53 protein-coding genes (1 of these 53 cut by a window edge) are annotated in these 56,137 nt (G+C 71.7%); 21 read left to right on the top strand and 32 right to left on the bottom strand.

Going from position 1 to position 56,137, the window contains the following annotated elements; all coding sequences use genetic code 11:
* The 3 genes from ACWC91_RS00835 to ACWC91_RS00825 all read right to left on the bottom strand — a co-directional run.
* A protein-coding gene (locus tag ACWC91_RS00835) for a hypothetical protein (protein ID WP_450640545.1) crosses the window boundary here: on the bottom strand, positions 1-365 show its 5' portion. Its footprint begins 211 nt before the window's first position; 365 of the gene's 576 nt are visible here — the first part of the coding sequence; it begins with the start codon at positions 363-365; its stop codon lies beyond the left edge, outside the window.
* A gap of 315 nt (positions 366-680) precedes the next feature.
* Positions 681-1,934 carry a DUF3631 domain-containing protein gene (locus tag ACWC91_RS00830; RefSeq protein ID WP_450640547.1) on the bottom strand — a complete coding sequence of 418 codons (1,254 nt, stop codon included), beginning with the start codon at positions 1,932-1,934 and terminating at the stop codon, positions 681-683.
* A 504-nt stretch (positions 1,935-2,438) separates the two neighbouring features.
* A complete protein-coding gene (locus ACWC91_RS00825; protein ID WP_450640536.1) occupies positions 2,439-2,633 on the bottom strand; it encodes a helix-turn-helix transcriptional regulator in 195 nt (64 codons plus the stop codon).
* A gap of 121 nt (positions 2,634-2,754) precedes the next feature.
* On the opposite strand from ACWC91_RS00825, the gene ACWC91_RS00820 reads away from it, so the two are divergent.
* Both ACWC91_RS00820 and ACWC91_RS00815 read left to right on the top strand, forming a co-directional pair.
* Entirely contained in the window at positions 2,755-3,255 is a 501-nt protein-coding gene (locus ACWC91_RS00820; RefSeq protein WP_450640537.1) for a helix-turn-helix transcriptional regulator, read from the top strand.
* Between the two features lie 24 nt (positions 3,256-3,279).
* The gene (locus ACWC91_RS00815) at positions 3,280-4,434 is read left to right on the top strand and encodes a tyrosine-type recombinase/integrase (protein WP_450640538.1); all 1,155 of its coding nucleotides are present in this window, start codon (positions 3,280-3,282) and stop codon (positions 4,432-4,434) included.
* A gap of 7 nt (positions 4,435-4,441) precedes the next feature.
* Here ACWC91_RS00815 and sodN read toward each other — a convergent pair whose 3' ends face one another.
* A complete protein-coding gene (gene sodN, locus ACWC91_RS00810; protein WP_020136639.1) occupies positions 4,442-4,837 on the bottom strand; it encodes a superoxide dismutase, Ni in 396 nt (131 codons plus the stop codon).
* A gap of 146 nt (positions 4,838-4,983) precedes the next feature.
* On the opposite strand from sodN, the gene sodX reads away from it, so the two are divergent.
* Positions 4,984-5,418, top strand: coding sequence for a nickel-type superoxide dismutase maturation protease (sodX, locus tag ACWC91_RS00805; protein ID WP_225075524.1), 435 nt, complete (start codon positions 4,984-4,986; stop codon positions 5,416-5,418).
* On the opposite strand, the gene ACWC91_RS00800 is transcribed toward sodX, so the two are convergent.
* A complete protein-coding gene (locus ACWC91_RS00800; RefSeq protein ID WP_225075525.1) occupies positions 5,322-5,951 on the bottom strand; it encodes a CGNR zinc finger domain-containing protein in 630 nt (209 codons plus the stop codon). The genes sodX and ACWC91_RS00800 overlap by 97 nt on opposite strands.
* Before the next feature lie 98 nt (positions 5,952-6,049).
* On the opposite strand from ACWC91_RS00800, the gene ACWC91_RS00795 reads away from it, so the two are divergent.
* Complete coding sequence (locus tag ACWC91_RS00795) at positions 6,050-6,826, top strand: class I SAM-dependent methyltransferase (protein WP_281157026.1); 777 nt, start codon at positions 6,050-6,052, stop codon at positions 6,824-6,826.
* Between the two features lie 89 nt (positions 6,827-6,915).
* On the opposite strand, the gene ACWC91_RS00790 is transcribed toward ACWC91_RS00795, so the two are convergent.
* The 3 genes from ACWC91_RS00790 to ACWC91_RS00780 are packed head-to-tail and all read right to left on the bottom strand — an operon-like array spanning position 6,916 to position 9,647.
* The gene (locus ACWC91_RS00790) at positions 6,916-7,668 is read right to left on the bottom strand and encodes an amino acid ABC transporter ATP-binding protein (RefSeq protein ID WP_225075652.1); all 753 of its coding nucleotides are present in this window, start codon (positions 7,666-7,668) and stop codon (positions 6,916-6,918) included.
* 50 nt (positions 7,669-7,718) lie between these two features.
* Complete coding sequence (locus ACWC91_RS00785; protein ID WP_141358474.1) at positions 7,719-8,654, bottom strand: amino acid ABC transporter permease; 936 nt, start codon at positions 8,652-8,654, stop codon at positions 7,719-7,721.
* Positions 8,655-8,687: 33 nt separating this feature from the next.
* On the bottom strand, positions 8,688-9,647 hold the full coding sequence (locus ACWC91_RS00780; protein WP_225075527.1) for an ABC transporter substrate-binding protein: 960 nt from the start codon (positions 9,645-9,647) through the stop codon (positions 8,688-8,690).
* 548 nt (positions 9,648-10,195) lie between these two features.
* On the opposite strand from ACWC91_RS00780, the gene ACWC91_RS00775 reads away from it, so the two are divergent.
* From ACWC91_RS00775 to ACWC91_RS00760, 4 genes are all read left to right on the top strand, one after another.
* Entirely contained in the window at positions 10,196-11,419 is a 1,224-nt protein-coding gene (locus ACWC91_RS00775; RefSeq protein ID WP_225075528.1) for an NAD(P)-dependent malic enzyme, read from the top strand.
* Positions 11,420-11,560: 141 nt separating this feature from the next.
* On the top strand, positions 11,561-12,526 hold the full coding sequence (locus ACWC91_RS00770; RefSeq protein ID WP_450640540.1) for a zinc-binding dehydrogenase: 966 nt from the start codon (positions 11,561-11,563) through the stop codon (positions 12,524-12,526).
* Between the two features lie 158 nt (positions 12,527-12,684).
* Positions 12,685-12,894 (top strand): helix-turn-helix domain-containing protein, encoded by a 210-nt coding sequence (locus ACWC91_RS00765; RefSeq protein WP_018571396.1) that lies wholly within the window; start codon positions 12,685-12,687, stop codon positions 12,892-12,894.
* Complete coding sequence (locus tag ACWC91_RS00760) at positions 12,894-13,460, top strand: Clp protease N-terminal domain-containing protein (protein WP_281157025.1); 567 nt, start codon at positions 12,894-12,896, stop codon at positions 13,458-13,460. Before ACWC91_RS00765 ends, ACWC91_RS00760 begins: the two co-directional genes overlap by 1 nt.
* 38 nt (positions 13,461-13,498) lie before the next feature.
* On the opposite strand, the gene ACWC91_RS00755 is transcribed toward ACWC91_RS00760, so the two are convergent.
* The 7 genes from ACWC91_RS00755 to ACWC91_RS00725 all read right to left on the bottom strand — a co-directional run bounded on the left by ACWC91_RS00755 (position 13,499) and on the right by ACWC91_RS00725 (position 22,614).
* Positions 13,499-14,497, bottom strand: a complete 999-nt coding sequence (locus ACWC91_RS00755; protein WP_225075531.1) for a PadR family transcriptional regulator — start codon at positions 14,495-14,497, stop codon at positions 13,499-13,501.
* A gap of 1 nt (position 14,498) precedes the next feature.
* A complete protein-coding gene (locus ACWC91_RS00750) occupies positions 14,499-15,425 on the bottom strand; it encodes a DUF4097 family beta strand repeat-containing protein (RefSeq protein ID WP_225075532.1) in 927 nt (308 codons plus the stop codon).
* A gap of 172 nt (positions 15,426-15,597) precedes the next feature.
* The gene (locus ACWC91_RS00745) at positions 15,598-15,777 is read right to left on the bottom strand and encodes a DUF6104 family protein (RefSeq protein WP_003992906.1); all 180 of its coding nucleotides are present in this window, start codon (positions 15,775-15,777) and stop codon (positions 15,598-15,600) included.
* An 86-nt stretch (positions 15,778-15,863) separates the two neighbouring features.
* Positions 15,864-19,691, bottom strand: a complete 3,828-nt coding sequence (locus ACWC91_RS00740; protein WP_450640542.1) for a multifunctional oxoglutarate decarboxylase/oxoglutarate dehydrogenase thiamine pyrophosphate-binding subunit/dihydrolipoyllysine-residue succinyltransferase subunit — start codon at positions 19,689-19,691, stop codon at positions 15,864-15,866.
* A gap of 282 nt (positions 19,692-19,973) precedes the next feature.
* On the bottom strand, positions 19,974-21,080 hold the full coding sequence (locus ACWC91_RS00735) for a HAMP domain-containing sensor histidine kinase (protein ID WP_141358458.1): 1,107 nt from the start codon (positions 21,078-21,080) through the stop codon (positions 19,974-19,976).
* A complete protein-coding gene (locus tag ACWC91_RS00730; protein WP_225075534.1) occupies positions 21,077-21,814 on the bottom strand; it encodes a response regulator transcription factor in 738 nt (245 codons plus the stop codon). The genes ACWC91_RS00735 and ACWC91_RS00730 overlap by 4 nt, the downstream gene beginning before the upstream one ends.
* 122 nt (positions 21,815-21,936) lie before the next feature.
* The gene (locus ACWC91_RS00725) at positions 21,937-22,614 is read right to left on the bottom strand and encodes a spermine/spermidine synthase domain-containing protein (RefSeq protein WP_225075535.1); all 678 of its coding nucleotides are present in this window, start codon (positions 22,612-22,614) and stop codon (positions 21,937-21,939) included.
* Between the two features lie 257 nt (positions 22,615-22,871).
* Between ACWC91_RS00725 and ACWC91_RS00720 the strand changes: the two genes are divergently transcribed.
* Together ACWC91_RS00720 and lon are read left to right on the top strand one after the other, a co-directional pair.
* Complete coding sequence (locus ACWC91_RS00720) at positions 22,872-23,768, top strand: rhomboid-like protein (RefSeq protein WP_376505532.1); 897 nt, start codon at positions 22,872-22,874, stop codon at positions 23,766-23,768.
* Between the two features lie 207 nt (positions 23,769-23,975).
* A complete protein-coding gene (gene lon, locus ACWC91_RS00715) occupies positions 23,976-26,408 on the top strand; it encodes an endopeptidase La (protein WP_281156886.1) in 2,433 nt (810 codons plus the stop codon).
* 421 nt (positions 26,409-26,829) lie between these two features.
* Here the strand turns inward: lon and ACWC91_RS00710 are convergent, their stop codons facing one another.
* Positions 26,830-27,648 carry a lysozyme gene (locus ACWC91_RS00710; protein ID WP_225075538.1) on the bottom strand — a complete coding sequence of 273 codons (819 nt, stop codon included), beginning with the start codon at positions 27,646-27,648 and terminating at the stop codon, positions 26,830-26,832.
* 297 nt (positions 27,649-27,945) lie between these two features.
* Here ACWC91_RS00710 and ACWC91_RS00705 point away from each other — a divergent pair, with 297 nt between their 5' ends.
* Entirely contained in the window at positions 27,946-28,434 is a 489-nt protein-coding gene (locus ACWC91_RS00705) for a MarR family winged helix-turn-helix transcriptional regulator (protein WP_450640809.1), read from the top strand.
* Positions 28,435-28,454: 20 nt separating this feature from the next.
* On the opposite strand, the gene ACWC91_RS00700 is transcribed toward ACWC91_RS00705, so the two are convergent.
* Positions 28,455-29,243: a protein phosphatase 2C domain-containing protein gene (locus ACWC91_RS00700; protein ID WP_225075540.1), complete on the bottom strand. Its 789-nt coding sequence runs from the start codon at positions 29,241-29,243 to the stop codon at positions 28,455-28,457.
* 459 nt (positions 29,244-29,702) lie between these two features.
* On the opposite strand from ACWC91_RS00700, the gene ACWC91_RS00695 reads away from it, so the two are divergent.
* The 5 genes from ACWC91_RS00695 to ACWC91_RS00675 are packed head-to-tail and all read left to right on the top strand — an operon-like array spanning position 29,703 to position 35,372.
* The gene (locus ACWC91_RS00695) at positions 29,703-32,519 is read left to right on the top strand and encodes a sensor histidine kinase (RefSeq protein WP_376505529.1); all 2,817 of its coding nucleotides are present in this window, start codon (positions 29,703-29,705) and stop codon (positions 32,517-32,519) included.
* A complete protein-coding gene (locus ACWC91_RS00690; protein ID WP_225075542.1) occupies positions 32,516-33,022 on the top strand; it encodes a roadblock/LC7 domain-containing protein in 507 nt (168 codons plus the stop codon). Before ACWC91_RS00695 ends, ACWC91_RS00690 begins: the two co-directional genes overlap by 4 nt.
* A complete protein-coding gene (locus ACWC91_RS00685) occupies positions 33,019-33,432 on the top strand; it encodes a DUF742 domain-containing protein (protein ID WP_225075543.1) in 414 nt (137 codons plus the stop codon). Before ACWC91_RS00690 ends, ACWC91_RS00685 begins: the two co-directional genes overlap by 4 nt.
* Positions 33,413-34,051 carry a GTP-binding protein gene (locus ACWC91_RS00680; RefSeq protein ID WP_225075544.1) on the top strand — a complete coding sequence of 213 codons (639 nt, stop codon included), beginning with the start codon at positions 33,413-33,415 and terminating at the stop codon, positions 34,049-34,051. Before ACWC91_RS00685 ends, ACWC91_RS00680 begins: the two co-directional genes overlap by 20 nt.
* A 58-nt stretch (positions 34,052-34,109) precedes the next feature.
* Positions 34,110-35,372, top strand: coding sequence for a styrene monooxygenase/indole monooxygenase family protein (locus tag ACWC91_RS00675; RefSeq protein ID WP_225075545.1), 1,263 nt, complete (start codon positions 34,110-34,112; stop codon positions 35,370-35,372).
* A 193-nt stretch (positions 35,373-35,565) separates the two neighbouring features.
* Here the strand turns inward: ACWC91_RS00675 and ACWC91_RS00670 are convergent, their stop codons facing one another.
* From ACWC91_RS00670 to ACWC91_RS00655, 4 genes are all read right to left on the bottom strand, one after another.
* The gene (locus ACWC91_RS00670) at positions 35,566-36,684 is read right to left on the bottom strand and encodes a C40 family peptidase (protein ID WP_225075546.1); all 1,119 of its coding nucleotides are present in this window, start codon (positions 36,682-36,684) and stop codon (positions 35,566-35,568) included.
* A 103-nt stretch (positions 36,685-36,787) separates the two neighbouring features.
* Positions 36,788-37,108: a hypothetical protein gene (locus tag ACWC91_RS00665; RefSeq protein WP_450640806.1), complete on the bottom strand. Its 321-nt coding sequence runs from the start codon at positions 37,106-37,108 to the stop codon at positions 36,788-36,790.
* Positions 37,101-37,760: a TetR/AcrR family transcriptional regulator gene (locus ACWC91_RS00660; protein ID WP_225075548.1), complete on the bottom strand. Its 660-nt coding sequence runs from the start codon at positions 37,758-37,760 to the stop codon at positions 37,101-37,103. Before ACWC91_RS00660 ends, ACWC91_RS00665 begins: the two co-directional genes overlap by 8 nt.
* Positions 37,761-38,512: 752 nt before the next feature.
* On the bottom strand, positions 38,513-39,451 hold the full coding sequence (locus ACWC91_RS00655; protein ID WP_225075549.1) for an AurF N-oxygenase family protein: 939 nt from the start codon (positions 39,449-39,451) through the stop codon (positions 38,513-38,515).
* A gap of 152 nt (positions 39,452-39,603) precedes the next feature.
* On the opposite strand from ACWC91_RS00655, the gene ACWC91_RS00650 reads away from it, so the two are divergent.
* Positions 39,604-40,716 carry a ferritin-like domain-containing protein gene (locus ACWC91_RS00650; RefSeq protein WP_450640816.1) on the top strand — a complete coding sequence of 371 codons (1,113 nt, stop codon included), beginning with the start codon at positions 39,604-39,606 and terminating at the stop codon, positions 40,714-40,716.
* Here the strand turns inward: ACWC91_RS00650 and ACWC91_RS00645 are convergent.
* From ACWC91_RS00645 to ACWC91_RS00615, 7 genes are all read right to left on the bottom strand, one after another.
* A complete protein-coding gene (locus tag ACWC91_RS00645) occupies positions 40,698-41,216 on the bottom strand; it encodes a DUF3291 domain-containing protein (RefSeq protein ID WP_376505520.1) in 519 nt (172 codons plus the stop codon). The genes ACWC91_RS00650 and ACWC91_RS00645 overlap by 19 nt on opposite strands.
* A gap of 44 nt (positions 41,217-41,260) precedes the next feature.
* Complete coding sequence (locus ACWC91_RS00640) at positions 41,261-42,730, bottom strand: penicillin-binding transpeptidase domain-containing protein (RefSeq protein WP_450640803.1); 1,470 nt, start codon at positions 42,728-42,730, stop codon at positions 41,261-41,263.
* Between the two features lie 19 nt (positions 42,731-42,749).
* Positions 42,750-44,111, bottom strand: coding sequence for an FtsW/RodA/SpoVE family cell cycle protein (locus ACWC91_RS00635; protein WP_225075552.1), 1,362 nt, complete (start codon positions 44,109-44,111; stop codon positions 42,750-42,752).
* 43 nt (positions 44,112-44,154) lie between these two features.
* Positions 44,155-44,589, bottom strand: coding sequence for an SH3 domain-containing protein (locus ACWC91_RS00630; protein ID WP_450640801.1), 435 nt, complete (start codon positions 44,587-44,589; stop codon positions 44,155-44,157).
* 166 nt (positions 44,590-44,755) lie between these two features.
* Positions 44,756-46,096, bottom strand: a complete 1,341-nt coding sequence (locus ACWC91_RS00625; protein ID WP_225075554.1) for a sensor histidine kinase — start codon at positions 46,094-46,096, stop codon at positions 44,756-44,758.
* Positions 46,093-46,899 carry a hypothetical protein gene (locus ACWC91_RS00620; protein ID WP_225075555.1) on the bottom strand — a complete coding sequence of 269 codons (807 nt, stop codon included), beginning with the start codon at positions 46,897-46,899 and terminating at the stop codon, positions 46,093-46,095. Before ACWC91_RS00620 ends, ACWC91_RS00625 begins: the two co-directional genes overlap by 4 nt.
* A gap of 162 nt (positions 46,900-47,061) precedes the next feature.
* On the bottom strand, positions 47,062-47,568 hold the full coding sequence (locus ACWC91_RS00615) for a protein-tyrosine phosphatase family protein (RefSeq protein WP_225075556.1): 507 nt from the start codon (positions 47,566-47,568) through the stop codon (positions 47,062-47,064).
* Positions 47,569-47,725: 157 nt separating this feature from the next.
* On the opposite strand from ACWC91_RS00615, the gene ACWC91_RS00610 reads away from it, so the two are divergent.
* Positions 47,726-48,538 (top strand): nuclease-related domain-containing protein, encoded by an 813-nt coding sequence (locus ACWC91_RS00610; RefSeq protein ID WP_450640798.1) that lies wholly within the window; start codon positions 47,726-47,728, stop codon positions 48,536-48,538.
* Between the two features lie 108 nt (positions 48,539-48,646).
* On the opposite strand, the gene ligD is transcribed toward ACWC91_RS00610, so the two are convergent.
* Positions 48,647-49,528, bottom strand: a complete 882-nt coding sequence (ligD, locus tag ACWC91_RS00605) for a non-homologous end-joining DNA ligase (RefSeq protein WP_450640796.1) — start codon at positions 49,526-49,528, stop codon at positions 48,647-48,649.
* 111 nt (positions 49,529-49,639) lie between these two features.
* On the opposite strand from ligD, the gene ku reads away from it, so the two are divergent.
* Positions 49,640-50,710: a non-homologous end joining protein Ku gene (gene ku, locus ACWC91_RS00600; RefSeq protein ID WP_450640795.1), complete on the top strand. Its 1,071-nt coding sequence runs from the start codon at positions 49,640-49,642 to the stop codon at positions 50,708-50,710.
* A gap of 114 nt (positions 50,711-50,824) precedes the next feature.
* Here the strand turns inward: ku and ACWC91_RS00595 are convergent, their stop codons facing one another.
* Positions 50,825-51,406, bottom strand: a complete 582-nt coding sequence (locus tag ACWC91_RS00595) for a hypothetical protein (protein WP_450640793.1) — start codon at positions 51,404-51,406, stop codon at positions 50,825-50,827.
* 99 nt (positions 51,407-51,505) lie between these two features.
* Here ACWC91_RS00595 and ACWC91_RS00590 point away from each other — a divergent pair, with 99 nt between their 5' ends.
* A complete protein-coding gene (locus tag ACWC91_RS00590; RefSeq protein ID WP_225075654.1) occupies positions 51,506-51,802 on the top strand; it encodes a hypothetical protein in 297 nt (98 codons plus the stop codon).
* A gap of 21 nt (positions 51,803-51,823) precedes the next feature.
* Here ACWC91_RS00590 and ACWC91_RS00585 read toward each other — a convergent pair whose 3' ends face one another.
* The gene (locus ACWC91_RS00585; RefSeq protein ID WP_225075561.1) at positions 51,824-52,693 is read right to left on the bottom strand and encodes a class II glutamine amidotransferase; all 870 of its coding nucleotides are present in this window, start codon (positions 52,691-52,693) and stop codon (positions 51,824-51,826) included.
* Positions 52,694-52,893: 200 nt separating this feature from the next.
* Positions 52,894-54,558 (bottom strand): helix-turn-helix domain-containing protein, encoded by a 1,665-nt coding sequence (locus tag ACWC91_RS00580; protein ID WP_225075562.1) that lies wholly within the window; start codon positions 54,556-54,558, stop codon positions 52,894-52,896.
* A 195-nt stretch (positions 54,559-54,753) separates the two neighbouring features.
* On the opposite strand from ACWC91_RS00580, the gene ACWC91_RS00575 reads away from it, so the two are divergent.
* A complete protein-coding gene (locus tag ACWC91_RS00575; protein WP_281155227.1) occupies positions 54,754-56,022 on the top strand; it encodes an NAD(P)/FAD-dependent oxidoreductase in 1,269 nt (422 codons plus the stop codon).
* The last annotated feature ends 115 nt before the right edge of the window (positions 56,023-56,137 follow it).

Here is a 56,137-nt window from a genome sequence, read left to right as displayed (position 1 = left end):
TCGTCCTCCGGGCTGCCGACCAGCCCTGCCTTGCCGAGGGCGACGGCGAGGGCGGCGTCCCCGACGAATCCGGCGAACTTCTGACCGCGCTGGTGAGCGGCGGCGCTGATCACGCTCACAGCGGTCCGCGTGAAGCGGATGGTCTTCTCCTGGTCGCGCTTCTCCACCGTCCGCTTGCGGTTCATCAGTGCGGGCAGGACGGGGGCATCGAGGTCCCGCCAGGAGAGCTGCTCGACGGGCGGCTGGACATCGGCCGGCGGCTGAGTGCGAGGGGCGACGGAGTCGGCTGCGGGCGGGCAGCTGGTCTCGGCTACACCCTCCTCCGGCTCGGGCGCCCCCTGGCGCTCGGCCTTCTCCTCCGCCACCCCTGGGGCGGGGGCAAGCGCGGACGAAGCCTCGTTAGAGGCTCGTTCGCTCCAGCTTGCTGCTGATCGGCGGGTCAAGCCGAAGAATCCCTTGAGGCGGTGGGTGGGGGCGTTGTCGGTGCTCGTTTCGGGCATGGTGGTGCTCCGGTGGTCGTGTGGGGTGGGGCTTCGTCACGTCCGTTGCATCCGTCCCGTAGCTGGTCAGGACAGGTACGGAGACGGTCGCAGGTACGGAGTGATCCGTATCGGCAAGGAACTCCGTCCCCGCGCTGACCTGCGCGGGGACGGATGCGACGGATTGATACGGAGCTGGTGTCAGCGCGTGGGCTTGGGGCCGGCAGGCCCGCCAGGCGGACCGACAGGCAGCGTCCCCGTCGGAGGGGGCGGTGGCTTGCCCGGGACTCGACGTGCGACCACGGTCTCCTCTGCTGCGGGTGCCGGTTGGGCAGGGTCGGGGCAGTAGCGCGCCCAGGCGTCGAGGAACTGGTTACGGGCGTACGACTTGGCCTGCCTGCCGTTCTCGAAGCGGTGGTTGGCCGGGCTGATGCCGAAGTCGCGCAGCAGGTTGGCCAGGTGGTAGGCGTTCAGGCCCTTCGTCCCGTACTCGGCCCACGGTGCCTCGGCGTCCTGGACGAGGGCGGCGAGCAGGTCGTGGCTGCGCAGTGCTTCCTGGTCGCCCTGTTGCTCGAAGACTCGTCGGATGTCCCGGAGCAACCGGGTCTTCAGCGTCGTCTGCTCGTCCTGGACCACCTCGTTGCGCGTCATCGCCAGGCAGGCCGCACGGGCCTGGGCGGGCCAGTGCCCGCCGGCCAGGTCGGCGACGATCACCAGCGGCTCCCACGTGTCGGCGGCGCGGTCCTCGACCGGCATCTGCCGAACCAAGCCCTCTGCGGTGCTCCGCAGCGGTGCCAGCCAGGCGGTCAGCCGGTCGCGCAGCGCGTTCAGTTCCGGAACGGAGTACCGCGAGCGGAACGGGGCGATGCGCTCGCCCGGCTTGCGCTTCTGCATGCGGAGCACGACCGCCCGGTCCATGATCGTGTCTGGCAGGTCGCCGATCCCGGCGAGCGCGGCCATGGCGAAGGTGGGAAACGCCGTCGGCTTGTGCTCCGGGCCGGAGATCCGCCAGGCGGGGCGGTTGCGCTGGTGCCCGGCGTTCAGCAGGCCGCGCAGGTCCTCCTTGTCGCCGGCCTTGGGACCGAAGATGGTGTCGGCTTCGTCCACCAGCAGCGTCGGCGGGTTCTTGCCGATGACGCGGAAGACCACCGCCGGCGAGGTGTTCACCGTCATCATCGGCTGGTGCACGGTCTCGTGGAGCACGTCCAGGACGCGGGACTTGCCGCACCCTTTGGTCGGCCCCACCACCGCCAGCCGTGGCGCGTGCTGGAGGGCCGGCTGGATGTGGGAGGCCGCCACCCACAGCGTGACCGCCGTCAGGGCCTCGTCGCTCGGTAGCACCACGTACCGGCCGATCGCCGCACGTAGGTCATCCAGCAGCGCGGCTCCCTCGTCGGCCGTCCCGCCGCCCGTACCGGCGCGGTCCCCGGTCCCCGATCCGCCGTCGGGGACCACGGTCCCCGCAGACACGTGGGGACCGTGGCTCTCGCCATCGGCTCGGACTACGGCGCGCTCGCCCGGGAATCGGGGACCGGGTTCGGGGACCAGGGGACCGAAAGCCTCCGTCCGGTCCCCGGCCTCCGCTCCTGCGGGACCGGCCCCCAGGGCGCTGACCTGCACATGTGCTGCGCTGGGGGTGCTTCCGTCCCCGACCGGAACACCCGGCGCAGCATCGCCGCTGGCGGGTGCCGCCGGGGACCGTGACTCCGTTCGGTCCCCGGCCAGGGCATGCCCTGGCCGGGGACCGCAGCGACAGGCCAGACGGCCTTGTCGGATACTTTCGAGGTGGCGGGGGACGTAGGGTCCTCCATAGACGTTCCTCTCAGGTGAGGGACGGGACGGGCAAGGTCCCGGCCCTCACCGGTTCGTTCGTTCAGGGATGGGCAACGTGCAGGGGAATCCTCGGCCCTCGGCGTTGGCGCGCCGGGGGCCGTTGCTGTGTCCCGGGCGGCCGGCGGTTCATGAGGCCAGACCCCACTCGTCCTGGCCGTCGATCAGCGTGCGCTCGTAGCGCAGCAGCTCCGCCTCGGGGTACAGCACCCGCTTGCCGACCTTGATGCCGCGCGGCCCCTTCTTGGTGTGGCGCCAGTAGCGGACGGTGCTCTCCGCCGTGCGGTAGCGCTCGGCGACCTCGGCGGTGGTCAGGTATCGCATGCATTCCCATTCGACTAGGTGACGATTCGATCTGCATAAGGTTGTATCCCAGGATCGCCGGTTACCCAAATCGGGAAGCTCATGTTTCAATTGGGATAGCGACGGTGGCGATGGAGGTTCAATGGCAGGCGACAGGCCCGAAGGCGGCGAGGTGCCGCTGCTCTACAGCGAAGGGAACGTGGCCGCGCGCGTGGCCCTGGAGCGCGAGGTCAGAGGGTGGAGCACGACCGAGCTGGCGGATCGGGTGACCAGAGCCGGCGTCAAGATGAACCAGACGGCGATCTGGCGCATCGAGAACGGCACGCCTCGCCGGCGCATCAACCTCGACGAGGCCCTCGCCTTCAGCCGCGTCTTCGAGCTCCCCCTGGAAGAGCTGATGTCCCCGCCCTTGGAGGGGCTCGACATCGACAGTCGGCGGCTCGTCCAAGAGGCCGTCGAGGCGTTCTACGAAGCCCGAGACGCGCGCGACCGTCTACACCACGCCGTGGTTGCCATCGCCGACCACATCAAGGCCCACCCAGACAGCTCGCGGGCGATCCACGAGCAGTGCCTCCGCCTCATGGGCGACGAGCGGGACGCTCGCACCCTCAGCAACGACATCGAGGACGGCGGCCACTACTGACAATCGACACGAAGGAGGGGCCACTTGGCCAACATCCAGAAGCGCCCCAACGGCAAATGGCGGGCCCGCTACCGAGACCTCGACGGCAAGGAGCACGCCCGCCACTTCGACCGCAAGCTCGACGCCCAGCGCTGGCTCGACGAGGTCACGGCCAGCATGGTCACCGGCCAGTACGTCGACCCGCGCGCCGGCCGCGTCACGTTCGAGAAGTACGCCGAGAAGTGGGAGGGCTCGCTGATCGCCAGCGAGGCGGGCGAGCGCATCACCGACAACGCGCTGCGGCTCCACCTCGTACCGGCGTTGGGAGCCCGCTCCATGGCGGCGATACGCCGTAACGACATACAGGTGCTCTTCAAGAGCCTGTCCGAACAGCTCGGCCCCGGCAGCGTGCGCAACGTCTACGACGTCCTCGTGCGCGTTATGACCGCGGCCGTCGAGGGCAAGGTCATCGCGTCCAGCCCGTACCGCCGGATCACCCTCCCGCCCATGCCGGACGAGGAGGTCACTCCGCCCACAGTCGCGCAGGTTGAGGCCATGGCCCGCGTGATGCCGCCGTACATCCGCGCCGCCATTGTCACGCTCGCCGGCTCAGGCTTGCGTATAGGCGAGCTGCTCGGTCTCAAGGTGTCGGATGTCGACTTCAAGGCCGGCGCCATCCGCGTCGAGCGGCAGCGTCTCCAGTCCGGGAAGATCGGCCCGCCGAAGACCGCCAAGTCCCGGCGGACGGTCCCGGTCGGCGAGGTCGTCACGGATGCCCTCCTGGCGCACTTGGCCGCACGGCCCTCCAAGGAGTGGCTCTTCACCATGGAGGAGGGCGAGCCTCTCAACTACCGCCGCTGGAAGACGGAGTGGAACTGCGCCCGCAGGGCGCTCCAGGCGGCGGAGAACGAGGCAGCCGACCGCGAGGGCCGCAAGGCCGTCGAGCTGCCGCACATGGTGACCCACGACCTGCGGCACTTCTATGCCTCCGCGCTCATCGCCGGCGGCGCGAGCGTCAAGCAGGTCCGGCTGGTCCTCGGCCACGCTTCCGCAGTCATCACGCTGCGGATCTACGCCCACCTGTGGCCGGGCGAAGAAGACCGCACCCGGTCCGTCATGGACGCCGTGCTCGGCGGACTGCGGACCGGGTGCGGACCGATAGACCAGGCGGTCAAGGAAACCGCAGGTCAACGGGCGTGATACAAGATCAAGCCTTCTTGGTCTCCCAGAAGATCTTGTCGATCTGGGCGATGTAGTCCAGCGCCTTCTGGCCCGTGGCCGGGTCGGTCGAGGCCTTGGCGGCGGAGAGGGCCTTCAGCGTGTCGTTGACCAGCTGGTGGAGCTCCGGGTACTTCTCGAAGTGCGGGGGCTTGAAGTAGTCGCTCCACAGCACGGAGACGTGGTGCTTGGCCAGCTCGGCGCGCTGCTCCTTGATGACGGTGGCGCGCGCCTGGAAGTGCGGGTCGTCGTTCGCGGCCATCTTCTCCTGGACGGCCTTCACCGACTCCGCCTCGATGCGGGCCTGGGCCGGGTCGTACACACCGCAGGGAAGGTCGCAGTGCGCGCTGACCTTGACCTTGGGGGCAAACAGGCGGGAAAGCATGGAGCCATCCTTCCTCGTGATCGTCTTCTCAGGTGGGACATTACTCCCTGCCAGGCGTGTTTTCGCGAGTGCCCCCTAGGGCTTAGGACAAAAGTCCGGGGTGAGACTGAGACTGGTGGAGGAACGTGACCGGGGAGGTGCCGGGGATGCCGGAGCTGTCGCAGGAGACCGAGCGCAGGGGCGCCGCGCTGCCCTTCGGGCTGGCCGAGGTGACCGGGCCGTCCATGGTGCCCACGCTGCACCACGGGGACCGGCTCGTGGTGCAGTACGGCGCCCGGATCCGGCCCGGTGACGTGGTGGTCCTGCGGCATCCGTTCCAGCAGGACCTGCTGGTCGTCAAGCGTGCCTCGGAGCGGCGCGACAGCGGCTGGTGGGTGCTGGGCGACAACGCGTACGCGGGCGGGGACAGCACCGACTACGGGACCGTGCCCGAGGACCTGGTCCTGGGCAAGGTGCGGTTCCGCTACCGGCCGCGCAGACGCGCTCAGCGCTCGCCGCTGGCGCTCGTGCGCTGGGCGCTGTCGGCGGCCCGGCCCGTGTTCACCGACCGGTCGGCCTCCAGGCGCTTGCGGGCCCGGTAGGCGGCGACGTTCGCGCGGGTTGCGCAGCGGTCGGAGCAGTAGCGGCGCGAACGGTTGGTGGAGGTGTCCAGGTAGGCGTTGCGGCACGGCGCGGCCTCGCACAGGCCGAGGCGGTCGACGCCGTACTCCGTGAGGTGGAAGGCCAGCCCCATCGCCGCGATCGCCGCGTAGCCGGCGGTCGCGTTGGACGGGTGGTCCGCCAGGTGCATGTGCCACAGCGGGCGGCCGTCGTCGTCGCGGTGGTCGTGTCCCGAGATCTGCGGGCTCACCGGGAACTCCAGCAGCAGGGAGTTCAGCAGGGCCACCGCGAGCGTCTCGTCGCCCTGGTCGGCGGCCTCGAAGACCGAGCGCAGCCGGGCCCGCACCGAGCGGAAGCGCGTGACATCGGCGTCGGTGGCGCGGCGGGCCGCCGAGGCGTTGGCGCCGAACAGGTCCCGCACCGCGTCGACCGAGGTCAGAGTGTCCTTGCCCCGGGCCGGTTCCTCGCTGTTGACGAGCCGTACGGCGTAATCCGAGTAATAGGCCAGTTCCACTTGTAGTCCTTACGGAGGCGCTCTATGGTCGAGGAGCGGTCGGGTAACAGCCGGCTGGCCTTCAAGGGTATTACGTGACGTGGGCAGGGAGGGCTGCGATGACGGACATGAGGACGGGCATCACCGCGGAGGGGGCCGACTGGGTCGCCTGGCAGGAGAGCTGGGACCGCCAGCAGGAGTGGTACATGCCCGACCGCGAGGAACGCTTCCGCATCATGCTCGACATGGTCGAGGCGCTCGTCGGCACCACCCCGCGCGTCCTGGACCTCGCCTGCGGCACCGGCAGCATCACCGCCCGGCTGCTCGCCCGCTTCCCCGGGGCCACCAGCACCGGCGTCGACCTCGACCCGGCGCTGCTCGCCATCGCGCGCGGCACCTTCGACGGCGACGAGCGGGTCTCCTTCGTGACCGCGGACCTCAAGGACCCCGACTGGCCGGCGAAGCTGCCGTACGACTCCTACGACGCCGTTCTGACCGCCACGGCCCTGCACTGGCTGCACAGCGAACCTCTCGCCGCCCTCTACGGCCGGGTCGCGGAACTCGTCCGCGACGGTGGTGTCTTCATGAACGCGGACCACATGATCGACGAGACCACCCCCAGGATCAACGCGGCCGAACGCGCCCAGCGGCACGCGTGCATGGAACAGGCCAAGCGGGCCGGCGCCCTGGACTGGGCCGAGTGGTGGCAGCTGGCCGCCAAGGACCCGGTGCTGGCCGAACCGACGGCCCGCCGCTTCGAGATCTACGGCGAGCACGCCGACGGGGACATGCCGGCCGCCGCCTGGCACGCGCGCGTACTGCGCGACCAGGGCTTCACGGAGGCCCGCCCGGTGTGGTGCTCGCCGTCGGACACGCTGCTGCTCGCCCTCAAGTAGGGCTCGCACGCACCGCACACGGGAGGGGCGGTACGGGATCCGTCCCGTACCGCCCCTCGTCCGTCTCGTCCGCCGTCGTTCGCGTCCTGCTACAGCACCTTCGACAGGAACGACTGCGTGCGCTCGTGCTGCGGGTTCGTCAGGACCTCGCGCGGATGGCCGGATTCCACCACCACGCCCTCGTCCATGAAGACCAGGCTGTCGCCCACCTCGCGGGCGAAGCCCATCTCGTGGGTGACGACGACCATCGTCATGCCGGACTCGGCGAGGTCGCGCATGACGTCGAGGACGTCACCGACCAGCTCCGGGTCGAGCGCCGATGTCGGCTCGTCGAACAGCATGAGCTTGGGGTCCATGGCCAGGGCGCGGGCGATCGCCACCCGCTGCTGCTGGCCGCCGGAGAGCTGTGAGGGGTAGTGCCCCGCCCGGTCGGCCAGGCCCACGCGCTCCAGCAGCTGCACGGCCCGGTCCCTGGCCTCGCCCTTGTTCACGCCCTTGACCTGGACCGGCGCCTCGATGACGTTCTCCAGCGCGGTCATGTGCGGGAACAGGTTGAAACGCTGGAAGACCATGCCGATGTCCCGGCGCTTCATGGCGACCTCGCGGTCGCGCAGCTCGTACAGCTTGTCGCCCTGCTGGCGGTAGCCGACGAGCTCGCCGTCGACGTACAGCCGGCCCGCGTTGATCTTCTCCAGGTGGTTGATGCAGCGCAGGAACGTCGACTTGCCGGAGCCGGAGGGACCGATGAGGCAGAACACCTCGCCGGGCCTGACCTCCAGGTCGATGCCCTTGAGCACCTCCACCTGGCCGAAGGACTTGTGGACGCCCTCGGCCTTCACCATCGCGGCGCCCGCGTCGCGCTCGGTGGTGTCCTGCTTGGTGAGCTTGTCGGTCATGCCGTGACCTTCCTGCTGGAGAAGGACGTCAGGTGCGCCCTGACCTTCTGCCACGGCGTCGGCGGCAGGCTGCGGCTGGAGCCGCGGGCGTAGTACCGCTCGATGTAGTACTGGCCCACGCTCAGCACCGAGGTCATGATCAGATACCAGGCGGCGGCGAGGAAGTACATCTCCACCGGGGCGCCGGAGACCTGGCCGATGTCCTGGGCGTAACGGAACAGCTCCGAGAACTGGACGGCCGCCACGAGCGAGGTCGTCTTCAGCATGTTGATGACCTCGTTGCCGGTCGGCGGCACGATCACCCGCATGGCCTGCGGGATGACGATCCGGCGCAGGGTCTTGGAGTGGCTCATGCCCAGCGCGTGGGCGGCCTCCGTCTGGCCCTCGTCGACGGCGAGCAGACCGGCGCGGCAGATCTCCGCCATGTACGCCGCCTCGTTCAGACCCAGGCCGAGCAGCGCCGTCAGCAGCGGCGTCATGAAGTTCGACCAGTAGTCCTTGTAGAACGGCATCAGGTTGATGTACTCGAAGACCAGGCCCAGGTTGAACCACAGGAACAGCTGGACCAGGACCGGGGTGCCGCGGAAGAACCAGATGTAGAACCAGGCGATGGACGAGGTCACCGGGTTCTTCGACAGGCGCATCACCGCCAGGATGATGCCGCCGACGATGCCGATCACCATCGACAGGACCGTCAGCAGCAGGGTCTTGCCGACGCCGGTGATGATCCGGTCGTCGAAGAAGTAGTCCGGAACCGCGTGCCAGTTGATCTTGCCCTGGCCGAACGCGTAGATGATCGCGACCAGGATCGCGATCGCGACGGCGGCGGTGAGGTACCGCCCGTAGTGCCGGACCGGAATGGCCTTGATGGCCTGCGGTCCGGCCGGGGGTGTGTCCTTGGGCCCCGCCGTCTTGTCGATGTCAGCAGTCACGGGTGTCGCCTCTCAGCGGCCGCTCGGGCACGGTCACTTGCCGCCGTTGATGACGGATTCCTTCACGGCACCGTCCTGGGCGCCCCACTTCTCCAGGATCTTCTCGTACTCGCCGTTCTTGATGATCGCGTTCACCGCGGCCTGGAGCGCGTCGCGCAGCTGGGTGTTCGTCTTGCTGACGGCGATGCCGTACGGGGCCGCCTGGACCTGCGGGCCGACGACCTCGAAGTCGTTGCCGCCGCCGGAGGTCTTCACCGCGTACGCGGCCACCGGGAAGTCGGAGGAGACGGCGTCCGCGCCGCCCGAGCGCAGACGGGTCTGGGCCTGCTGGTCGTCGTCGAACGGCTCGATGGTGAGCTTCTTGTTGCTCGGGCACTTCTTCGCCTCGGACTTCGCGAGGTCCTCCGAGACGGTGCCGCGCTCCAGGGCGATCTTCTTGCCGCACAGGTCGGACCAGCTGTTGATGCCCTTGGTGTCGCCCTTGCGGGTGTAGATCGAGACACCGGCCGTCAGGTAGTCGACGAAGTCGACGCCCTCGCCGACCTTCTTGCCCGTGCTCGGGTCGATGCCCTCCTGACGGCTCTTGTTGTCCGTCATGGCCGACATGGCGATGTCGTAGCGGTTGGACCGCAGGCCGGTGAGCAGGGCGTCGAAGGTGCCGTTCTCGAATTCGAAGGTCACCCCGAGCTGCTTGCCCAGGGCGGCCGCGACGTCGGGGTCGAGGCCGACGACCTTGCCCGACTTGTCCTTGAACTCGACCGGCGCGTACGCGATGTCGGAGCCGACCTTGATGGAGCCCTTCTCCCGGATCTGGGCCGGGAGCTTGTCGGCCAGCGGGGCCGCGTTCGACGAGCCGCTGCCCGACGGCTCCTTCTTGTCCTTGGTCTGGTCACCGCAGCCGGTGAGGATCAGGGCGCCGGCGACCACGATCGCGCCGACCGCAGCTAGCCGGGAGTGCGCGGCGGTCGTACGACGGGTGGAGCGTGCGGTCATTGTGGTTCCTCCGGCTGATGGATGGAGCTGCCGACGGGGCGACGAGAACACACACCTTCGGGTGTTGCGACCTCGTGTGATTGACCGCATCTTGCCATTCGGGCTGCGCCATTCAGGGGAGTCGCCATGTCAAAATCGGATAACGGGTGACCCCCGAACCACGCTGAGCGGCTTCGGCGAAGCCGGACCATCTGCGGGAATGCCTTCTTTCGGCCGGAAGATCTTCGGCCCGTCTCAGGATGCGGCCTGCCGGGACACGATGTTTGAGTGCAGTTGCGGCTCTGTCGGGCATTCGACGACGAGTTGTCCCCATATTGGGCCAAGTGCCGTGCCTCCGTCATGTGACCTTGACGTTATGGACTCGTCGTTGACGCCGGTCGTCCGGTAAGAAGGTTCTTTACACCCCTCATCCGGGGCTCAGGGCGCGTGTGCGGCGCGCCCGTCGCGCAGGGGACCGAAGGCATCACTCACGGTCCGTGCGCGGTCCCGCCCGCTCCTCACCAGGAGCGGCAACCCTCAAACCATGAACACTTAAGGGGTAAAACGAAGTGGCAGCGGAGATCGTCAATCCTCGCAGCGACCGCGGTACGGATCAGGACGGCGGGGCTGAGCCGCTCGATTCCTTCGATCCGGCCTTCGCGCTGCACCGCGGCGGCAAGATGGCCGTGCAGGCCACCGTGCCGGTCCGCGACAAGGACGACCTGTCCCTGGCGTACACACCCGGCGTCGCGCGCGTGTGCTCCGCCATCGCGGAGCAGCCGGAGCTGGTCCACGACTACACGTGGAAGTCGTCCGTGGTCGCCGTCGTGACCGACGGCACGGCCGTACTCGGGCTCGGCGACATCGGCCCCGAAGCCTCCCTCCCGGTGATGGAGGGCAAGGCGATCCTGTTCAAGCAGTTCGGCGGCGTGGACGCGGTGCCGATCGCGCTGAGCTGCACCGACGTCGACGAGATCGTCGAGACCGTGGTGCGCCTCGCGCCGTCCTTCGGCGGCGTGAACCTGGAGGACATCTCGGCCCCCCGGTGCTTCGAGATCGAGCGCAGGCTCCAGGAACGTCTGGACATCCCGGTCTTCCACGACGACCAGCACGGCACGGCGGTCGTGACCCTCGCGGCGCTGCGCAACGCGGCCCGGCTGAGCGGGCGGGCGATCGGGGACCTGCGGGCCGTCATCTCGGGCGCGGGCGCGGCCGGTGTGGCCATCGCCAAGATGCTGATCGAGGCCGGTATCGGCGATGTCGCGGTCGCCGACCGCAAGGGCGTGGTGTCGGCGGACCGCACGGACCTGACGCAGGTCAAGCGCGAGGTGGCCGAGTTCACCAACAAGGCCGGGATCAGCGGTTCCCTGGAGGACGCGCTGGCCGGCGCCGACGTCTTCATCGGCGTCTCCGGCGGCACGGTCGCGGAGGAGGCCGTGGCGTCGATGGCCGAGGGCGCCTTCGTGTTCGCCATGGCCAACCCGAACCCCGAGGTGCACCCCGAGGTCGCGCACAAGTACGCGGCGGTCGTGGCGACCGGGCGCTCGGACTTCCCCAACCAGATCAACAACGTTCTGGCCTTCCCCGGCATCTTCGCGGGCGCGCTCCAGGTGCGGGCGTCCCGGATCACCGAGGGAATGAAGATCGCGGCGGCCGAGGCGCTGGCCGGGGTCGTCGGGGACGACCTCGCCGCGGACTACGTGATCCCCTCGCCGTTCGACGAGCGGGTGGCCCCGGCCGTGACCGCGGCGGTGGCCGCCGCGGCCCGTGCCGAGGGCGTGGCGCGTCGCTGAGCCGGCCCGAACGGCCCCGTCCCCCGAGGACGGGGCCGTTTCTCTTGTCCTCCTGCCCGGCGTTCTCCTGCCCGGCAAGAGGGTGAGTGTCACAGAGGCGCGTGGTTCCGCCGGCCGGGGCGCACCCCTATGGTCAAGGTCATGTTCGCTGTCTACGCCGCCCGAATCGACCGCGACCAGCCGTTGAGCGGCCTGGAGTCGGGGGAGCGTCCCGCCCCCGAGACCCGACCCGGCTGGAGCACGGTCAACGTCAGGGCCGCCTCACTGAACCACCACGACCTCTGGTCGCTGAGAGGGGTGGGGCTGTCCGAGGACAAGCTCCCCATGATCCTCGGCTGCGACGCCGCCGGCGTCGACGAGGACGGCAACGAGGTCGTCCTGCACTCCGTGATCGGACAGAGCGGGTACGGGGTCGGGCCCGGGGAGCCCCGGTCCATCCTCACCGAGCGCTACCAGGGCACCTTCGCCGAACAGGTGGCCGTGCCGACCTGGAACGTCCTGCCCAAGCCCAAGGAGCTCTCCTTCGCGGAGGCCGCCTGCCTGCCCACGGCCTGGCTCACGGCGTACCGCATGCTCTTCACCAACGCCGGCGTGCGTCCCGGCGACTCCGTACTCGTCCAGGGCGCCGGCGGCGGTGTCGCCACGGCCGCGATCGTGCTCGGCAAGGCGGCCGGGCTGCGGGTGTTCGCCACCAGCCGGGACGAGACCAAGCGCAGGCGCGCGGTGGAGCTGGGCGCGGTGGAGGCGCTGGAGCCGGGGGCGCGGCTGCCGCAGCGGGTGGACGCGGTGATCGAGACCGTCGGCGCGGCCACCTGGTCGCATTCGGTCAAGTCGCTGCGGCCCGGCGGCACGATCGTCATCTCCGGGGCCACGAGCGGCGACCGGCCGTCCCACGCCGAGCTGACGCGCATCTTCTTCCTGGAGCTGAAGGTCGTCGGCTCGACCATGGGCACCAAGGACGAACTGGAGGACCTGCTCTCCTTCTGCGCCGCCACCGGGGTCCGTCCCGTCATCGACGAGGTGCTGCCGCTCGACCGGGCCCGTGAGGGCTTCGAACGGCTGGAGTCGGGCGGCCACTTCGGCAAGGTCGTGCTCACCAACTCCTGACTCTCGCCATCTGTTCTCCGAACGGCGGGTCCGAACGGCGTGTTCCGGACCCGCCGTTCGCCTGCCCGCGTCTGAGGCGTCTCCGGCCCCCGGATGCCTCCCCCTGGATACGTCAACCACGGTTGACAACCCTCGCGGCGTCAATGTAAGTTGACAGCATGACCGAAGCAACGGATCTCGCCGAGCGCGCAGGCGACCGCGATCCCCGAGTCGGGCTGCGGGCCGTCGCCGCGCTGCGCCGGCTGCTCGAGCAGCTGGAGGCGGTGCAGGTGCGCAGTGCGCGCAACCAGGGCTGGTCGTGGCAGGAGATCGCCGCCGAGCTCGGAGTGAGCAGGCAGGCCGTGCACAAGAAGTACGGGAGGCAGTGATGTTCGAACGGTTCACGAAGGACGCCCGGGCCGTGGTGCGGGGTGCGGTGGAGTACGCCGAGGACGCGGGAGCGCAGACCGTGGACGCCGAGCACCTGCTGCTCGCCCTTCTCGACCGCCAGGGCAGCCGTGGGTCCTTCGCGCTGGCGGCGCTGGGGCTCGACGAGCGCGGGGAGCCCGTGCGGCAGGCGCTGCACGACGCGCGGCGGCGCGCCGGCCTGTCCCGGGCCGACACCGACGCCCTCGCGGGCCTGGGCATCGACGTCTCCGAGATCGTCTCCCGGGTGGAGGAGGCGCACGGCGTCGGGGCGATGTCCGGCGACCGGCAGGGCAAGGGTGCCTGGCCGGGCCGCCGCGCCTTCGGCCGGAGCGCCAAGGACACCCTTGAGAAGGCCCTGCGCTCGGCGGTGGCCCACCGTGACCGGCACATCGGCGACGAGCACATCCTCCTCGCCCTGACCGTCCGCCCGGGCGTGCCCGCCGAGGCCCTCGCCGACCACGGCGTGACCCACGAGTCGGTGACCCGCGTGCTGTACGGCGGGGGACAGGCACGGGCGGCCGGCTGAGTCGAGGGGCGGCCGCCGGAACGGGCCGGCGGGCGCCGTCAGACCTTCGGGCGGTGCAGGAGCGAGGCGATGTGGGCCGCCGCCGTCGACAGATGGCGGCGGGCCTCACGGAGCTGGTCGGCGGTGATGCCGTTGTCCCGGGCCGTGTCGCGGATGTCGTCGCGGAAGCGGTCCAGGAGGCGGTCCAGGTCGCGGGCCGGGTCGCCGGTGGGGTCCTCGTGCGCCCAGGCCGGTTCGTAGTCGGCCGGGAAGTCCTCCGGGGTCGTGGAGTACTCGGGGCGGGCCGTGCCGCGGCCGACATAATCCTTGCCGAAGTCGCCGAACTCCTTGGCGAGTTCGGTCAGGCCCTCGCGCACCCCCGTGGGCCAGTCGCCCCGGCTGAAGTGGTCCTGCACCTGCTCCTGGACCCGCTTGGCGATACGCTGCAACTCCTCCTGCGCCTGGGTCCGCGCCCGCTCCTGAGCCTCCTTGGCCTGCCGCCGGGCCCGCTGGGCCTCGTCGCGCGCCCTGCGGCTCTCCTCCTTCGCGCGCCGCGCCTGCTCCTTCCACTCCTGCTTGACGCGCCGCATCTCCTCCTTGGCGGCCTGCCAGGCCTCCTTGTCGTCGGCCTTGCCGTGCTCGCCGTGCTCTCCGTGTTCCCCGGTGCCCTCCCGGGCCTGGGACGCCGCCGCGCGCATCTCGCGCCGCAGATCGCCCGCGGCGCCGCGCACATCGGCGCGGATCTCCGCGGCGAGTTCGGCGACGGACTCGCGGATCTCCAGCTCCAGGTCGGCCAGCTCACCACTGCGGTCGGCCAGTTCGGCGCGGCCCGCGTCCGTGATCGCGTACACCTTGCGGCCGCCCTCGGTGGTGTGCGTGACCAGGCCCTCGGCCTCCAGCTTGGCCAGCCGCGGATACACCGTGCCCGCCGAGGGGGCGTACAGGCCCTGGAAGCGCTCCTCCAGCAGCCGGATCACCTCGTAGCCGTGGCGCGGGGCCTCGTCGAGCAGCTTGAGCAGGTAGAGGCGCAGGCGGCCGTGGGCGAAGACGGGAGGCATGTCAGAGCACCTTCTTGTCGGTCGTGCCATCGGCCTTGCCGGTCGTGTCACCGGCGGTGCCGCCGCTGGATTCCCCGGCCGGGCGGGCGTCCCGCGGCTGCGCCTCCCACGGTCCGTCCTCCGTGGGCGGGCGCCGCAGCAGCGCGATGGAGCCGGAGACGGTGGTCGCCTTCAGCCGGCCGTTGCCCGCGCCGAGGCGGCCGGTGATCCGCTTGGCGCCCCACTGGCCGCCGACCTTGAGGTCCTCGAAGGCGTTGGACACCGTCCCGCTCGCGGTGTTCGCGTCCACCCGTGCGTCCGCCGGGTGGGGGAGCCGGATGGCGATCTCACCGGAGACGCTGGTCAGGCTGACGTCGGTGGGGCCGCCCGCCGGGTCGAGGTCGACGACCATCGACCCGCTCACCGAGTCCGCCCTGACCGAGGGGCCGGCGCCGTCCACCACCGTCAGGTCGCCGGAGACCGAGTTGAACCGCAGATCACCGGAGAGGGCCTGTGCCTCCACGTTCCCCGACACGGTGTCCGCGCGCACCGGGCCCGTCAGGCCCACCAGGGTGGTGTCCCCGGAGACGCCCTTGACCTCGGCGCGTCCGTCGATTCCCGAGACCATCGCGCCGGCACCGACCACGCCCAGCTCCACGCGCGCGCTCGCCGGAACGGCCACGGAGACCACGGCGCTGCGCCGCCAGCCCTTGTTGTCCAGCCACTTGAGGAAGCCCTTCCAGGGCAGGTCCTCGTACGCCACCGTCAGCGTTCCGCCCTGCTGGGTGACGATCAGGGGAGGTCCCTCGATCTCCGAGACCTCCAGGCGGGCCGGGCCCTCGTCGGCACCCACGACGTTCACCGTTCCGTGCACGATGCGGACGTTGAGTGCGGTCACCGGCTCGTCGAAGGTGAGCTTCCTGGGCTCACCGACGGACCACTCGGACATGGTGCAGACCTCCCCGGACGGGACGCGACACGCCATATCGCGTCGCCTGCATCCACGATATATCGCGTCCGCGTGAAGTCAAGACACTCGTTCCGGTGAGGCAAGGGCAGGCCCCCGAAATGCGAACAGGGCGCCCCCAAGGGAGCGCCCCGCACCGAACGGACGTCGGTCTCTACTCGTCGTCCTCGTCGTCCAGCCGGGCCAGCCAGGTCGCCAGCCGCTCCACCGGCACCTCGAAGTCCGGATTCAGGTCGACGAAGGTCCGCAGCTGCTCGGCCAGCCACTCGAAGGTGACCTCCTCCTCGCCCCGCCGCTTCTCCAGCTCTTCGATGCCACGGTCTGTGAAGTACATGTGGTCAAGGATAGGTGCGCCGAAACGACCGGGCCGCACCCCCGTTCAGGGGGTGCGGCCCGGTCAGGTACGACGCGCGGGGGCGGTTACGCCTCGAACACCTCGCGCACCAGCTGCTCCTGCTCCGCCTGGTGCCGCTTCGCGGAACCGACGGCCGGAGAGGAGCTGTGCGGACGGGAGATGCGGCGCAGGCGCTCGCCGGCCGGGATGTCCGCGCCGACCGCCAGGTCCAGGTGGTCGATGAGGTTCAGGGCGATGAACGGCCACGCGCCCTGGTTCGCCGGCTCCTCCTGGGCCCACAGGTACTTCTCCGCGTTCGGGTACTTGGCGATCTCCGCCTGGAGCTCGGCACCCGGCAGCGGGTACAGCCGCTCGAGGCGGATGATCGCCGTCTCGGCAGCCGCGGGGTCCGTCGCGCCGCGCTTGCGGCGCTCGGCGTCCAGGTCGTAGTAGACCTTGCCCGCGGTGAAGACGACCTTCTTCACCGCCGCCGGGTCCACCGACTCGTCACCGATGACCGGACGGAACTGACCCGTGGTGAACTCCTCCGCCTTCGACGCCGCGGCCTTCAGGCGCAGCATCGACTTCGGGGTGAAGACGACCAGCGGCTTGTGGTGCGGGTTGTGCACCTGCCACCGCAGGAGATGGAAGTAGCTCGAGGGCAGGGTCGGCATCGCGACCGTCATGTTGTTCTGCGCGCACAGCTGGAGGAACCGCTCCGGGCGGGCGGAGGAGTGGTCCGGGCCCTGGCCCTCGTAGCCGTGCGGCAGGAGCAGGGTGACGCCGGAGGTCTGGCCCCACTTCTGCTCGGCGGAGGAGATGAACTCGTCCACCACGGTCTGGGCGCCGTTGGTGAAGTCGCCGAACTGGGCCTCCCACATCACCAGCGCGTCCGGGCGGGCCAGCGAGTAGCCGTACTCGAAGCCCATCGCCGCGTACTCGGACAGCAGGGAGTCGTAGACGTTGTACCGCGCCTGGTCCTCGGACAGGTACAGCAGCGGGGTGAAGTCCTCGCCCGTCTCACGGTCGATGATCACCGCGTGCCGCTGGCCGAAGGTGCCGCGGCGGGAGTCCTGGCCGGACAGCCGGACCGGGACGCCCTCCAGGAGCAGCGAGCCGATGGCGAGGGTCTCGCCCATGCCCCAGTCGATCGTGCCGTCCTCGACCATCGCCGCCCGGCGCTGGAGCTGCGGCAGCAGCCGCGGGTGGACGGTGATGTGGTCGGGGATGTTGACCTGGGACTCGGCGATGCGCTTGACGACCTCGGCTGAGACGGCCGTGGACACCGCGACCGGGAAGCCGTCCTGCGGCGCCTGGACGTCCCCGGAGGCCGGCTGGGAGGTGGCCTCGCGGACCTCGGTGAAGACCTTCTCCAGCTGGCCCTGGTAGTCCTGGAGCGCCTGCTCGGCCTCTTCCAGGGTGATGTCGCCCCGGCCGATCAGCGACTCGGTGTAGAGCTTGCGCACCGAGCGCTTCTTGTCGATCAGGTCGTACATCAGCGGCTGGGTGAAGGCCGGGTTGTCCGACTCGTTGTGACCGCGGCGGCGGTAGCAGATGAGGTCGATCACCACGTCCTTGTTGAACGCCTGGCGGAACTCGAAGGCCAGCCGCGCCACGCGGACCACGGCCTCCGGGTCGTCGCCGTTCACGTGGAAGATCGGGGCCTCGATCATCCTCGCCACGTCCGTCGCGTACATGGAGGAACGCGAGGACTCCGGGGCGGCCGTGAAGCCGACCTGGTTGTTGATGACGATGTGGACCGTGCCGCCGGTGCGGTAGCCGCGCAGCTGCGACATGTTCAGGGTCTCGGCCACCACGCCCTGGCCCGCGAAGGCCGCGTCGCCGTGGATGGCCACCGGCAGGACCGTGAAGTCCGTGCCGCCCTTGTTGATGATGTCCTGCTTGGCGCGGGAGACGCCCTCCAGGACCGGGTCCACCGCCTCCAGGTGGGAGGGGTTGGCCACCAGCGAGACGTTGATCTGCTCGCCGTCCAGGCCGGTGAAGGTGCCCTCGGCGCCCAGGTGGTACTTCACGTCGCCGGAGCCGTGCATCGACTTCGGGTCGAGGTTGCCCTCGAACTCGCGGAAGATCTGCGCGTACGACTTGCCGACGATGTTGGCCAGGACGTTGAGGCGGCCGCGGTGGGCCATGCCGATGACGACCTCGTCCAGGCGGGACTCGGCCGCCGAGTCGATGACCGCGTCCAGCAGCGGGATGACGGACTCGCCGCCCTCCAGGGAGAACCGCTTCTGGCCGACGTACTTCGTCTGCAGGAAGGTCTCGAAGGCCTCGGCCGCGTTCAGCCGGCGCAGGATGCGCAGCTGCTCCTCGCGCTCCGGCTTGGAGTGCGGGCGCTCCACGCGGTCCTGGATCCACTTGCGCTGCCTGGGGTCCTGGATGTGCATGAACTCGATGCCGACCGTGCGGCAGTACGAGTCGCGCAGGACGCCGAGGATGTCGCGCAGCTTCATCAGCGTCTTGCCGGCGAAGCCGCCGACCGCGAAGTCGCGCTCCAGGTCCCACAGGGTGAGCCCGTGCTCGGTGATGTCCAGGTCGGGGTGCTTGCGCTGCTGGTACTCCAGCGGGTCGGTGTCGGCCATGACGTGGCCGCGGACCCGGTAGGAGTGGATCAGCTCGAAGACGCGGGCGGCCTTCGTGACGTCGTCGTCGTGCGAGGCGTCGATGTCCTTGAGCCAGCGGACCGGCTCGTAGGGGATGCGCAGCGACTTGAAGATGTCGTCGTAGAAGTCGCGCTCGCCGAGCAGCAGGTTGGCGACGGCGCGCAGGAACTCGCCGGAGGCGGCGCCCTGGATCACCCGGTGGTCGTAGGTCGACGTGAGCGTCATGACCTTGGAGATGCCGAGCTTGTTCAGGGTGTCCTGGGAGGTGCCCTGGAACTCCGCCGGGTAGTCCATGGAGCCGACGCCCATGATCACCGACTGGCCGGGCATCAGGCGCGGCACGGAGTGGACCGTGCCGAGACCGCCGGGGTTGGTGAGGGAGACGGTGACGCCGGTGAAGTCGTCCATCGTCAGCTTGTTGTCGCGGGCGCGACGGACGATGTCCTCGTAGGCCTGCCAGAACTCGAAGAAGTTCAGCGTCTCGGCCTTCTTGATGGCGGCCACGACGAGCTGGCGGTCGCCGTTGGGCTTGACCAGGTCGATGGCCAGGCCGAGGTTGACGTGGTCCGGCTTGACCAGGGTGGGCTTGCCGTCCTTCTCGGCGAAGGACCAGTTCATCGACGGCATCTGCTTGATGGCCTGGACCATCGCGTAGCCGATGATGTGCGTGAAGGAGATCTTCCCGCCGCGGGCCCGCTTGAGGTGGTTGTTGATGACGATGCGGTTGTCGAACAGCAGCTTCACCGGGACGGCGCGCACGGACGTGGCCGTGGGCAGTTCCAGCGAGGCGTTCATGTTCTTCGCGACCGCGGCGGAGGGACCACGCAGCGTGACGAACTCCGGACCCGCGGGCGCCTCTGCGGCGGGCTCGGCCTTGGCGGCGGGCTTCGCCGGCGCCGGGGCCTGGGCCGCGGGCTTCGCGGGAGCCGGAGCGGCTGCCGCGGGCCGCGGCGCGGCCGGGGCCTGCGCGGGAGCGGCGGGCGCGGCGGCGGCCTGGGCAGCGGGCCGGGCCGGGGCGGCCGGAGCGGCGGCGGGCGCCGCCTGAGCCGTGGTGGTGGTCTCCGCGGCCCCCGCGGCCGCGGTACCCGCCGGGGCCTGCGGGGCGGCAGCCCCCGGCCTGTAGTCGGCGAAGAAGTCCCACCAGGCGCGGTCTACGGAGTTCGGGTCCTGGAGGTACTGCTGATAGATCTCGTCGACGAGCCACTCGTTGGCACCGAACGCGGCCGCGGGGTTCTTCCCGGCTTGGTCGGTGTCGGTCGAGATGCTCGAGTTACTGGGGGACTGTGGCGACACGGCGGCAACCGCCCTCTTCCGCTTCACAAGAATGATGGACAGCGGGAATAAAGGCTACGCCCCCGAGAGGGGGAAGGTCAGGCCGGGCCACTCCTTCGTCATGTAAGTCACATCAAAACCCGGGTTTCGGGGGTTGAAATGGCGGGAAACAAGCGTAGTTCCGCTGCGCCAGGGAAGGGGGGACCCGGGCCTGACCCTTATGGGATGCAGGCCCCGTCCTGATCACACGTGTCCGCCTGCGCGGATGCTCGTGGATCTTGGGGTTCGTGATCGAACTTTACGTCAACTTGGCAAAGAGGGCAGGCCCGGAAGAGTGACGAGGATCCGGCAGCCCCGCTCGGATTCGGCCACCCCGATCCGGCCGCCGTGCAGATCCACCGCCCAGCGGGCGATCGCCAGGCCGAGTCCGGTGCCGCCGTCGCTGCCCGGGCCGTGCGGCCGGTTCACCGCGCCCCGGTTGAAACGCTCGAAGACGCGGTGCCACTCCGAGCGCGGGATGCCGGGCCCCTCGTCCAGGACCTCCAGCTCCAGCGACTGCGGCTGCGGGCCGCGCCGCGCCTTCACCGTCACGCGCCCGTGCGGCGGGCTGTGCTTGACCGCGTTGTCGATCAGGTTGGCGACCACCTGGTGGATGCGCTCGGGGTCGGCGTGCGCGGTCAGATCGGGCGGGAAGACGTCCAGGTGCAGATGGACGTCCGTACGGGAGTGGCTGCCGGAGTCGGAGGCGATGCCCGCGCGGGCCGAGGCGACCATGTTGGCCTCCTTCAGCACGCCCGACAGGTAGGGCCACACCTCGAAGCGGCGCAGTTTCAGCGGCACCACGCCGTTGTCCAGGCGGGACAGGTCCAGCAGCGTCTCCACCAGCCGGCCGAGCCGCTCGGTCTGCTTCAGCGCCGTGCGCATGGTCTCGGGATCGGCCTCGGTGACCCCGTCGACGATGTTCTCCAGCACCGCGCGCAGGCCCGCGATGGGCGTGCGCAGCTCGTGCGAGACGTTCGCCACCAGCTCCTTGCGCTGGCGGTCCTGGGCCGCCAGCTCGTCGGCCATGCGGTTGATCGTCTGGGCCAGGTCGCCCAGCTCGTCCCGGCGGCTCTCGCGCACCCGGCGCGTGTAGTCGCCGTGCGAGATCGAGCGGGCCACCGTGTTCATCTCGTCCAGCGGCGCGGTCAGCGAGTGCGCCACGAACTGCGTGATGAGCAGCGTGGCGATCATCGAGAAGACCGTGATGAAGCGCAGCTCGGTCGCCGTGCGCACCGCGATCATCAGCAGACCGGTGGTGATCAGCACCGATATGACGACCAGCGCGCCGAGCTTGGTCTTGATCGAGAACGGGCGAACGCCACCCCAGGGCTCGCCCTGGTCCCTCCGTGCGGCCGGCCCGTCGCTCACGGTGTCGGTGTCTCCAGCGCGTAGCCCACGCCGTGCACTGTGCGGATCCGCTCGGCGCCGATCTTCCGGCGCAGTGCCTTGATGTGGCTGTCCACGGTCCGGGTGCCGGAGGCGTCCGCCCAGTCCCACACCTCGGCCAGCAGCTGCTCGCGCGAGAGCACCGCGCGCGGGGTGTTCGCCAGGCAGACCAGGAGGTCGAACTCCGTCGGCGTGAGGTGGACGTCCTCGCCGCGCACGCGCACCCGGCGCTGGGCGTGGTCGATCTCCAGTTCGCCCAGGCGCAGGATGCCGCTGCGCGGGGTCGCCGCGGCCAGCGCGGCCCGCTCCATGCGGCGCAGCAGCACATGCACGCGTGCGGCCAGCTCCCGCATCGAGAACGGCTTGGTCATGTAGTCGTCGGCGCCGACCCCGAGGCCGACCAGCATGTCGGTCTCGTCGTCGCGCGCCGTGAGCATCAGCACCGGCACCGGGCGCTGGGCCTGCACGCGGCGGCAGACCTCCAGGCCGTCGAAGCCAGGCAGCATGATGTCGAGGATCAGCAGGTCCGGCTGCCAGGCCTCGGCGGTGTCCACGGCGGCCGGGCCGTCGCCCGCGGTCTGCACGAGGAATCCCTCGGCGCGCAGACGGGTGGCGATGGCATCCATGATGGTCTGGTCGTCCTCGACCACCAGGACCCGGCGCTGGGCGCCCGGGGTGGCCGTCGTGCCGTTGTGCGCGGTGTGTGTCTGCTCCATCGCCCGCCCCTGAGTGTGCTTTCCGGAATCCGTGGGGTGATTCCTTGACTGCGCGTAGTTGCGATTGACGCTTGAATGATCGGCGCCAAGGGAGCAGCGTACGGGGACTCCCCACGCCTTTGCTATCCAGGTCGGACCGCGAGGTGCACGACGTCCGGAACGCCCCGGGCAACGGGGACCTCTTCGGTGCGCACCTGTCGGAATCCGACATTCCGCAAGGTTCCTTCAAATTCCGCAGATGGCTTCGCGGACCATACGGCGAGTACCCCGCCCGGCTCCAACACCCTTGCGCAGCTTGCCAGTCCGGCCTGTCCGTACAGCTCCTGGTTGTCGTCGGTGACCGTCCAGTCGGGGCCGTTGTCGATGTCCAGGCACAGCGCGTCGAACGTGTCGGATGTCTCATTGACGTAGGCGATCATGTCGCCCTCGACGACCTCGGTGCGCGGGTCGGCCAGCGCGCCGGCGGTCAGCTCGGCGAGGGGGCCGCCTCGGTGCCAGTCGATGATCGCGCGTTCGCGTTCGACAACGGTGATCCGGCCCCAGTGCGGGTCCGCCGCGGCGTGCGCGAGTGAGAAGCCGACGCCGAGGCCGCCGATCAGCACGCTCGGTGCCCGCCGCTCCGGCAGCGCGGCGAGCGCCGCGTCGACCAGGAGGCGCTCGGAGCGCCCGTCGGAGGTGTCCATCAGGAAGCAGCCGTTGGCAATGATCTGCAGCAGCGCCCCGTGCCGGCGCAGCACGACCTCGCCGTGGGGGCCCTCGCGGCGGTCCAGCACCTCGGGGGCGTCGTACGAGCCGGTCATGGGGTCATCCTGCCCCAACGGACCCGTACGGCCACATGAATTAGGGGTGACACCCGTGTGCGAGCGTGCCGCGCTCGTCGGCGGAGGGCCAGGGTCGCTGGGATCGCTGGGATCGCTGGGATCGTTGGGGTAGCCGGGGTAGCTGGGGTGGCCGGGAACCTAATAGGTTGCTGAGAATTGTCGCGTGGGTGGCGCCAGTCATGGACAGGGGCGCCAGGGATGCGAAGTGTGGGGCGCGACGGAAGGAGTGCCGCACCGTGGAACGGACCGCGACGGCCGGCCCCTCGGGCCCGCCGGCACCTTCGGGCGGGCCCCTGCCTCCGGACGCCGTCGTGGACGACGGTGCGGACAGAGGCGCGGACGCGGTCGTGGCCGGCGTTCCGGTGGAGGTGCCGCGGGCGCCGGCCGGGATGCCGCAGCAGCGGGCGCGCGGCACTGTCCCGGAAGGCGTGCGCGCGGAACCGGCCCGCCCGGCGCGGTCTGCCGCGGGACTCCGGGGGCTGCGCGGTCCGCGCCCCTGGCGGCTGCTGCCCACGCCCGTGGGCACCCCCTTCACCTTCGGGTACGCGGCCCTGCTCGCCGTCACCTCGCTCGTCGCCCGGTACGCCGATCCCGCGGTGGTGGACGCCCTGCGCCAGAGCTCCAGCACGGATGTCGCCCACCTGGTGCGGGCGCCCCTGCTGGTGCTGCCGGCCAGTGCGCTGTGGATCGCGGGCGGCGTCGTGTCGGCGTACTCCCTGTGCTTCCTGCTGGTGCTCACCGCGCTGGAACGCCGGATAGGCGGTCTGCGCACCGCCGGTGTGTTCCTGTTCGGGCACGTGCTGGCCACCCTCGCCACCGAGGTCCCCATCGGGCTCGCGGTGCTCACGGGCCGTCTGCCGGACAGTGCGGCGCACCGCCTCGACTACGGCATCAGCTTCGGTGTCGCGGCCAGTCTCGGCGCCCTGGCCGGCCTGCTCACGCCCTGGCTGCGCTGGCCCCTGCTCACCGTGTTCGTGGGCATGCTGGTTCAGGACCTGGCCACGTTCGACGATCCGATGACGAGCTGCGGCCATCTGATCGCGGTGGGGCTCGGTGTGGCGACGTGGCCGGTGATGCGGCGCTGGCGGCGGGTGCGCCTCGCGGAGACGGGTGCCGCGCCGGGGACGGGCTGAGCCTCTTCTGGCTCCCTGCCCCTCTCCTCTCTCCCCTTCCTCTCCCCTCTCTCCTCCTCTTTTCTTTCTCCCTTCTTTCTCCCTTCTTTCTCCCTGTGTGCTGGTTGTGGATGCCCGATCGCTCAGAGCGAACAGATGCCGGGGAACAATCGACCGGCGTCGTGCATTGAGTCGGCATAGCTCAACTTGACTGCCGAAGGGGAGATCATGGCTGCTGAGTCCACTGCCTTCACACCGCTCACCCTGCCCGTGTTGCCACTCGATGACGAGGTCGTGCTGCCCGGAATGGTGGTTCCGCTGGACCTGAGCGACGCCGAGGTACGGGCCGCGGTGGAGGCCGCGCAGGCCGCCGCGCGGGACGAGCCCGGCAAGCCCAGGGTGCTGCTGGTCCCGAGGGTCGAGGGGACGTACGCCAGAACCGGTGTGCTGGGCACGGTCGAGCAGGTGGGCCGGCTGGCCGACGGTGACCCGGGCGCGCTCATCCGCGGTCGCGGACGTGTGCGGATCGGTGCCGGGACCACCGGTCCCGGCGCGGCGCTGTGGGTCGAAGGGACCCGGATCGAGGAGAACCTGCCCGAACCTCTGCCCGGCCAGGTCGCCGAGCTGGTGAAGGAGTACAAGGCGCTCGCCACGGCCTGGCTGCGCAAGCGCGGCGCCTGGCAGGTGGTCGACCGCGTGCAGGCCATCGACGACGTCTCCGCGCTCGCCGACAACTCCGGCTACTCGCCCTTCCTGACCACCGAGCAGAAGGTCGAGCTGCTGGAGACCGCCGACCCGGTGGCCCGGCTCAAGCTCGCCACCCAGCAGTTGCGCGACCACCTCGCCGAGCAGGACGTGGCGGAGTCCATCGCCAAGGACGTCCAGGAGGGCGTCGACAAGCAGCAGCGCGAGTTCCTGCTGCGGCGCCAGCTGGAGGCCGTCCGCAAGGAACTGCGCGAGCTGAACGGCGAGAGCGACGGCGAGGAGTCCGACGACTACCGCGCCCGCGTCGAGGCCGCCGACCTGCCCGAGAAGGTCCGGGAAGCCGCGCTCAAGGAGGTCGACAAGCTGGAGCGCGCCTCCGACGCCTCCCCCGAGGGCTCCTGGATCCGCACCTGGCTCGACACGATCCTCGACATGCCGTGGAACGAGCGAACCGATGACAGCGCTTCCGCCTACGACATCCAGGGTGCCAAGGCGGTCCTGGACGCCGAGCACGCGGGCCTGGAGGACGTGAAGGAGCGGATCACCGAGTACCTGGCGGTGCGCAAGAGGCGCGGCGACCGGGGCCTGGGCGTGATTGGCGGGCGGCGCGGTGGTGCCGTGCTCGCGCTCGTCGGGCCGCCCGGTGTGGGAAAGACCAGCCTCGGCGAGTCCGTCGCCCACGCGATGGGACGGAAGTTCGTGCGCGTCGCCCTGGGCGGCGTCCGCGACGAGGCCGAGATCCGCGGCCACCGGCGTACGTACGTCGGCGCGCTGCCCGGGCGGATCGTGCGTGCCGTCAAGGAGGCCGGGTCGATGAACCCGGTGATCCTGCTGGACGAGATCGACAAGGTGGGCTCCGACTTCCGCGGCGACCCGGCCGCGGCCCTGCTCGAAGTCCTGGACCCGGCGCAGAACCACACCTTCCGGGACCACTACCTGGAGGTGGAGCTGGACCTGTCCGACGTCGTCTTCCTGGCCACGGCCAACGTCCTGGAGGCGATCCCGGAGGCGCTGGCCGACCGGATGGAGATCGTGCGCCTGGACGGCTACACCGAGGACGAGAAGGTCGTCATCGCGCGCGACCACCTGCTTCCGCGCCAGCTGGAGCGGGCCGGCCTGCGCCGGGACGAGGTGACGATCGAGGAGGGCGCGCTGCGCAGGCTCGCCGGCGAGTACACGCGCGAGGCGGGCGTGCGCACCCTGGAGCGGTCCATCGCACGGCTGCTGCGCAAGATCGCGGCGCAGCACGAACTGGGGGAGCGGGACCTGCCGTTCACCGTCACCGACGGTGAACTGCGGGGGCTGATCGGCCGCCCGCACCACGTTCCGGAGTCCGCCCAGGACCCGGCCGAGCGGCGTACGTCCGTGCCGGGCGTGGCGACGGGCCTCGCGGTCACCGGGGCCGGCGGCGACGTCCTCTTCGTCGAGGCGTCCCTGGCGGACCCGGAGACGGGCGCGGCCGGACTGACCCTGACCGGTCAGCTGGGCGACGTGATGAAGGAGTCCGCGCAGATCGCGCTGAGCTTCCTGCGCAGCCACGGCGCCGAGCTGGAGCTGCCCGTGGGCGACCTGAAGGACCGGGGTGTGCACATCCACTTCCCGGCGGGCGCGGTGCCGAAGGACGGTCCGAGCGCGGGCATCACGATGACGACCGCGCTCGCCTCGCTCCTGTCCGGCCGCCTGGTCCGCACGGACGTGGCGATGACCGGCGAGGTCTCGCTGACCGGGCGTGTCCTGCCCATCGGCGGCGTCAAGCAGAAGCTGCTCGCCGCCCATCGCGCGGGTGTGACGACGGTGGTCATCCCCAAGCGGAACGAGCCCGATCTGGACGACGTCCCGGCGGAGGTGCTGGACAAGCTCGACGTCCACGCCGTCACCGACGTCCGCCAGGTCCTGGAACTGGCCCTCACTCCCGCGACGAACGGTGCGTCAACGGAGATCCCGGCCGCCGCGTAGTGCCGCCGTGCGGTGAGCGGTTCACTGGGGCGTGGGTTTCGGCCGGGTCCTTCCCGGCCGAACCCCACGCCCGGTGCGTGAGTACGGCCCACCTTGGCCCGCCGGCCGCCCTCGCCCGCCGGCAGGCCACCACGACCGGCCGCGAGACCCGGCCGCCGAGCGCGGCGAGCCTGCGGCCGTGTGGCCGTGCCCGGGCTTTCCCGGCTGTACGGCCACGGCGGGTTCTCCGGCTGAACCGTCACGCCCCGGTACTCCCGCAGTCCCCCCCGGGGGGCTCCGGTCGAGCCCACAAGCCCCGGGGCGGCGGGGGATTCGTGTGTCCCGGGGCGCTCCTGGTGCGGGCCGCCGCGTTTGCGCCGGGAGCGCCCCGAGCCCCGGTCGGGGGCGACCCCCTGCCCGCGATCGGGGAGTTGGCGGAGGGCTAGCCGTTGGCGAGTGCCTGTACGCGGTCGAGCGCGCCGTTGAACTTGTCGTGGTCGCCGACCGTCGGGCCGGACGACGTGTACTGCCACATGGTGTAGTAGCCCCAGCCGGCCGGCAGGGTGCCCGGGTCGGAGGCGTAACGGGCGATCCACAGCGGGTTGTTGGCGGCGAAGCCGCCGTAGTTGCCGGTGCACTCGGTCCACCAGCTGGTGGCCGTGTAGATCACGGCGTCCCGGCCCGTGCGGGCCTTGTAGGTGTTCAGGAAGTCGGCGATCCAGCCGACCATGGCGCTCGCCGTCTTGCCGTAGCAGGAGGCCCCGTACGGGTTCCACTCGATGTCCAGGACGCCCGGCAGGGTCTTGCCGTCGCGGGACCAGCCGCCGCCGTGGTCGACGAAGTAGTTGGCCTGGACGGCGCCGCTGGTGGTGTCCGGGGTCGCGAAGTGGTACCCGCCGCGGATCATGCCGACGTTGTACGAGCCGTTGTACTGCTGGGCGAAGTAGGGATTCGTGTAGTACGTCCCCTCGCTGGCCTTCGTGTACGCCCACTTGACGCCGCTGTTCCACAGCGTGGACCAGGCGACGTTGCCCTGGTAGCTGGCCACGTCGACGCCCTCGGTCTGGGTGGCGTCCCCGCCGGCCGGCGTTCCGCCCTGGCCGTCGTGCGGCACGACGCCCATGCCCATGTAGGCGGAGCCGCGCGCGGGCACGGTGGCGGCGGCGGAGGGGAGGGTGAGGAGCAGGGAGAACGCGGCGAGCAGGATTCCCGCGGCGCTGAGCCGCCGTACGCGGGCCGTTCCGGATCTGTGCACGGACATGACGTGCCTCCGAAGCTCGGTGGTGCTCGGTGGGGGGATACGGGCATGTCCCGGTCACGGGTATGTCCCGGTCGCGCTGACGAGCAGGGCCACGCCGGCCCGCGACCACGGGCGACAGCAGTGACGTGAGCATGCCGGTAATTGCCTGGCAAAGAAGCTACGCACGTAGACCGGCGCCTGGGAAGGGGGCCCGGAGTCTGCCGATGGTCTACGCCTGCGAAATACTGGCGGAGCTGCGGTGATGGTGCCGACTGGCGGAAACTTTCAGGACCGGGAAACCTTCAGGCAGGGGCTGACGTGCACGAAGACGCAAACGCCGGACGTGAGGTCGCGTCCGGCCGCGCACCGAGCGGCGCGGACCGGGAGTTCCTGTCCCTCGAACGGGAACTGACGGTGCTGCTGCGGCGCGCACGGGCCAACCAGGGCGAGATGGCCCGCGAGGTCCACCCCCACCTGGAGCCCGCCGCCTACGGACTGCTGGTCCGCCTGGACGAGTGCGGCCGCCAGCGCGCCACGGAGCTGGCCGGCTACATCGGCGTCGGCAAGGCGACCATGTCACGTCAGCTGCACGCCCTGGAGGAACTCGGCCTGGTCGCCCGGGAACCGGACCCCGCCGACGGCCGGGCCTGGCTGGTGGCCCTCACCGACGACGGCCGCCGCCGGGTCGGCCAGGTGCGCGAGGCCCGCCGCGCCCGCTACGTCAGCCAGCTCGCCCACTGGGACCGCCGTGAGGTGGCCGAACTGGCCCGGCTGCTCCACGAGTTGAACGAAGTCACGGAGAAGTAGCCGGCCCACGGCCCCGGCGCTCACGGTTCCACGAACACCACCGTCGCGTCGTCGTGCGTCTTGCTGCGGCGCAGATACGTCCGCTCCTCCTTGTCGGCCGCCTCCAGGGCCCGCACCCGGCCCACGAGCGAGCCCGCCCCCTCCTCGCGCACGAGACCGAGGCACCGTGCCCAGTCGCCCGCGTGGAACTTCTCCACCCACCGCGCCGCGCCGTCCGTCAGCGCGGCCAGCGCGCGGACCTCGGCGCGCGGCACGCCGCCCGTCACGGCGCGGGCGGCCACCGAGGGATCCGCCGCCGCGGTGAAGAAGCCGCCCTCCTTGTTGCGCACGACGGCGTCGATGAGCGCGTCCGTGGCGAGCGAGGCCCGGGGCAGCCGGGCCAGCCGGTCGTCCAGGACCGGGGTGACCGGGCCGTCGGGGGACTCCAGCAGCAGGACCGAGTCGGACAGCACCAGGTACTCGACCGTCTCCGCCGACCAGCGGGCCAGGACGACGGTCGCCTGAGGTGTACGCGGGTGAGAAAGGTCACAGGTGGGAGCGTGTGACTCGGCGGTACGGAGGATCGCCCGCGAAAGAATCTCCGGCAGCGTCAGATCTCGGCAGGAAACCGTCAGTTCGGTCAGTGCGCCGCCCAGCCGCGCGGTGAACCAGGAGACCGAATGCGAACACCCCGTGCCGGTCCGCGGTGGTGTCACCCCGTCCAGGACGACAAGGCAACCACCCTGTCCAGACGCGGGTAGTCCGATACTCGCGAAGTCCTCGTTGGGGCAGTCGGGACGGCCGGGCTCCGAAACAACCTCAGTGCGCATCCGGCCAGTCTGCACGAGCCCTTCACAAGCCCTGCGAAAGGGTGGCAACCGTCCGGGAATCGACGCGGCGACGCAGGTCAGCCGCCTGTTTTGGGCGCAATTGGATCACTCCGGCAAGACGTGGCGGCGAATACTGCCAAAGCCCGCCGCAGACGTCCAACCGGCCCACCGCACCGTGCCCGTGCACGCGCCGGAGGAACTTGCCCGCCAACTCCCCTCCGGGGTTCACTCCTTCGGGTGGCCGGTCGGACGATGCAGGACCACCGCCCACCGGCACTGGGAGGGTCGGGAACCGATGCAGGTCCCCCCTGCTCGAGCGGAGTCGAGAGCGTGGGGAGGGTGTGCGCACCTGTCCGCGCCAGCTGACGGGGCACCACCCGGGCCCATGAGTACACGAGTACAGGAATGCGAGCACCGGTGCAGAAGAAGCGGCCTCGGCGCGCAGGCAAGCAGACGGCCATGGCAGGAGACCCGGCGCAGACGCCCGGCACGCCCCCCGTCACCCCCGTCGGCAAGGGCCGTCCCACGCATGTGCGCAACCGTCTGATCGCCGCCGTCGCCGTCGTGGCCGCCGCGGTGGCGGGCGCGGGCGCGCCCTCCCTGATAGCCGCCTCCGGGCAGGTGAGCGACACCCAGAACCTGGTGACGCTCGCCGGGCAGACCCAGGACGCGCTCACCCTCGCCCACTCGCTGGCCGACGAGCGCGACGAGGTCACCTCCTACGTCGCCGCCGGCCGCCCCGGGTCCAAGGCGCCCTCCGAGCAGCGCAGCACCCGCGTGGACCGCCAGGTCGACGAGCTGCGCGCCGACCAGGACATGCCGGCCTGGCTGCGCAAGGACCTCGACGGCATCGCCGCCGTACGCCGCTCCGCGCTCACCGGGCAGAGCACTGCCCTCCAGGTCCACCAGGCGTACTCCACCGCCATCACCGACCTGCACAAGCTGGCCGAACAACTGGCCGAGCGGATGCCCACCCGGGCCGCCTCCGGCGCCCACGCGCTCGCCGAGCTCGACACCGCCGTCCAGCAGGCCGCCGCGGCCCGCGGGCTGCTGCTCGCGGCGCTGAACGTGCCGTACACCACGCAGACCGTCTACAGCCCCGTCACCGGCCTGCCCACGCAGGCCAACACCTCCTCGGAGGCCGAGACCAAGCAGCGCGACGCTCTGAGCGCCGCCGCCCAGCAGGCCCGGCTGCGCTCCGACGCCGCCCTCGCCGGCTTCCGCGACAACGCGCCGCAGGCGGCCCGCACGTCGTACGACTCCACGGTGAGCGGGGCCGAGGTCGACAGCGCGGAGAAGTACCTCGCCTCGCTCACCCAGCAGCCGACGCTCTCCGACAGCGACCTGGACACCAGCGTCAAGAAGGCCGACGCCGCGCTCAGCGCCCGCCTCGACCTGATGCGCGGCGCGGAGTCCTCCCTGTACGACCGCCGTACCAAGGACCTGGCGCAGCTCCGTGACGACGACGTCACCGCGCTGGAGATCCGCATCGCCCTGCTCGGCGCCCTGCTGCTGGTCACCATCGGCATCGCCACCGGGCTCGCCCGCACCCTGACCCGGCCGCTCGCGGTGCTGCGCCTGGGCTCGGCCCGGCTGGCCGGCGCGCAGGACCCGGTCACCGAGGAACCCGTCAAGTTCACCGGTCGCAACGACGAGTTCGCACAGGTCGTCCGCTCCGTCAACACCCTGCACGCGCAGGCCGTCGCGCTCGCCGAGCGGATCGCCACCCTGGAGACCGACCGCAAGCACCTGGTCGGCCAGCGCCAGAAGATGGCCGACGCCCGTGAGGAGCTGCGTGCCGAACTCGCCGACTCCGCCGCCCAGCTGGAGCGGCTGCGCAGCGGCATAGGCGGCAGCTTCGTCAATCTGGCGCTGCGCACGCTCGGCCTGGTGGAACGGCAACTCACCGTCATCGAGGGCCTGGAGGACCGCGAGCAGGACCCGGACCGGCTGTCCACCCTCTTCAAGCTCGACCACTTCGCCACGGTCATGCGCCGGCACAGCGAGAACCTCCTCGTGCTGGCCGGCTCCGAGCACGTCCAGCAGCACGCCGGACCGGTCCCGCTGGTCGACGTCGTGCGCGCCGCGGTCAGCGAGATCGAGCGCTACGAGCGCGTCCGCATCGCCGCGCTGCCGCCGCACACGCACGTGGCGGGCTTCGCGGCGGACGACCTGTCCCACCTGCTGGCCGAACTCATGGAGAACGCCACCTCGTTCTCCCCGCCCGACCAGCCCGTAGAGGTCTCCGGCTGGCTCCTGGAGAACGGCGAGGTCATGCTCTCCGTCCAGGACGAGGGCATCGGCGTGCCCGAGGAGCGGCTGACCCGGCTCAACGCCCGTCTCACCGAGTTCGACCCGAAGTCCGCCTATGACAAGGAGGGCGACCAGGGTCTGGGGCTCGGCCTGTACGTCGTGGCCCGCCTCGCCCACCGGCACGGTGTGCGTGTGCAGCTGCGCGAGCAGAAGCAGGGCGGCATCGCGGCCGTCGTGGTCGTCCCCAAGTCCGTGCTGGCGACCGCGCCCGCCTCCGCCGTCGCGGACTCCGCCCCGGCCCCCGGAGAGGCCCCCGCGGTCTCCCTGCCCGGCGCCGACGCCGAGGCCAACTCCAACGTCCTGCCCGCCCGTGCCGAGGGCGCCGACCCCCTGGTCGCGCTGGCCGAGAAGGCCGTGCGCGAGGCGGAGGCGGCGAACGAGGAACCGGCCGGCGGGGACGCGGCGCACGAGGAGCCGGCGAACGAGGGACCGGCCACCGGGGAACCGGCGGACGAGGGCCCGGCGGACGCGGAACCGGCATCGCTGTCCGAGACGACGATGGAACTCCTGCTCCCGTCGCCCGCGGGGGAGCCCGATCCCGCGCGCCCGCACCCCGTGACCACCGACGTCGAGCAGGCCCCGCAGGAGCCGTCCGCACCCGACCGGGAAGCCCTCACGGGCACCGCGGCCGCGAGCGAACCGGCCGAAGGCGGCGCCGAGGCCGCCCGCACCACACTGCCCCCGCAGCAGAACACCCCCGCCGTCGGCGAAGCCGAGGCGGAACACCACCGGACCCCCGATGCGTCGGAGGACGAGGTCACCGCCAAGGGCCTGCCCAAGCGGACCCCGAAGATATCCGCCCCCGCCCCGGCCCCGCGCCAGCGCAGCGCTTCCGTGGACGCCGAGGCACTCCGTCGCCGCCTGGGTGGCTTCCACCGGGGAGCACGGGAGGGGTACCGCGAGGCGGAGGCGGAGATCGCCGACCAGAACACGGGGGGCACAGTCGAGGAGGCAAGCAGTTGACCGCGCCCAGTACCTTCGGACTGAGCAGTGAGGCCCGCAACCTGCACTGGCTGCTGACCAACCTCGTCGAGGAGGTCCCCGGCATCGAATCCGTGGCCGTGGTCTCCTCCGACGGGCTCCTGCTCCTCTCCTCGGACCCCGGCCGCAACGACGAGGCCCGCCAGGCCCGCGAGACGCGCACCGGTCCACGCGGCTCCGCCGCCGACCTCGCCACCATCGTCTCCGGCATCGGCAGCCTCACCCTCGGCGCCGCCAAGCTGATGGACTCCGGCGGCGTGAAGCACACGATGGTCGCGATGGACGAGGGCAGCCTGTTCGTCATGTCGATCAGCGACGGGTCGCTGCTCGGCGTGCACGGCTCCGCGGAGTGCGACATGAGCGTCGTGGCCTACCACATGGCGCTCTTCGTCGGCCGCGCCGGACACGTCCTGACGCCGGAACTCCGCAGTGAGCTGCGCAAGTCCCTGGAAACCGACGGGAGTACCCAAGGAGCGGCCCGATGAGTGGTACGTCCAAACGGCAGCTCCCCGTTCGCGGCGGCGACCGCAAGGCCTCCCGCGTACGCCCCTATTCGCTCACCGGCGGCCGTACCCGCTTCGGTCACGTCCTCCTGGTGGAGACGTTCGTGGCCGCGCTGGAGGCCCCGGAGGAGCGCAAGGAGCTGACCAACGGCTCGCTCGCCAACCAGGGCATGCCCGAGGTGCGGGCCATCGTCGAACTGTGCCGCCGGATGCGGACGGTGGCGGAGATCGCCGCGCTGCTGAAGATGCCGCTCGGCGTGGTCCGCGTGCTCCTGAGCGACCTCGCGGACCAGGGAAAGATCCGTGTGTACGGAACCGGAACCGGTCATGGCACGGGCCGGCCGGACCGCGCGCTGCTGGAAAGGGTGCTGAGTGGACTCCGCCGTCTCTGACGCCGCCGTGGGCGTCCCCCCGCTCGTCGAGGCCGACGAGGCCCCGCAGGCCTGGCAGACGGACCGTACCCGTGCCCCGGTCGCCACGAAGATCGTGGTGGCCGGCGGCTTCGGCGTCGGCAAGACCACGCTGGTCACCGCCGTCTCGGAGATCACGCCGCTGCAGACCGAGGCGCTGATGACCGAGGCGAGCGAGGAGACCGACGACCTCACCGAAACGCCGGACAAGGTGACGACCACCGTCGCCATGGACTACGGCCGGATCACGCTCGACGACGACCTCGTGCTCTACGTGTTCGGCACGCCGGGCCAGCAGCGGTTCTGGTTCATGTGGGACGACCTGGTGCGCGGCGCGATCGGTGCCGTGGTCCTGGCCGACACCCGCCGTCTGAAGGACTGCTTCCCGGCGCTCGACTACTTCGAGAGCTGCGGGCTGCCGTACGTCGTCGCCGTCAACCACTTCGAGGGCAGCGAGCAGTTCGACCCGGAGGACGTGCGCGAGGCGCTCACGATACCCCCACACATACCTGTCATGATCATGGACGCGCGGCGCCGGATCTCGGCCATCGAGACCCTGCTGGCCCTCGTGGCCCACGCACTCGAGGAGACCCCGGAGTAGCACCCGCTCCCCGAGCAGTCCAGCGAGCAGTCCCGAAGTCGTAGGAGGCAGCACCCGTATGCGGAAGATACTCGTCGTGGGGGCCGGGCAGTCCGGTCTCCAGCTGGCCCTCGGACTCCAGTCCCACGGGTACGAGGTCACCCTGATGTCGAACCGGACCTCGGACGAGATCCGCACCGGCCGGGTCATGTCGACTCAGTGCATGTTCCATACGGCCCTCCAGCACGAGCGCGACCTGAAGCTGAACTTCTGGGAGTCCCAGGCTCCGAACATCGAGGGCCTCGGCGTCTCGGTGGCCGCCCCCGGCTCCTTCGACCCCGGTCCCTCGCAGCGCGCGATCGACTGGGTGGGCAGGCTCGACGGGTACGCGCAGTCGGTCGACCAGCGGGTGAAGATGGCCGGCTGGATGGAGACGTTCGCCCAGCGCGGCGGCCAGCTCGTCATCCACGGCGCCGCGGTCGGCGACCTGGACTACTTCTCCCGCACGTACGACCTCGTCCTCGTCTCGGCGGGCAAGGGCGAGCTGGTGAAGATGTTCGAGCGGGACGCCTCCCGCTCCCCGTACAGCGAGCCGCAGCGCGCGCTGGCGGTGGCGTACGTGCACGGCCTGGCACCGCGTCCGGAGCACCCGGAGTTCGACGCGGTCCGCTGCAACCTGGTGCCCGGCGTCGGCGAGATGTTCATCATGCCGACCCACACCCTCTCCGGCCGTGCCGACATCCTCTTCTGGGAGGGCATACCCGGCGGCCCGCTCGACGCCTTCCGCGGCGTCAAGGACCCGTCCGAGCACCTCGCCCTGACGCTGGACCTGATGAAGACGTTCCTGCCCTGGGAGCACGCCCGGACCGCCGGCGTCGAACTCACGGACGCTGGCGGCACGCTCGCCGGCCGGTACGCCCCGACCGTGCGCCAGCCGATCGGCCGGCTGCCCGGCGGCGGCCTGGTCCTCGGTGTCGCGGACGTCGTCGTCGCCAACGACCCGATCACCGGCCAGGGCTCCAACTCGGCCTCCAAGTGCGCCGCCGCTTACCTGGCCGCCATCGTCGAGCACGGCGACAAGCCGTTCGACGAGGAGTGGATGCGGCAGACGTTCGACCGCTACTGGGCCACCGCCCGGCACGTCACCAAGTGGACCAACGCCATGCTGGCCCCGCCGCCGGAGCACGTCCTGAACGTCCTCGGGGCGGCGGGCCAACTCCAGCCGGTCGCCGACCGCTTCGTGAACTGCTTCGACGACCCGTCCGACCTGGAGAACTTCTTCTTCGACCCGGACAAGGCCCAGGCCTACCTCGCCGAGGTCGCCGAGGCGTCCGCCGTCTAGTGCTGCGACCGGAGAGGTTCACCGGCTCGCGGCGCCCGGCACGGTACCTCGCCGCGTTGTCGCATCACCCGAGTACATCCAGTACGCGGGCGATGCTCCGCCTTGCGATGCTCCCCCACGGCCTGAACGGCGTGGGAGGTACCCCCAGCACCGGACGCCGCGAGCTTCCCGGCAAACCTCACCGGTCACAGCACTAGAGACTCGCGTCCGGCCCGGCCAGGGCGCCCTCGGGGAGGCTCGGCGGTGTGTACCACCGCAGGGGCTCCCCGCCCGGATCGGGCCGTACGGCGCCCAGCACCGGGTTGGCCGCGACCGGTGACACCTTCACCCTGGCTCCGGGCCGCGGGGCCTGCACCACCATCCCGTCGCCGAGGTAGAGGGCGACATGCGTGGCTTGCGGGAAGTAGACGACCAGGTCACCGGGCCTGAGAGCGCCGAGCGGGATGTGCTTCAGCCGCGCCCACTGCTCCTGACTGGTGCGCGGGATGGGCGTCCCGGCGTGCTCCCAGGCCTGTGAGGTCAGCCCCGAGCAGTCGTACGCCCGCGGGCCCTCGGCGCCCCACTGGTACGGCTTGCCGAGCTGGCGCACGGCGTAGCGCACGGCCTCGTCGCCCTCCTGCGACGGCGTGCGGGCACCACTGAGCACCCCGGAGGCCAGGAATGAGCTCTGCGCCGCGTTGATCCCATTCGTCTCCCTCCGGGCGAGCGCCGTCACCTGCTCGGCGCTGAGCGAGGCCAGCAGCTTCTCCACGTCGCGCAGCCGTCCCTGGACGTCGTCCCGCGCCTGCTGCTGCTGCCGGGCGAGCACCAGCCGGGTGTCGACCGCCTTGCGGGCCTCGCGGGCGAGGTCGGTGGCCTTCTTCTCGTTGCCGGTGAGCCGGTCGACCGTCTCGGCCTGCTCCCGCGCCAGTTGCGCGATCAACTCCCCCTCCGCCAGGGCGTGCTGCGGGTCGGGCGCCAGGAGCAGCCGCAGGTACGGGGAGAGTCCGGTGCTGCCGCCCTGGTACTGCTGAAGGGCCAGCCGTGCCGCCTTCGCGCGGCTGTCGCTCAGGGCGCGCCGGGCGGCGCCGAGGTCGGCGTCGATGCGGTCGGCCTCGGTGCGCTGCCGCTTCAGCTGCTCGGCGGTGGAGTTGTAGGTCTCGGTGGCCTGTTCGGCCTGCCGGTACAGCTTGTGAAGGTCCGTCAGCAGCTGGGCGACGGACCGCTGCCCGGGTTGCTGCGGCCCCGGCGCGGCCACGGCGGCCACCGGTGCGAAGGCGGCCTGTGCCGCCACCGCCGCCGTACACACCAGACGCGGCACCCTTCCTGACACGTCATCACCTCCCGTGCGGGGCGGTGTTTCCGCTCCGCACCGTGAGGATTCGACGTATGAACGGACTTTCTGTGCCGATGGTGCGCCGTACGGCGCAACGAGGTCACTCGTCGGTGGCGTCCGGCTTGCCGCCGGCCCGGCTCTCCGTCTTGGACCACGGCCATTTCAGCCGGCCGCCGCTCCTGCCCTCGGGGTCGAACTCGTACTTCCAGCCCCTGGGCAGTCCCAGGCGCTTGCTGTGCCCGCGCGGCACCCGCCGGTAGACGAGCACGGTCGGCGGGCCGCCCGCGGCGTCCGGCACCGGGATGCGGTAGGTCTTCGGCGGGTTCCCGGTGGGTCCCACCAGCACGGACAGCACCCGCCCGTCCATGGGGCCGCCCTCGAAGGGGGTGTCTTCGCTCTTCACGGCACCAGTGTCAGCCATCCGCCGAGGCCAGGGCGCGCCCCACCAGCTCGGCGGTCTGCGCGTCCCGGCCGGCGGTCACGGTGAGCACGGCCGCGAACTGCTCGACCAGCCAGTCCCGCAGTTCCTCGGCGGGCGGCTGCTTGTCCTCGTCCAGCCAGATCAGGGAGGCGGCCTCCACGGCCGTGATCCACATCCGCACGGTCATGCGCAGCCGGGGGCCGGGGTCCGTGACCTCCAGATGGCTCAGGATCCGCTCGGCGGCGGCCCGGCGCACGCCGTCCACGATGGCCGTCGTGCGGGAGGTCTCCACCACGCTGCCGCCCTGGAGCAGGGCGGTGAACCCGGCGTCGTGCTGGTCGACGAAGGCCAGGTACCGGTCCAGGGCGCGGGCGAGGCGGGGCAGCAGTGGGCCCTGCTGCGGCTCGTCGAAGCAGTGCCTCAGCTCGTCGGCGGCGGACCGCAGGGCGGCCTCGTACAGCTGCTGCTTGCCGCCCGGGAAGTACCGGTACACCAGCGGACGCGACACCCCGGCCGCCTCCGCCACGTCGTCCAGCGACACCTCCTCGGGCGCCCGGTGCGCGAAGAGGGACAGAGCCGCGTCGAGCAACTGGGCCCGCCGCTCCTCGACACTGAGGCGACGGTACGCGGGACTGGACGCGGCAGGGCTCATGACCAGCAGCGTAATCGGCCTCCGCGGCCCACGGGCCTACGCCCACGCCCCCAGCCCGCCTGAACGGCCACGCCCACTCCGGCCCGGCCCTGCTGCCGCCGGAGCGGGCACGCCGGAGCGGGCACGCCGGAGCGGACGCGACGGAATGGGCGCGCCGGATCGGGCGCGACGGAATGGGCGTGGCGGATCGGGCGTGACCGGGGACGCGAACGGGGACGGCGGACTGGGCGCGCGAGCGGAGGGGGGTGACCGGGGACGGGAGCCGGGACGGCGGACCGGCGCGGCGCAGCGGGGGTACGGGGCCCCGGAGCCGCCGCGGTGCCGCGCACCGCCGTGCCGCGTCGCTTCCGAGGCCCCGCGTGGCGCGTGCCCTCAGGCGGGAGGGCTGGACCTTGCGGCGCCCGGTGGCCGTGCGGTCCGTGCCACGGCTTCCCGGCCTGACGCCGGGCCTGCGAGGCCCGTGGCCCTCGCGACGGCAGCTTTCGCCGGTCGAGCGGCTTCACATGCCACGCGGGTCGGTGCGGCCCCCGGGTCGCGCGGCCCGGTGCGGGTCCGCTGGGCCGCCCGGGGTGTCTCGGGCTGTGGCCGTGCCGTGGGTTCGCCCCTGCGGCTGGCGGCGCTGACGGTGGGGCCGGCCGGATCCGTATCGAGTCGGCGGTACCGGACATGGGGGAGCCGCTGTCAGGGGCCGGCCCCGTGTCGAGGCCGGCGTCGCCGGGCCGCTCATCGCTCCCGTGGGGGTGCCGGCCGGGTCAGGCCAGGAGGCCCGAGGACTGCCAGAGGCGGCGGCCGACTCCGCGGAGGACACCGATGTCGTCCAGGAAGTCCGTCAGGCGCTTCGCGCCCGTCTGCATGACCTCCCGCCGGTGCCCGCTCGCCTTCACCTGGGCCATCGCCTCCCGTTTGTCGAGGCCCACGTTCGTGTACACCTCGGGGTTGACGAAGGCGACCGAGAAGACCCGGGCGAACTCGCCCGAGGTGATCCGGGTGAACTCCTGCGACCACTTCGGCGCCGTCATCATCTGCCGGCGCAACTCCTCGCGGGCGTAACGGACATGGCGCGCCTCCTCCACGACGTGGATCCGCGTGACGCCCCGGATCAGCGGCTGCACCCGCTCGTCCGGGAACGTCAGCCGCTGCATCCAGTCCAGGACCTCCTCACCGAGCAGGGTCGCGGTGAAGGACCCGGGGGTCGTGGAGATCGTCTTGAAGAGCCGGCCGAGGTTCTGGTGCGCCCGGCTCACCGGGTACCAGGGCGTCTCGCCCCGCGATATGACACGGGCGAACATCTTCGAGTGCCGGCACTCGTCCTCGATCTCGGTCAGCGCGTACCGCACGTGCGCGCTCGTGGCCGCCTTGTCGTAGATGTGCCGTACGAGCAACTGCATGAGGATCAGCTCGAACCAGATACCGAGCGAGGCGAGCGCCGCGGCCTCGTGCCGGGAGAGCAGGATCCGCTGCTCCTCGCCCATCCGCTTCCACAGCGGTGTGTCGTACAGCGACACCAGCTCCGGCGGCCAGAACCACTTGCCCTCCTCGAAGGGCGCGTCCCAGTCCAGTTCCCTGTCCGGGTCGAAGGAGTGCTTGGCGGAAGAGTCGAGCAGCCGCTCGGCCACCTGCTCCCGGTCCTTGAGCAGGCCGAGCGCGTCGCGCAGGCCTGAGAGCGCGCCGTCTTCCGTCACGGTCGTCATGGCTGTCCCACCTCGTCGTACGGGATGTGGCCGGGTCGGCTGGTTACCCGCGGGTCAGGTTCCCCGCCTCTTATGAGACTGCCTGTCAGCAAGCCCGTCAATCCCTTGCGCACGACTTGTTGACTCAACGTCTACGTGTGAACCTGCGAAGTATGCCGACCTACGACCTGTACGCCAGGAATCCGGGGGACTCGCGCTGGCAGGTCCCCGCGACCGGCGCGGCTCGCTTCAGCTGGGAGTACGACGACGGCCGCGACCGCCTCCTCGCCCTCTACCAGAAGGGCAAGGACAAGCAGTGGGACGGGCAGAGGCGGATCGACTGGGATCTGGAGGTGGACCCCTACGATCCGCTCGGCACCCCTGAGGAGGCGATGACCCTCTACGGCACCCCGCACTGGGCGAAGATGACCGACCGTGACAAGGGTGAGCTGCGCCGCCACTTCGCGTCCTGGCAGTTCAGCCAGTTCCTGCACGGCGAGCAGGGCGCGATGATCTGCGCCGCGCGGATCGTGGAGTCCGTCCCCGACCTGGACGCCAAGTTCTACTCGGCGACCCAGACCATGGACGAGGCCCGGCACGCCGAGATCTACGGCCGCTTCCTGCACGAGAAGATCGGGATGCTCTACCCGATCAACGACAATCTCCAGTCCCTCCTCGGCGACACCCTCCGCGACAGCCGCTGGGACATGCCGTACCTGGGCATGCAGGTGCTGATCGAGGGCCTCGCCCTGGCGGCCTTCGGCATGATCCGCGACACCACGAACAAGCCCCTGCCCAAGCAGATCCTCGCCTACGTCATGCAGGACGAGGCCCGCCACGTCGCCTTCGGCCGCATGGCCCTGCGCGACTACTACCGGCAGCTCACCGACGCCGAACTGCGCGAACGCGAGGAATTCGTCATCGAGGGCTGCTACTTGATGCGCGACCGGCTGCGCGGGGTGGAGGTCCTGGAGAACTTCGGCATCCCCAGGGCGGAGGCCGACGAACTCAGCGAGCACTCCGAATTCCTCCAGCTCTTCCGCCAGTTGCTCTTCAGCCGCATCGTCCCCTGCGTCAAGGACATCGGCCTGTGGGGCAAACGCCTCCAGCAGGCCTACGTCGACATGGGCGTCTTCGAGATGGGCGACTCCAACCTGGACCAGCTCATGGCCCAGGACGAGGAGATCGCCGAGAAACTGGACGCCGAACGTTTCGCGGCCGAGGAGCGGGAGCGGGTGGCGGAGGTGGAGGAGGCGATCGAGGAGGGTCAGCGCCTCACCGGCTGATCACCCGGCTGCTCGGGCGCCCCGCCGGCCACCGGCACCGCCCGCCGGGGCGGAAACGACGTCCGCAGGGTGAACGCGTACTCCGTCGGACCGTGCGCACGGAGGTGGAGGAGCCGTTCCTCCGCCTCCGCGACCGTGGGACGGTGACCCGCCGGAACCCACCACAGCGCGGTGACCGCCTCCGTCGGCCGCTCGAAGAACTCCCGGCGGCGGGCGAGCATCTCCCGGTGCCGGCCCCGGTACATGTAGGCCGTAAGGGCGTTCGCGTCCCGCCACACCGACATGTTGACGATCAGCCACGTGTCGCCGAACACCGCCACGTCCGTCGCGTTGCCGGAGTCGCTCTTGAGTCGCCAGACGAAACCCTCCGCGGCGTCCGCGTCGGCGTTCACCGGGTCGAGCGCGTCCACGAAGTCCTTCAACCGCGGTGAATCCAGAGGAGCGTTGAGGCGGGCGATGTTGACCTGGGCGAGTTCGTGCACGGATGCCGGAATCGTCATGCCCGAACGGTAGGGCGGCCACGGTGCCCCCGGGCACCCCCGTCTCACCCAGCGGGCGGCGCGTGCAGCACCGTCTCCATCACCGCCCTGGCGATCGGCGCCGCCGTACCGCCCCCGCTGATGTCGCCCCGCCGCGCGGACGCGTCCTCCACCACCACCGCGACCGCGACCCTCGGCTCAACGTCGTTGTCGCCCTGCGCCCAGGAGACGAACCAGGCGTACGGCGTACCGGCGTTGCCCAGGCCGTGCTGAGCGGTGCCGGTCTTGCCGCCCACCGTGGCCCCGGGGATCGCCGCGTTCCCGCCGGTGCCCTCGGTGACCACGTCGGCCATCAGTTCCCGCAGCCGCGCCGCGGTCGTCGGACGCATCACCTGCCGCGCGGGCCGGGAGCCGGCCGTGGAGACCGTGCCCCCGTTCCGGCGGGTGGTCCGCTCCACGAGGTACGGCGGCCGCGCCCGCCCGCCGTTCGCGACCGCGGCCGCCACCATCGCCATCTGAAGCGGAGTGGCGCGCGTGTTGTACTGCCCGATCGAGGACAGCGCGAGCTGCGCCCGGTCCACCCGGGCGTCGAACGTGCTCGGCGAGACCGAGAAGGGAATCCTCACCTTCTTGTCGTTGAAGCCGAACCCCTCCGCCGCGGCCCGCATGCCCCGCACCCCCACGTCCACGCCCAGCTTCGCGAACACGGTGTTGCACGACCACTCGAACGCATGTCGCAGGGAGGCGTTCCCGCAGTCGTCGGCCTCGTTGTACAGCCACGTCTTCGTGCCCGGCAGCAGATACGGGTCGGGGGAGTCGGTCGGCTCGTCCAGATCCCGCACCACGCCCGCGTCCAGCGCGGCCGCCGCGGTGACCACCTTGAACGTCGACCCCGGCGGATACGTCTGCCGCACCGCCCGGTTCAGCATCGGCCGCTCCGGGTCCTCGTTCAGCCGCGCCCACACCGCCGACACCGCCGGCCTGTTCCCGGACAGCAACGAGGGGTCGTACGAGGGCGTGGACACCAGCGCCAGGATCCGCCCCGACGCCGGCTCGATCGCCGCGACCGCCCCCTTGCGTCCGCCCAGCCCCTCGAACGCGGCCCGCTGGGCGGCCGGGTCGATCGTCGTCACCACGTTGCCGCCCGGGCTCTGCCCGCCCGCGAAGCCCCGCCACAGCCCGAACCCCGCGAGCATCGGATCGGAGCCCGACAGCACCGCGTCCTCGGAGTACTCAAGGAGCGTCGTCCCGTACAGCTGCGAGGCGAAGCCGGTCACCGGCGCGTACAACGGCCCGTCCGTGTAGGTCCGTTCGAAGCGCAGTTGCTCCCGGGTGTCCTTGGAGCCGGTGACCGGCCGGCCGCCGACCAGGATCTCGCCGCGCGGCTGCTGGTAACGGGCGATGGCGGGACGGCGGTTGGCCGGGTTGCCGCCGTACGTCGGGCTCTGGAGCACCTGCAACCAGGCGATGTTCACCAGGAGCGCCACCAGCAGCAGCACGCAGAAGGCCGCGGCGTGCCGGATGCACCGGGTCAACGGACGGCCTCCTCACGGTTCACGGGGCCACCGTCCCGTCGTACTCCCGGCGCGCCACATGGCTCACCCGGATCAGCAGCGCGACGATCGTCCAGTTGGTCACGACCGACGAGCCGCCCTGCGCCAGGAACGGCATCGCCAGTCCGGTCAGCGGGATCAGGCCGGTCACCCCGCCCGCGATCACGAACGCCTGGAGCGCCATGAGCGAGGCGAGCCCGATCGCGAGCAGCCGGCCGAAGGGGTCGCGCAGGGCGAGGCCGGCCCGGTAGCCGCGCTCGACGAGCAGCGCGTACAGCAGGAAGACCGCGGACAGCCCGGCCAGACCCAGTTCCTCCCCGGCGGTGGCCAGGATGAAGTCCGACTTGACGGCGAAGCCGACGAGGATCGAGTGGCCGAGGCCCAGCCCGGTGCCGGTCACCCCGCCCGCCGCGAAGGAGAACAGCGACTGGGCCACCTGGCCGGGCCCCTGACCGGCCTCGATGGACGCGAACGGGTGCAGCCACTCCCCGAACCGGCTGTGCACGTGCGGCTCCAGCGAGCCGACGGCGACCGCGCCGGCCGCCGCGAGGAGCACCCCGACCGCGATCCAGCCGATGCGGCCGGTGGCCACGTACAGCATGACGACGAACAGCCCGAAGAACAGCAGCGAGGTGCCGAGGTCGCGTTCCAGAACCAGCACGCAGACGCTCAGCAGCCAGACCGTGACCACCGGCCCCAGCACCCGGCCGGTGGGCAGCTGCAGCCGCCACACCCGGCGGCCGCTGTACGCCAGCGCGCCGCGGTTGGCGGCCAGGTACGCGGCGAAGAACACCGCGAGCAGCACCTTGGCGAACTCGCCCGGCTGGATGGAGAACTCGCCCACCCGGATCCAGATGCGGGCGCCGTTGACGGCGGGGAAGAGGATCGGCATCGTGAGCAGGGCGAGCGCGCTGGCGACACCGAGGTAGGCGTAGCGCTGGAGCCACCGGTGGTCGCGCAGCACCAGCACCACCAGGATGAACAGCCCCACGCCCAGCGTGGACCACACCAGTTGGGCGGGCGCGGCCTCGTCGCCCGGCGTCTCCAGGTCGAGCCGGTAGATCAGCACCAGGCCCAGCCCGTTGAGCAGTACGGCGATGGGCAGCAGCAGCGGGTCGGCGTACGGCGCGCGCAGGCGCACCGCGATGTGCGCGACCAGCGCGAGTACGCCGAGTCCGGCGCCGTATCCGGCGGCGCCGGGCGGGACGGCGCCGTTCCTCGCCAGGCCGACGGCGCAGTAGCCGCACACCGGCAGCAGGACGGCGAGGACGATGAGGAAGAGTTCGACGCCGCGGCGCCGGGGGAGGCGGTCGGCGGGCGCGGACGGGGCAGCCGCTGCCACGGTGGTTCCGGCCTGGGTCATGTCCGGAACCTACCCAGAAGGAGCGGCTTGTCCGCCCTGTGTGTCAGCACCAGCGCGGCGAGGGCCCGACGTTGGCGATGTGGCGCGCCGAGCCCCACGCCCAGATGCCGTCCGAGAGCAGGTACCACACGCGGTTGCCGTTCACCCGCGGTCCCAGCGTCTTGCAGTGGATCCACACGAGCCGGCCCGGCCGGGCCACCTGGAGGACCCGGCTGCCGCGGTCGGGGTGGGTGCGCAGGGCGAGCCCGCCGCGGGCCGTGACGACGCCCCGGTAGGAGCGCGGGTGGCGGTGGTCGGGGGCGCCGCTGTCCTGTCCGGCCGCGGTCGGCCGGGGCGGCGTGCTGTGCTCGGCGGCCGCCGTCCGGTGACCGCTCCGGTCGCCGTCGCCGGCGGCGGCGGGCGTCGCGGCGACCGCGGAGAGGAGGGCGCCGGCGGCGGCCGCCATGGCCAGTCGGGTGAGGGGGGAGCGCGGTGACATGGAGTACCTCCACCTGAGGTGGCGTAGCCCTTCGAGGCCGGGCGAATCTGACTAACCGCCACATTAGGAGCGCCGCGTCCCGGTGGCCCGTCACACTGCGCCATCAGGGCGCAGCCGGCTGAGAGGACGTTCACCCGGCGCCGGGCCGGGCTCGCCGTGGGACGGGTCACCTGGAGGCGGTGTCAGCCGGTCCCGCGTCATCCCGGACGGTCCCGTCGGCCGCGTCCGGCCCCGAAGGCGCGGGCGGCTCCTGAGGAAGCGTCAGTGTCGCCACCGCCCCGCCCTCCGGCGCGTTGGCGAACTCCAGCCGAGCGCCCAGCACCTCCGCCTGGCCCAGGGCGATGGTCAGCCCGAGCCCGTGCCCGGTCGCGCCGCCCTCCGTACGGAAGCGCTGGGGGCCGTGCGCCACGAGGTACTCCGGGTAGCCGTCGCCGTGGTCCCGCACGGTGACCACCGGCCCGTCCACGGTCAGCACCACCGGCGGCCGGCCGTGGCTGTGCGCGTTGGCCACGAGATTGCCCAGCACCCGCTCCAGCCGCCGCCGGTCGGTCTCCACGTACACGTCCCGTACGACCCTGACCCGCGTGTCCGTCCCGGCGGCGGCCCCCGCCGCGCTCGCCGCCCGCACCGCTCGCTCGGCCACCGAGCTGAGGTACCCGGCGTCCAGGGCCGGCCGCTCCCGCCCGGTGTCCAGCCGGGAGATCTCCAGCAGGTCCTCGGTGAGCGTGCGCAGCGCGGCCACCCGGTCGCGCACCAGTTCGGTGGGGCGGCCCGGCGGCAGCAGCTCGGCCGCCGCGTGCAGCCCGGTCAGCGGGGTGCGCAGTTCGTGCGCCACGTCCGCGGTGAACCGCTGCTCGGCCAGCAGCTTGCCCTGGAGCGACGACGCCATGGAGTCCAGCGCCGCGGCGACCGCGGCCACCTCGTCGTGCGGCCGGGACGCGTCCCGCGCCAGCGGGTCGTGCACGCGCGCGTCCAGGTCGCCCGCGCTGATCCGCCGGGCCACGCGCGCGGTGGCGTGCAGTCGCCGGGTCACCCGGGTCACCGCGAACGCGCCGACCAGCAGGGTCGCCCCGATCGCCAGCAACGACGACCACAGGATGGACTGGTCCAGCGCGTCGATGGTGCGGGCCTGCTGCGAGTAGTCGACCGCCACGGCCAGCGTCCGCCCCCGGTCGGCGGGCCCGGCCGCCCACATCGTGGGGCGTCCGTGGTGCATGTCGACCATCGTGCCGCGCTGTCCGCTCGCCGCCAGCCGCCGCAGTCGCTCCGGCAGCCCCTCCGGGTCGACGCCGGCGCCCGGCAGCAGCGTGTCGCCCGACTCGAACGCGGTCGTGGCGTCCTTCAGCCGGGACAGGGCGAGAGTGCGTGCCTGTCCGACGGTCTGGTCGGTCACCGAGACGTGCACGAGCACGCCGAGCAGCGCGGCGAGCGCGCAGCACATCACCGTGATGAAGGCCGCGGCCTTCACCGCGAGCGTCCCGGCCCACCGGGGCACCGCGACCCTCATCGCACGCCCGCGGAGGAGGGCGAGGAGGGGGTGGGGGTGAGGGAGGGGGCAGGCGAGGGAGCGGGGGAGGGTGCGCGGGTGGACGGGAGCGGGGAGGCGGCGAGGGGCGAGTGGGTACGCGCGTGCGTGGGCCGGTGCCGGCCGGTGCGCAGGAACTCGTCGCGCGAGAACACCATCGCCCGCTGCTCCGGGTCCCAGGACCACGTGGTGCGGTACTCGTACCCGGCGATCCCGGCCGGCGAGCGGATGATCACGGCCCGTCCGGCCAGCTCCACGCCGATCACGGCGTCGTCGTTGGCGAACACCTGCAGCAGCCGGTGCCCCTCGAAGGTGTAGACGCGCACCGCGGTCTGGTTGGTCGGGTACAGCCGGAAGCCCAGTGCCATGTCGTCGTGCCCGTCACCGGTGAGGTCCCGGTAGTACGGCCGCATGACGGGACACCGCGACGGCTTCTCCCCCCGGCCGCACTCGGCGAGCCGGTCGGCCGTGTCCTGGTACGGCGCCCTGGCGCTCGTGTAGGCGTCCGGATGCGCGGCCACCTCGGCCCGTACGACGGCCACCGGGTCGACCGCGTGGATGTCGTCGCCGGGAGCGGTGACGCCCTTGACCGTCTCGATCTGTATCTCGTCGTAGGGCCAGGCGGGGCTGGCCGCCGGGCGCAGCGAGGGCCACAGCCGGGCCGGGCTGACCGCGGTCGGCGTGGGCCCCGCGCCGCGCAGTCCGCCGGCGTCGCCGCAGGCGGCCGTCGTCGCCGTCAGCAGGGTGGCGAGGGCGGCGACCAGGGCGGAGCGTCTGCGGTACACGTTTCTCCGGTGGCTGGAGGAGAGCTGGGGAGAGGGAACGGCGCGGGTAACAGCCTCGTACACCCTATTCGTTTCGTATGGAAGTCCCTTTTGCTCACGGGCTTTCGTTTCCCACGGGGCCGCGGGCCGCCGCCGGTTCGGAGCGCACCTTCGGTGAAACGGTTACTCGGCCAGCTCCTCCAGCAGCCGTGCCGTCGGCAGGCCCGTCCGCAGATAGTCGACGAACAGATCGTTGTGCAGCGCCCAGGGGGAGCGGCGGGCGCGGATCAGCCGTATCGCCTCCTCGGCGGAGCGTCCCTGGCGGACCAGCGCGTGCGCGACCACCAGGCCCGAGCGGTTGTAACCGGAGTAGCAGCGCACGAGGACCCGGCGGTCCTGGTCCACCGCGTCACAGGCGGCCCGGGCCAGCCGCATCACCCCCGCGAGCTGCGTCCCGTCCAGCGGCCCGTCGGGTATCGGCCACACATGGTGCTCGACACCCGGGTCGGGCCCGTGCCCCGGCAGGCTGAGCAGGGTCTGCACAAGATCGAACTCATCGCGCACGACGGCGAGTTCCAGTTGCCCGGAGTGCGTCCTGAACTCGTGCCCGCCCATCCACAGGCCGGGCACGATCTCGCTCCACGGGCTGTCCGGAGCCGGTACGTCGGGCTGCTTCCTGCGGGTCCGCAACGGCGCCTCCCCAACTCCCCCTCCCCGATCGGAGCCCGTCCTCGGGCTCCCGCCCGCCCGGCGGCGTTGTGCGTCCGACGGCAGGCTCTCTCAAGGTAGCCAAGTTCTTGCCCCGGGAGCACCCCGCCTGTTCCCATGGTCGTGGGGGTGATGGTGCATGAGCGGACACCGCGGACTGCGCGTCATACCGACCTGGCGCCACGGACAGGAACGGCTGTACGTCTGCCGGCCCGACGGCAGGAACATCGCCTGGTACGACCGTGAGGCCGCCCGGGTCAACCTCCTCAGCGAGGGCGAGCAGGAGGACGTGCTCCAGGCCCTGGGCCCCTTCCTCACCGGCCCGGTGGCGGTGGGCCCGCCCCCTGTGCCCACCCCCGCCGAACTCGCCCGCCTGAGCCTGCACCCGGACGACGACCTGGCCCCCAACCGCCCCGGCGAGGCGCTGCTGATCGCGCTGGACCGCGAGCCCGCCCCCGCTCACCGCATCCGCCCGGACCCGCGCCGCCGCGCCCTGACCGCCGAGCAGACGGTGGGCGAGGCCCTGGACCACCTCGACGGCGCCGGCTGGCACGCCCTCCACTCCGTCCCGCTGCCCGGCGGCGACCGCATCCACCACCTGGTCATCGGCCCCGGCGGCCTCTTCGCCGTCCACGCCCTGTACGCCCACAGGCAGCGCGTCCGCATCGACGACCCGATGGTCGCCCTCGGCCGGCACGACCCCGCCCCCCTCCTGCGCGACCTCCGCAGCCGGGCCGACCGGGCCTCCTACGCCCTGACGGCCGAGGTGCGCCCCATCCTGGTCCTGACGGACCCGGCCGCCCTCCGCGTCACCGCCCGGCCCAGGGGCGTACGCGTCCTGGAACCCGCCGACCTGGGGAACCTCACCCGCCTGAGCGCCCTGCTGAAACCGGCGGACGTGGAAGCACTCCACGCGATGGCGAGGGACCGCAGGACGTGGGAGCGGGTGTGACCCGTCGGCCGGGCCGAGCGGGGGTGACCGGATGACCTGGTTCCCCCGAGCGGTGTGACCGGACGGACGGCTGCCGCCCGAGCGGAGTGACCGGACGGCGGTTTCCTCTCACGGCAGTGCGGCCGCGCGCCCAGGGTCCAGCAGCGGGGCCAGCAGGTCACCGTGGTCCCGCAGCCGGGGCACGATGTCCCGCGCCCGGAACTCCAGCCGCCCCGGCGCCCGGCACCCCGCCACCTCCTCCCACGTGACCGGCGCCGAGACCGTCGGCTCCCGGCGGGCCCGCAGCGTGTAGGGCGCCGCCGTGGTCTTCCGCGCCGCGTTCTGACTCCAGTCGACGAACACCTTCCCCGGGCGCAGACTCCGCGTCATCCGGTGCAGCACCAGATCGGGCATGGCACGCTCCGCCTCCACGGCGAGCCCCTTCGCGTACGCGGACGTCCGCGCGCTCGAAGCCCCCCGTACCGCGGCCAGCAGATGCAGACCCTTCGAGCCGGACGTCTTCGCGTGCGCCTCGATCCCGTCCTCGGCCAGCCGCTCCCGCAGCCACATCGCCACCCGGCAGCAGTCCACGACACTCGCCGGCGCCCCGGGATCCAGGTCGAACACCAGCCGGTCGGCCTCCTCGGGTGCCTCGGCCAGCCACTGCGGGGTGTGGAACTCGGTCACCAGGTTGGCCGCCCACATCAGACTCGGCAGATCCTGCACGAGGACCATCCGCGCCGCCCCCGCCGACCTCGGCACCTCGGCCGTCGTCACCCACTCGGGCGTACCCGGCGGCACGTTCTTGGCGAAGAACACCTGCCCGTCCGGCCCGTCCGGGTACCGCAGGAAGGACACCGGCCGGTCCCGCAGATGGGGCAGCAGTGCGTCGGCGGCCGTCGCGTAGTAGTGCAGCACCTCCCCCTTGGTGAACCCGGTCGCGGGATACAGCACCTTGTCCAGGTTGCTGAGCGCGAGCCGTCGCCCCTCCATCTCCGTGATCGGCGCCATACGATAAGAAAACCATGGAAACTGCTTGAATCCTTAGAAACAGACCAAGCGGAACAAACAGCTCATACAGATCACGCATTTCGTACTGATCCGATCCGGAAGGTTCTGCACGTGCGATCCATTTGGAACGGCGCCATCTCGTTCGGCCTGGTCAGCATCCCGATCAAGCTCGTGAACGCGACCGAGAGCCACACCATCTCCTTCCGCCAGATCCACACCGAGGACGGCGGCCGCATCCGCTACCGCAAGGTGTGCGAACTGGAGGATCGCGAGGTCACCCAGGCGGAGATCGGCAAGGCCTACGAGGACGCGGACGGCAGCATCGTCCCGATCACCGACGAGGACCTGGCCCACCTGCCGCTGCCCACCGCGAAGACGATCGACATCGTGGCCTTCGTCCCGGCCGACCGGATCGACCCGCTCCAGATGGAGAACGCGTACTACCTGGCCGCGAGCGGCGCCCCCGCCGCCAAGCCGTACACCCTGCTGCGTGAGGCCCTCAAGCGCAGCCAGAAGGTGGCGATCGCGAAGTTCGCCCTGCGCGGCCGCGAGCGCCTGGGCATGCTCCGCGTGGTCGACGACGTCATCGCCATGCACGGCCTGCTCTGGCCCGACGAGATCCGCGTCCCCCAGGGCGTGGCTCCGGACGTCGACGTCACCGTCCGTGACAAGGAACTGGACCTCGCCGACGCCCTCATGGACACCCTGGGCGAGGTCGACATCCAGGACCTCCATGACGAGTACCGCGAGGCGCTGGAGGAGGTCATCGCCGCCAAGGCCGCGGGCGAGGCGCCCCCCGAGGCCCCCGGGCCCGCCCCCGGCGGGAAGGTCCTCGACCTGATGGCCGCCCTGGAGAAGAGCGTGCGTGCGGCCAAGCGGTCCAGGGGCGAGGAAGTGGAGGAGGAGGCGGCCGGGGAGCCGGCGGAAGAGGCCGAGGAGGCCGAGGTCAGGCATCTCCCGCGCGGCAAGCGGGCCGGCGCCGCGGCCAAGAGGACCACCGCCGGGAAGCCGGCTCCCGCGGCGAAGAAGACCGCGGCGAAGAAGACGGCGGCCACCGCGAAGAAGTCCACGTCCAAGGCGGCACAGTCGTCGCGGTCCGCGAAGAAGACCGCGACGACCGCCAAGAGCACGGCGAAGAAGACCCCTGCGAAGAAGACGGCCTCCCGCAAGCGCACCGCGTGAGGACGGACCCCGACCGGCTCCCGCCGCACGAGGCCCGTCCCCTCACCGGCCGTCACCGGCTGTCGGTCACCGCACGCGCCGCAGTGCCGGCACGGCGTCGTGCCCCCCGAACCCTCATGCCGCGGCCCGCCGGAAATCGGCCGCACAGCGCGCGCCGACGGCGAGCAGCACACCGGACAGCGCGAGGGACAGGCTCGCCCAGTTCATCCAGCCGTAGTCGGGGTTGCTCGGATAGAAGGTGCCGTCGTCGAGGAAGCAGTCGAAACGCAGCGGCAGATAGGAGGACTGATGGTGGGTGAGGTGCCGGCGGACCTCGCTGCCGAAACCGTCGCGACAGGCCGGAGCCGGTACCGAGTCCGCGCCGTCGCCGAACTCGTGCTCGGACACCGCGATGTCGAAGAACCCCAGTGAATAGACGGCCGCGGCCGCGAGGCCGGCCGCCGGCGCGGCGCGGCGCATCAGGTGCACCGGCCACGGCAGGGGCCGCCCCGGCAGCGCCATCACGAGCGTCCCGGCCAGCGCGATCAGCGCACCGACGGCACAGATGAGGAAGACGGCGATACCCACGAGCAGCATGCCCTTCACCTCCTTGCACGAGGGGCGCCGCACGTGTTCGACGACGCGCGGCACGTACCCGACGACGTGTTCCGACCACCCCATCAGGCCCTGGATCACTCCGGCTGTGAGGCGGGCCACTCCGCCCGTCACAGCAGTGTCACAGCAGGGCGTCAACCGGCCTGTGAGATGGTTGAGTTGGGGCAATCACGCCCCTCGCCAAAGGGAGTTGACGTGACGATGGCGGGTCCCGACGCCACCTTGCTCGTGGCCCTCGACGAGGCGGTCGCCGCTCTCAGGGCTCCTCTGGAAGAGGCGGACCGCGCGCAGGGCTGGACCGACGATCTCCGGCGAGAGGTGCAGGAGGAGATCTCGGTCAATCGCTCGGTGCTGCGCCGCCAGGGGCTGTTCATGGTGTGGTACCTGCGCCCCCGCCTCGATGCGTGGATGGACTACGAGGGCGTGCGGCCCGGACGCCTCCGGAGCCTCGTGCTGGACGTGCAGCGCCGGTTCGTGGCGGCCCGGAGCACGTCGTAGGAACGCGCTCAGGAGTGAGGCCTATGCGGCCTTCTGCGAGGCGGCGGCGTCGGGGCGCAGTTCGTCGAGGGTGAGCGGGTGTGCCGGCGGCTCGGGCAGGACGAGGTGGCGGGCGGTGCGCAGGTCGGCGCCCACGTGGAGCAACTCGCCCGCCTCCAGCAGGCGCCAGCCGGGGTTGTCGTCCATGCGCTCGCTGGCGACGACGACGGCCGGATGCCCGGCCAGGGCCTCGGAGTGGACACGCATCCGCCCGTGACTGCCGCTGTGGTCGAGGTGCCGGGTGCCGTGCCGGCCGCCCGCCGCGCGCTCGAGGACGTACAGCTCGTGGGTGCCGGGGTAACGCAGCGCCCACAGCTGGTCGGGGGTGACGAGGACCAGGTTGAGGGCGTAGAGGGGCAGGTGCTCGGCGATCCAGCGCGCGGCCCGCGCGATGCCGGTGGTGACGTCGCCGCCGTGCGCGCGGGTCTCCCGGGTGACGAGGGCGAAGAACCGCTCCGAGTCGGTGTCGCCGCTGACCAGTGACCGGTCCTCGCCCAGATGGTCGTCGAGCGCGTCGAGGCCCTCGACGACACCGTTGTGCGCGAACAGCCGGCCTTCCTGTTCGAACGGGTGCGTGTTGCGGGCGTCCAGGCTGCCGGTCGAGGCGAACCGCACATGGGCGAGGAAGGTGGCGGACTCCACCTGCCGGGCGTCCTCGGCGAACGCGCGGTCCCGGTAGGCGGCGATCGGCGCCTTGTCGACCCGCGGGGTGCCGTCCGCGTCGAAGTACCCCAGCCCGGTGCCGTCCGGATCGCGGTGACTCTGCCGGCTGAGACTGTCAGGCGCCTCCAGCAGCCAGAAGGTGGCGCGGGTGCGCCGCGGCGCGCTGCTGAGTCCGAACAGACGGCACATCGGGTTCCTCCGCGGATTGTCGGACGGCTCAGGCCGGTGAAGGTCCGTGACCGGCGCCCGGCGGCCGCTCCGGCCGAAACCTTCTCCGTGTTCCCGGCCGCCGGGCCGTGAACCGGGTCGTCCGTGAAGATCCGGACTAGTCGCTTACCCCCGCCGGGCAGCGTCCGGGGAGGGAGTGGCGAGAGGCTGAGAGCCGGCGGTCACCTCGGCGGCGGATCGTTCGGCCCTGGCTGCTCGCCGTGCGCGGGGTTCTCGCCCATCGTCATGAGCTGGAGCCGCAGAGCCAGCCGCAGGCGGGGTGAGGAGAGGTCGAGCGGGACCGCCTCTTCGAGCTTGCGCAGCCGGTAGCGCAGCGTATTGGGATGGACCCGCAGGTGCCGTGCGGCGCTCTGCGGGTCGCCGAAGTGGTCGAGCCAGGCCGCGAGGGTGGTGAGGTACGGCGTGCCGTGCTCCTCGTCGTGTGCGCGCAGCGCGGCGAGCGGCCCGCCGAGCCGCCACGTGCCGGTCCCGACGGCGGCCCTGGCGCGCTCCACGACGACGGCGTCCCAGGCGTCCTCCATCAGCACGAACCCCCTCCCGTCGGCGAGAGGGGCGAGGGGGAGCCGTCCGGCGCCGATCAGCCGGTGGAGTTCCACGGCTTCGGCCGTGGAGCGCGGCAGCTCGTCGGGGGAGCGGGCGGGGCAGCCCGCCACGGCGTACAGGCCGGGGTCGTGCGCGCGTGTTTCGGTGAGCACGTGCCGGAGCCAGTCGACGGTGCCGGCGTCGGCCCGGACACCGGGCGCGCCCCGCCGCCCGCCCCGCCCCCGGTCGGTGACCACGCCGAACAGCAGCCCGTCGAGGTCGGCGAGCAGCGGCTGGTGCCAGCCGAACCGGTGAGCGACCGACTCCCACAGGTCCAGCTGCCTGCGCACGTCCTCCGTCCCGCCGGGCGACGACCCGAAGGCCACCACCCGCCAGGGGCCCGCCGGCAGCGCGGCGGCCGCTCCAGGTCCTCGGTCCGGGACGGCGCCTTCGCGCAGGGCTGCCCGCAGCTGCCCGGCCGACACCCGCCGTGCGATGCCGGCCTCGGCGCGCAGCCGCAGCAGATGCAGGGCCAGGACGGAGGCCACGTCGCCGAGCTCGCGGATGCGCTCCGGGGGAACCGGCGACGTGACCACGGCCCAGATCGAGCCGAGCCACTCGCCGCCGGCCCGCACGGGGATGATCAGCCTGGGCAGGATGCCGTCGGGTCCGGCGGGGGTCCGGATCGGGTCGCTGGAGCGTGCCAGCCGGCGGAAGACGCCGCTCGCCCGGAAGTGCGTCAGGGTTTCTGCGGGGACGCGCCGCCCCACGATGGTGGAGACCCGTGCCGGGTCGGTGCTGTCCTGCCGCGCGGAGTAGGCGAGGACGCGGGACTGCGCGTCCTCCACCGTCACGGGCGCGTCGATGATCTCGGCCGCCGCGTCGGCCAGTGCGAACAGGTCGCTGTGCGGACCGGGCGTGCCGAGCGCGCCGGTGGCGGGCGCGGAGGCCCGGTCGATGACACCGCGCAGCAGCCAGACGACGTGTGCCCACGAGGTGTGCGGTCGCAGTTCGACCAGTGCGGGGCCCGCCAGTCCCCGGGCCGCGCGGACCACCTGCGGGTCGCGCGCGGCGGGGCGCTTGAGCACGAGGCCCGCGGCCCCCGCCACGGCGGTCCGTTCCAGCAGGGCGAGGGCTCCGGACCGGTCGGTCACCCCCACCCCCAGGACGAGTTCGCCCGGCTGGCCCGCGCTGTCACCGGGCTCGGCCAGGGCGACGTCGTGCACCTCGGCGTTCCCGGCCGGGACGACCGTACGCAGAAGCCCGGCCCCCAGGGACTCCACGAGGTCGGACACGGTGATCACGGCCGGCACCCCGCAGCGCGGCATCGGGGACTGCTCATGAGCCCCATTGTGTCCCACGCGCATAGTGCTCACCGCATCATCGGCATCGCCCTCATTGTCCGCCCGCCACAAAGACAACGGAGCCCACCGGCATCACCATCGGAGGCGTCCGGGGCGCCACCACCCCGGACACCGCTCCGGATGAAGAGGTTCCGCATGGCCGCCCGCCCTCCCTCGCCCGCGCCCTCCGCCCCCAGCCGTGTCGCCGTCGTCGGCGCGGGCATGGTCGGACTGTCCACCGCCTGGTTCCTCCAGGAGCGGGGTGTCGGCGTCACCGTGTACGACCGCGAGGGGGTCGCCGCCGGATCGTCCTGGGGCAACGCCGGATGGCTCACCCCCGGCCTGGCGACGCCGCTGCCCGAGCCGGCGGTCCTCACCTACGGGGTGCGCGCGGTACTCAGCCCGTCCTCCCCGGTCTACGTTCCGCCGAGCGCCGACCCGAAGCTGCTCAGGTTCCTGGCGGGGTTCGCCCGCAACAGCACCGCGTCCCAGTGGCTGCGGTCGATGCGTGCCCTCGTACCCATCAACAGCCTGGCGCTGCCGAGCTTCGACACGCTGGCCGAGGGCGGTGTCGAGGCGCGGACGTCGGAGGCCAAGTCCTTCATCGCCGCCTACCGCACGGCCGCGGAGCGCAAGGTCCTGCTGGAGGAGCTGGAGCAGATCCACTCCGCGGGCCAGACCATGGAGTTCGACGTCCTCGACGGGAACGAGGCCCGGGGGGTCGAGCCGTCCCTGTCGGACGAGATCGGCGCGGCGATCCGGCTGCACGGTCAGCGCTACATCGACCCGGGACACTACGTGCACGCCCTGGCCGACGCGGTCCGTGCCCGGGGCGGGGTGATCCACGAGGGCACGGGGGTGACCGAGGTGCGGGACGAGACGGCCGGTGTCACGGTCGTCGGCGGCGGAGACGGCGAGCGCTTCGACGCGGTGGTCCTGGCCACGGGCGCCTGGCTCGGCCGCCTCGCCCGGAAGTTCGGCGTGCGCTCCCTCGTGCAGGCCGGCCGCGGCTACAGCTTCAGCGTCCCGGTCGAGCACGTGCCGTCCGGTCCCGTCTACTTCCCCGCCCAGCGCGTCGCCTGCACGCCCCTCGGCGACCGTCTGCGGGTCGCCGGAATGATGGAGTTCCGCAAGCCGGAGGCGCCCCTGGACACCCGCCGCGTCCACGCCATCGCCGAGGCCGCACGCCCGCTGCTGCGCGGCGCCGACCTGGACGCCCGCCAGGACGAGTGGGTCGGCTCCCGCCCGTGCACCACCGACGGCCTGCCCCTGATCGGCGCCACCCGCTCCCCCCGGGTCTTCGCCGCGGGCGGCCACGGGATGTGGGGCATCACCCTCGGCCCGGCCACCGGACGCCTCCTCGCCGAGACGATCGTCACCGGCGAACGCCCCGCGCAACTGGCCCCGTTCGACCCGCTGCGCTGACGCCCGCGCCGCTGTCTCAGCGCCCGCGCCGCTGTCTCAGCGCCCGCGCCGCTGTCTCAGCGCCCGCGCCGCTGTCTCAGCGCCCGCGCCGCTGTCTCAGCGCCCGCGCCGCTGT

Source organism: Streptomyces sp. NPDC001204 (assembly GCF_053598035.1).
The sequence above is the reverse complement of the archived record's forward strand: the minus strand, read 5'-3'. Positions and strand labels throughout refer to the sequence as shown.

Excerpts from the sequence above, each read along its gene's own strand:
- ACWC91_RS00655 (WP_225075549.1), bottom strand. The coding sequence starts at position 39,451 with ATGACGACCGTGACGGAAGACGGCGCGCTCTCAGGCCTGCGCGACGCG.
- ACWC91_RS00695 (WP_376505529.1), top strand. The coding sequence starts at position 29,703 with ATGGCAGGAGACCCGGCGCAGACGCCCGGCACGCCCCCCGTCACCCCC.
- ACWC91_RS00675 (WP_225075545.1), top strand. The coding sequence starts at position 34,110 with ATGCGGAAGATACTCGTCGTGGGGGCCGGGCAGTCCGGTCTCCAGCTG.
- sodX (WP_225075524.1), top strand. The coding sequence starts at position 4,984 with ATGCCGGAGCTGTCGCAGGAGACCGAGCGCAGGGGCGCCGCGCTGCCC.
- ACWC91_RS00820 (WP_450640537.1), top strand. The coding sequence starts at position 2,755 with ATGGCAGGCGACAGGCCCGAAGGCGGCGAGGTGCCGCTGCTCTACAGC.
- ACWC91_RS00635 (WP_225075552.1), bottom strand. The coding sequence starts at position 44,111 with ATGACCCAGGCCGGAACCACCGTGGCAGCGGCTGCCCCGTCCGCGCCC.
- ACWC91_RS00625 (WP_225075554.1), bottom strand. The coding sequence starts at position 46,096 with ATGAGGGTCGCGGTGCCCCGGTGGGCCGGGACGCTCGCGGTGAAGGCC.
- ACWC91_RS00685 (WP_225075543.1), top strand. The coding sequence starts at position 33,019 with ATGAGTGGTACGTCCAAACGGCAGCTCCCCGTTCGCGGCGGCGACCGC.
- ACWC91_RS00790 (WP_225075652.1), bottom strand. The coding sequence starts at position 7,668 with ATGGTGAAGGCCGAGGGCGTCCACAAGTCCTTCGGCCAGGTGGAGGTG.
- ACWC91_RS00750 (WP_225075532.1), bottom strand. The coding sequence starts at position 15,425 with ATGTCCGAGTGGTCCGTCGGTGAGCCCAGGAAGCTCACCTTCGACGAG.
- ligD (WP_450640796.1), bottom strand. The coding sequence starts at position 49,528 with ATGGCGCCGATCACGGAGATGGAGGGGCGACGGCTCGCGCTCAGCAAC.
- ACWC91_RS00590 (WP_225075654.1), top strand. The coding sequence starts at position 51,506 with ATGGCGGGTCCCGACGCCACCTTGCTCGTGGCCCTCGACGAGGCGGTC.
- ACWC91_RS00730 (WP_225075534.1), bottom strand. The coding sequence starts at position 21,814 with ATGGAGCAGACACACACCGCGCACAACGGCACGACGGCCACCCCGGGC.
- ACWC91_RS00755 (WP_225075531.1), bottom strand. The coding sequence starts at position 14,497 with ATGCCTCCCGTCTTCGCCCACGGCCGCCTGCGCCTCTACCTGCTCAAG.
- ACWC91_RS00665 (WP_450640806.1), bottom strand. The coding sequence starts at position 37,108 with ATGGCTGACACTGGTGCCGTGAAGAGCGAAGACACCCCCTTCGAGGGC.
- ACWC91_RS00825 (WP_450640536.1), bottom strand. The coding sequence starts at position 2,633 with ATGCGATACCTGACCACCGCCGAGGTCGCCGAGCGCTACCGCACGGCG.
- lon (WP_281156886.1), top strand. The coding sequence starts at position 23,976 with ATGGCTGCTGAGTCCACTGCCTTCACACCGCTCACCCTGCCCGTGTTG.
- ACWC91_RS00765 (WP_018571396.1), top strand. The coding sequence starts at position 12,685 with ATGACCGAAGCAACGGATCTCGCCGAGCGCGCAGGCGACCGCGATCCC.
- ACWC91_RS00725 (WP_225075535.1), bottom strand. The coding sequence starts at position 22,614 with ATGACCGGCTCGTACGACGCCCCCGAGGTGCTGGACCGCCGCGAGGGC.
- ACWC91_RS00575 (WP_281155227.1), top strand. The coding sequence starts at position 54,754 with ATGGCCGCCCGCCCTCCCTCGCCCGCGCCCTCCGCCCCCAGCCGTGTC.
- ACWC91_RS00770 (WP_450640540.1), top strand. The coding sequence starts at position 11,561 with ATGTTCGCTGTCTACGCCGCCCGAATCGACCGCGACCAGCCGTTGAGC.
- ACWC91_RS00610 (WP_450640798.1), top strand. The coding sequence starts at position 47,726 with ATGAGCGGACACCGCGGACTGCGCGTCATACCGACCTGGCGCCACGGA.
- ACWC91_RS00710 (WP_225075538.1), bottom strand. The coding sequence starts at position 27,648 with ATGTCCGTGCACAGATCCGGAACGGCCCGCGTACGGCGGCTCAGCGCC.
- ACWC91_RS00645 (WP_376505520.1), bottom strand. The coding sequence starts at position 41,216 with ATGACGATTCCGGCATCCGTGCACGAACTCGCCCAGGTCAACATCGCC.
- ACWC91_RS00660 (WP_225075548.1), bottom strand. The coding sequence starts at position 37,760 with ATGAGCCCTGCCGCGTCCAGTCCCGCGTACCGTCGCCTCAGTGTCGAG.
- ACWC91_RS00630 (WP_450640801.1), bottom strand. The coding sequence starts at position 44,589 with ATGTCACCGCGCTCCCCCCTCACCCGACTGGCCATGGCGGCCGCCGCC.
- ACWC91_RS00745 (WP_003992906.1), bottom strand. The coding sequence starts at position 15,777 with ATGTACTTCACAGACCGTGGCATCGAAGAGCTGGAGAAGCGGCGGGGC.
- ACWC91_RS00650 (WP_450640816.1), top strand. The coding sequence starts at position 39,604 with ATGCCGACCTACGACCTGTACGCCAGGAATCCGGGGGACTCGCGCTGG.
- ACWC91_RS00700 (WP_225075540.1), bottom strand. The coding sequence starts at position 29,243 with ATGCGCACTGAGGTTGTTTCGGAGCCCGGCCGTCCCGACTGCCCCAAC.
- ACWC91_RS00795 (WP_281157026.1), top strand. The coding sequence starts at position 6,050 with ATGACGGACATGAGGACGGGCATCACCGCGGAGGGGGCCGACTGGGTC.
- ACWC91_RS00780 (WP_225075527.1), bottom strand. The coding sequence starts at position 9,647 with ATGACCGCACGCTCCACCCGTCGTACGACCGCCGCGCACTCCCGGCTA.
- ACWC91_RS00760 (WP_281157025.1), top strand. The coding sequence starts at position 12,894 with ATGTTCGAACGGTTCACGAAGGACGCCCGGGCCGTGGTGCGGGGTGCG.
- sodN (WP_020136639.1), bottom strand. The coding sequence starts at position 4,837 with ATGCTTTCCCGCCTGTTTGCCCCCAAGGTCAAGGTCAGCGCGCACTGC.
- ACWC91_RS00585 (WP_225075561.1), bottom strand. The coding sequence starts at position 52,693 with ATGTGCCGTCTGTTCGGACTCAGCAGCGCGCCGCGGCGCACCCGCGCC.